Source organism: Sphingomonas sp. P3_C6, from assembly GCF_056402595.1.
In genome coordinates, this window is the sequence record NZ_JBFUHB010000010.1 from 1 (window position 1) to 57,671 (window position 57,671).

The window sequence follows — 57,671 nt, forward strand, 5'->3', positions numbered from 1 at the left end:
ATGTCCTCCAGCCTGGAGCGGACTTCAGCAGCCGCGCCTGCGTCGCCCCGCGCGCGCTCCTCGATCACCCGCTCCAGCGCGGAAACCGCGAAGGTCACGCCGGCCGCCTTCACGCATTGCAGATCGATCGGGCTGAGCAGGCGAAGTGCCGCATCGGCACCGGTGCCGAGTCCGAGCGAGTCGAGCGCGCCGAGCGCCGTGCCGGCGCCAGCGTCGAAGACCTTGTCCTCGATCAGCGACGAGACGGTCGGTGCGACTTTCGCCATGTCATGAACCACGCCACCCGCAATCAGGACCGGGCTCGGTCCCTCCGCGCCGGCAATCCGGCCGACGAACAACCCGTCACGCCAATCCGCTGGCAGCGCATCCGCCACCGCAAAGTCATTATTCGACATATTGCTCCCGTTCGATTTGCCGGCCGAAGTTCGGATGTCGGCCGGCCGTCAGGCCATGGCCGAACCGCGCATGAGCGGTTCGACCGTGCGCCCTGTAAGCCTTACCACTGCGTATAGGAACCGTCCGGACGGAGGTTGAGCGGCATACCGACCTTGTAGGTGTTGTACTCGGCGATCTTGGTCAGCTTGCTGACGTCGATCTCGACGCCGAGGCCGGGCCGGTCGTTGGGCCACATCTTGCCGTTCCGGAAATCGAAGGCCTTGGGCAGATAGGGGAAGCTGCGATTGCCGTCGCCGATCATCTCCATCAGCGCTGGCACCGAGGTGGCGGTAAGGCAATGCACCAGCGCGGCCTCCGCGATCGGGCTGGTGAAGTGCGGGATCATTCCGACATAATGAGTCTCCGCCATCGCCAGGATTTTCATATATTCGCTGATGCCGCCGGTGTTGGGCAGGGCAGTGCGGACATAGTTGATCAGGTTCTTTTCGATCAGCGGGGCGACATCCCATTTATAGCCGAACTGCTCGCCGACGGCGATCGGCTGGCGCGTGAGCTGGCGGATATGTTCGTAGGAGCCGATATTCTCGCTGCGGATGAGATCCTCGATGAAATAGGGATGCAGATCGGCGTTATCGATCATCCCGGCCAGCCTGACGGCGTCGGACGGATCGAATTCGGTGTGGAAATCGAGTGCCCAGCTGCCATCGCCGACCGTCTTCTGCAGCAGGACGCAGTCTTCGAAGATTGCCCGGACCAGCTTGAACCGATCGACCACGCCGGTGCGGTTGTCCGTCGAATGGCGATAGGTCCGGAAACCAGCCGCGATGCAGGCGCGTGCCGCGTCCGCCAGCGTGCCACCCTGTGGCCGGGGGAAGGCCGTGGCATAGCATTCGATATAGTCGCGCGCCTTGCCGCCGAGCAATTGCCACAGCGGTACGCCGAGTGCCTTGCCCTTGAGATCCCACAAAGCGAGATCGAGGCCGCCCAGCGTGTGCAGCTTCTCGCGGCCGGCCGTGTAATGCATGCCGCGCATCATGCGCTGCCAGTGCATCTCGGTTCGGAACGGATCGAGCCCGATCATCATGGTGGCGCATTCTTCCATCGTCGTCGGCTCGCCGCCTTCGCCGATGCCGCGCAGGCCGGACTCAGTCTCGATGACGATGACGTTGCTCGACTGGTTGATCATGGGCTGGCCCATGCGACCAGTAGAGTCGCCCGAATTGCGGTAATAATGGACCGTCTTGATCTTGTCTGCCGGCAGGCCGAGCGCATCGGCCGTCGGTGGCAGCCAGAAGGCTGATGTCGCCACGGCGCCCAGGCCCTTGAGAAGGGTCCGCCTGTTCCATGATGTCATTCCCGTTTCCCCTTATCTCTATCCATCGGACCGGTCTTTGGGATCGCCTCTATGGCCGGCGCCGATCCGGGCGCCGGCTTGAGGCGGATGGCTAAAGCTTGAAGCTGACGCCGGCGGTGAAGGTGCGGCCGTTGCGCAGGTCGAACAGCGTGTCCTGCCTGTTGCTGTCGATATATTGGGTGCTGCGTTCGTCCGTCAGATTCTGCGCCTCCAGCAGTACCCTGATCTGCGGCGTCACCTGATAGGATGCCGAGAAGTCCATATAGAAGGCAGCCTTGTTCCCGATAATGTCGCTGTCGGCGGCGCCGGAGGGAACCGTGCGAATGAAGCCGGAGCGATAGTTGCCGGTCACGCGCGCACTGAACTTCTTGTCTTCGTAGTAGAGAGTGCCGCTCGCGGAGCTGCGGGACAGGCCGACAAGATCGTCCGTTGCCGTCAGTGTCGGCACGCCGTTGGTGCTCTGAAGGATATAATTGATCTCCGACTTCACCAGCGTCACGCTGCTCAGCACGCCGAAATTGCTAAGGAACCCGGGCAGGAAACGCAGCGGTGCCTGGGCATTGAGCTCGACGCCCTGCAGCAGACCGCCCGGCGTATTGGCGAGGCGCGAAATGGTGAACAGCTCGTCCGGCGTGGTCTGCGTATTGGCGAGCAGGCTGTTCGGGAGCCCCAGATCCTTGAAGGGGATCAGGGAGTTGATGCTCTGGATATAGGTGCTGATGTTCTTCCGGAAATAGGCGACCGACAGCAGCGATCCAGGCGCGAAATACCATTCGAGTGCGGCATCGTAGGTGGAGGCCCGGATCGGATCGAGGAACGGATTGTTGATCGATCCGCGGCGCCCGACCGCATCGACACCGCTGCTCGGGATCAGGGGCGCGAGCTGCGGGCGGGACATGACCTTGGCGGCCGCGAGCCTCAACAGGAGGTTCGACTTCAGCTCGACCACCATGTTCAGGGACGGCAGCCAGTCATCATAGCTGCGGTCGGCCTCGGCAAGCTGGCCAGCCGTCGGGTATTTGGAACCGGCCGGTGCTGCGACCGGGATATAGCCGAACGAATATTGGTCGGTGTGGACGTAGCGGACCCCCGCATCGCCGCGGATGGTGAACGGCAGGATCTCCTCGGTGTTGAAGGTGACCATGCCGTAACCGCTCTTGACCGTCTCCTTTACGCCGGAGGGCCCCGATCCGCACTCGACACCGCAGAACCAGGAATCGTCCAGGCCGACGACCTTGGAATATTGCTCGAGATCACCCGCTACCCAGCTCGCGGGCGCGCCAAATCCGAGCAGCTTGTCGAGTTCGGTGACCTGCACGTCAAAGTCCGCGATCGATTTGCCGGCCGGTAAGGCCGGTGTCGCCTGGCGCGCGGGATCGAGACTAAGCTGCGCCGAACGATAATCACTCTGGCGATATTGGCCGCCGACATTGAGCTTGAAGCCCGGCGTCACATCCCACTCGGCCTCAAGCTCGAAAGTCTTGTTCTTGGTGTTGCGGTTGAGCTTGCGGTCGCTCCAGGTGCCGAACACGGTCCCGTCGGGCAGGCCCGGCGCATATTTGAAATTGGCCGGGTTGGTGACATCGATGCCGTAGGTGATGTTCGGAATGCCGCCGCCCTTGCGGAAATCCACGGCGAAGCCACGGGTATCGTTGGCGTCGATGTTCACCCATCCGCGACGCGGACTGACGAACGGCGATTCGGAATAGCCGGCAAGCCCGCTCACCTTGAATTGTTCGGAGAAGCGATGATCGAATTTGAGGGTCGCCTGTTTGAATTCCGAAACGAACTTGTCGACCCACCGCTCGGAGCGAATGTCGACGCCGTCGTACAGGCCGTAGACGACCGAGCCTTTCGAGTTGATCTCGATGTCGCRCACCGACACCATCGGCTGCCCGCTGTTGCTGGCGGAACGAGCGAAGGACAGGCCGGAAATATAGGAATCGGCCCGCACCACGTCAAAGCGCGAATAGAGCCCGTCGAGGGTGACATTGGTATTCTCGTCGGGCTGCCACTGGAAGCTCAGCGAGCCACCGATCCGCTCTGCGTCCTGCTGGGAATCCAGGTAGCGTGGCAAGCGCGGGAAGAAGGCGCCTCCACCCGGCTGGCCCTGCGGGCCGAGGCGGCTCTGGATCGCATTATAGGCCGCAACCGTCCCGGTGCGTGGGTTTCCCGTGCTGCAATTGAGCGCATCGGTGCCGCGCAGCGCATTGTTCGTCGGGTTTTGCGGCGCAACCCCGATCGGCGAGCAGAAGCCGCCATTCACCCATGCCGGCAGCACAAGCACAGCGGAGTAACCGACGTCCCTGGTACGCCGCCGGCCATAGGAAGCCGATGCGAGGATGCCCATCGTACCGTCAGCGAATTTTTTCGAGATGAGCCCAGAGACGCGCGGATCGACCTGTCGCCCGACCTCGTTATAGATTCCGCGTGCTGTTGCGGTGAGCGCGAAGTCGCTGTGATAATCGAGCGGGTGCGGTGCCTGCAGATCGACCGTCGCGCCGAGCGATCCTTCCTCCATGTTCGCCGATGGCGTCTTGCGCACGGAGAGCGAGGTGAAGATCTCCGACGGGAAGACGTTGAAGTCGAAGCTCCGGCCGTTGTTGCCGCTGCCATAGACATCGGACGCGCCGGTCTGCGACGTGCCTTCCATGCCGTTGATGCGGACACGCGTGAACTCCGCGGCCAATCCGCGCACGGTGATGTTGCGTCCCTCGCCGCCATCGCCTCGTGTGAGCGAGACGCCGGGAAGACGCTGCATCGATTCAGCCAGGTTCGCGTCGGGGAACTTGCCGATATCCTCCGCCTTGATCGTGTCGACAGCGGCGGCTTCTTCTCTCTTTTCGGCAAGAGCGCTTGCAAGGCTCGACCGAAAACCCGTTACGACAACGTCCTGGGCAGATGTATCCTGGTCGATCTGCTCAGCCGTCGGGGCGGTTTGAGCGAAAGCGGGTTGCCAGGCGATCGATGCGGCGCAGATGGCAAGTAAAGAGCTGCTCAGATAGGTGAAATTATTCGTCCTTCGCATCATGTTGCTCCGAAATTTTCTGATTTTTTGTTTGATCGTTTGTTGTTTTTTGACGTGCGATCCTTCCGTGCAAATGGCGCCGAGGAATATTGGTGCTCTGCTTATGGTGGGAAGCTGCCGGACAGGTGGCGTGCACGCGTAAGCCGCGGTCGCGCACCAATTCCCTGGATCATGATCCGGAAATCTCGGCCTTCGACAATCGAACACGTCGTGATCGATTAAATTGACATGAATAATGACAGGCACGGTTCGACGCAGCCCGGTTGCCCATGAGCTTCCTCTTCCTGATGCTTCGGCTTTTTTGCCGATTATAAGGAAAGATGGATGAGCTGGATTTATCCGTTAGCGGCGACGCATCTTTTAGGCCGGTCAGGTCATTGACGCAGTCCGGCGGCCCCCGGCACGCTCATCTCGAAGAACGCCATCGACCATGAAGCCTGGCCCTGTGCCAGGCTGCGCGATTTTGAAGAAATAACCCCAAAGGTTTTACGGAAGTGGCAACCTGGTGCATCTATGTAGGAAATAAGGGGGTGGATGGCCGATTGGTGGAGGATGCGAACCGCCTGAAAATCATGGCGTGGGTGGGTAGCGAAGTGATCCCCCATGAGCCTGCCGTGCGCGGCTGGCTGCGGCGGATGGTAGATGCCAGCGAAGTCGAGGATGTCGTTCAGGAGGCCTATTGTCGTATCGCCAGCCTGACTGACGTAAGCCATATTCGCAGCGGTCGGGCCTATTTGTTCACGACCGTTCGCATGCTGGTGATCGAACGTATCCGGCGGTCACGCGTGGTGAAGTTCGAAACGATTACCGAAATCGAGACGTCGGGGATCGCATATGATGAGCCATCACCCGAGCGTGTGGCGGCGGGTCGTCGCGAACTGGACCGGGTGACGAGGCTGATCGAGGCGTTGCCGGATCGGTGCCGCAAGGTGTTCGAAATGCGCAAGGTTGAAGGGCTGTCGCAACGTGAAGTGGCAACGGCGCTGAGCTTGCCTGAATATACGATAGAAAATGACGTGGCGAAGGGCCTGAAGCTCATTCTCCACGCGATCGCGGAGGGTGACGAGCAGGCCGAGAGAGTCCTTATGAACGTTGGAACACATGGAAGAGCGCGAGACAGCACAGGCGATCAATGACCAGGCCGCCGATTGGGTAGCACGCCTAGACGCGGGCGCGCTCGATCGGACCACACAAGCCGATCTGGACCGCTGGCTGGCGGGCGATGAGCGCCGCCGCGGCGCCTTTTTTCGCGCGCAAACCACATGGCGCATGTTGGATCGAGCGAGCGTGCTTGGCGGCGGCGTTCGTGAACCGACGGACGTTGGTGTGACGGCCATCTCGGTCGACGCCCCGGATCGCCGGATCGACCGCAGGCGCGCGCTCTGGGCCGGCGGGGCGCTCGCCGCGTCTGTGGCGGCGGCGGTTCTCGGCATCGCGTTACGGCCCACGCCTCCGGAGCAGATCGAGACGGCGCTCGGCGAGATGCGGCGGGTGCCGTTGCAGGATGGGTCGCTGGCGGCCGTCAATACGGAGACCAAACTTGCCGTCGACATCCAGCCCGGCAGCCGCAACGTGCGGCTCGACAAGGGGGAGGCCTGGTTTCAGGTCGCCAAGGACAAGAAGCGGCCTTTCGTCGTCGCCGCAGGCGATGTGCGGGTGCGCGCGGTCGGCACTGCTTTCTCGGTCAGACGGCTTGAAGAAGGGGCCGATGTCCAGGTGACGGAAGGCGTGGTCGAAGTCTGGACCGTCGGCAGGGAAGCGAACATGGCCCGGATATCGGCCGGTACGCGGACCTATGTCACCTATGCGAGCGGATCGGCCGCTTCCACCGAGAACCGCCCGGCGATCGATCGCACTCTTTCCTGGCGGGACGGCCAGCTCGTGTTCGATGGCGACACGCTCGGGGAGGCTGCCGCAGAGTTCAATCGCTACAATGTTGTGAAGATCAAGGTCGCGCCCGAGCTGTCCGGCGAAAAGGTGGTCGGCCGCTTCCGGACGAACGAACCCGAAGCTTTTGCCCGCGCGGCATCCATCATGTTCGACGCAAGGGTGCGAAAGGAGGATCGCAACATCGAATTGTCACGTAATTAGGGCGTTTCTGGCGGGCAGGCGGAAGACCGTCGTCGGCATCATCCAAAAAAGGAGCGTATAAAAGCTTCGGGGAGAGGATGGAATTGGGGAAGCACGGTATCCGGTCGGGACTGGCCGCGTCTGCGGCCGTCATCGCTGCGCCTGTCTGTGCGCAGCCCAGGACATTCAACGTTCGAAGTCTGCCCGCGGTCCAGGGTATTCCGGAGTTCGCGCGGCAGGCCGATGTCCAGATACTGGTGAGCGAAGCCGCCGCGCGCGGCAGGCGTACTTCAGCCGTCAGGGGCACGATGCCGACGGAGGAAGCCCTGAATCGCCTGCTGGACAAGAGCGGGCTGCGCATCACGTCCAGCGATGGCCGGACGATCACGCTGGCGCTCGCCGGTCCTTCTCCGCCTGTGCGTCATCCGCCCGACCCTCCGGCCAATGCTGCCCAGCCGGACGCGCAGGTGCCGGTGCAGGATGTCGTCGTGACCGGCTCGCGCGTCATCACGAACGGCAATAACTCGCCAACACCGGTCACGGTGGTCTCGACCGAGCAGTTGCAGCAGGTCACGCCGTCCAACCTGCCCGACGCGCTCAACCGCCTTCCGATATTCGCCGGGTCAAGCAACCAGACGACCTTCGGCGCGGCGGAGCGGAACTTCACCGGCAATTACCTGAATCTTCGCTCGGTCGGGACCGCGCGCACGCTGGTGTTGTTCGACGGCCATCGCTTTCCGCCGACCACGACCGATAATCTGATCGATACCAATGCGATCCCGCAAATGCTGATCGAGCGGGTCGATATCGTCACCGGCGGCGCTTCGGCGGTCTATGGGTCGGACGCCATCACCGGCGTGGTCAATTTTGTCGTCGACAAGAAATTCACCGGCTTCAAGCTCAACCTCCAGGCCGGGATATCCGGTCGGAGCGACAATGACTCCGTGCGGTTGGGGGGCGCCTGGGGCACGCCTCTTTTCGGCGGCCGCGGCCATTTCGAGGCGAGCTTCGAATATTATGATTCGAAGGGCATCGGCGACAAACTCGGCCGCGCCTATGGTCGCGCGGTCTATTCCACCCAGGGTGCCGGCACGGCCATCAATCCTTATCGCCTCGTCCAGGACACGCGACTGAACGGCTTGAGCCGCTTCGGGCTGATCAGGAGCGGCATCTTCGCCGATCAGGTTTTCGGCGGGACCGGCAACAGCTTGCGGCCTTTTGTCCATGGCGAGCCGACCGGCACCAATGGTGTCGAGAGCGGTGGTGACGGCACCTTCTACAATTCGTCGCTTCAGGCGAGCCTGAGATCCTATCAGGCCTTCGCCCGGCTCGACTACGAGCTCGGCGACAGCGTCACCTTCTATGCTCAGGGAACCGCGACCGATTCCCATAATGCGTTCTCCAAGGAGGAGAACGTGATCAACAATGCGACGATGTCCTCGCAAAATCCGTATCTGCCGGCACAATATCGTTCCGCGCTCGCCATGGCGAACCAGAACAGTTTCATTTTCAGCCGGCAGATGACCGATGTCCCGCGACTGACCCCGACCGCCTGGATCCGCAACTATTATGTCGTCGCTGGCCTCAAAGGCGCGATCGGCGATGGCGCCGGCTGGGACGTCGCCTATTCGCATAGCGCGGCACGACAGAAGGTGGCGACGGTAAACAATATGAGCCTCGGGAGGCTCTATGCCGCGCTGGATGCCGTCAGCGCTCCGAATGGCGACATCGTCTGCAACGTCACCCTGACCAATCCGGGCCTGTATCCCGGCTGCGTACCGATCAATCCCTTTGGCGAGGCGACCATTTCGCAGCGCGCGCGCGATTATATCCTGCAGGACACCTATTTCCGCCTGAACAACAAGATGGACGATGTCACGGCAAGTGTCGCCGGGTCGCTGTTCGATAGCTGGGCCGGGCCGGTGCGAATGGCGCTGAGCGCTGAATATCGCCACCTTTATATGGACCTGGTGAGCGACGCGCAGCCATTGCAACGGACATCCTGCGAGGGCCTGAGGTTCAACTGTACGGCGAATACGCCGTTGTTCGCCTCTAACGTCGTGGGGGATATGCGGGGGCGGAGCCAGAATATCACCGAGGCTGCGCTGGAGGTGGACGTGCCTCTCCTCGCCGACGCACCGGTTGCCCGGTCGCTCAACCTGAACGCGGCGGCGCGCTATACCCATTATGATACGAGCGGCGACGTCCTGACCTGGAAGGTCGGGATCGACTGGCATGTGACCGAAGAGTTGACGCTTCGCGGCACCCGGTCCCGCGACATCCGCGCGCCGAATCTCAATGACCTCTATGCCCCGGTCAACGTCAACCCATCGGGCTTCAACGACATCCACACGGGGATCACCTCGACCGTGCTGATCGAGAGTTCGGGCAACCCCAGGTTGAAACCGGAAGTCGCGCAGACCCTGACGCTGGGCCTCGTCTATCGTCCCGCCTGGCTGCGCGGGTTCAGCATCGCCCTCGATTATTTCAGGCTGGCGATGGACAATGCCATCGGCAATGTATCGGCGAGTAACAGTTCCGTGCAGCGCGAGTGCGAGGCGAGCGACGGAACGTCGCTGCTGTGCGCGCTGTTCGACCGTCCCTTGCCCTTCAGCGATCGGACGGCGGCGAACTTTCCGACGAGAGCCTATACCCGGCAACTGAACGTCGCGACGCTCAACACGCACGGTGTCGACGTCGAGGCGAATTATTCGACGCCGCTCGCCGGCGGTACGTTCACTTTTCGCGGTCTCCTGTCCTATCAGCCGAAGAATGTGACGGTGAACTTCAAAGGGTCGACACCGCTCGATCGCGCCGGCGCATCCGACGGACGTGGCCAGCCACGATACCGCGCGGCATCGTTCATCCACTACGATCGAAGAGGCGCCGCGATCGACGTCCTGCAGCGCTGGCACAGTTCGACCCGGCAGAGCAGCGATCCCACGCTCATCTTCGATGCCGCGCCCGTATCGGCGGCGGCGTATACCGACCTTACCCTGTCGTATGAGTTCAAGGCTGGCGCATTCGGCGCGGGAAGGGGCTTTTCCGCGCGCCCGTTCCTGACGATCCAGAATCTGTGGGACAGGCAGCCGCCACCTTATGTGGCGACCGGCGCGCAGAGTTCCGTGCCTGGCTTTTTCGTCCCGGTCACCAACGGCGACGATCCGATCGGCCGCTATTTCACCGCCGGAGTCCGCATCCGCTTTTGAGAAGAACGGGAGTGTCGCGGGGCAGGGGCCAGCGCGAACGCTTCTTGCACATCACGTTGAAACCATATCGTTCGGGAGAGACTATGTGACCAAAACCAAAAGTGCCGTGCCAATCGGCAAGATACGCTGGCTCATCATCTGGCTGATATTCCTGGTATCGGCCGTCTCCTATCTGGACCGGACGAACATCTCGATCGCGGCGCCGGTGCTGAAGGTCGATCTGGGTATTTCCGATGTGCAACTCGGAACGATCTTTACCGCCTTCCTGATCGGCTATGCCTTTACCCAGCCTATCGCGGGGCGTCTGGCCGATCGGTTCGGGGCCTATCGGATCATTGCGATCGGCCTGGTGTGGTGGAGCGTCCTGACGGCGCTGATCGCGATGGTTTCGACCACCATGGCCGGCGCTTTCGGCATGATGATCGTGCTGCGGCTGATGCTCGGCATCGGGGAGTCGGTCATCTATCCGGCGAGCAACCGGCTGGTCGCCAATTGGGTCCCGTCGGCGGAGCGGGGACTGGCCAATGGCCTGATCTTTGCCGGGGTCGGCTTCGGCGCGGGTGTCGCGCCGCCGCTCGTCTCGTTCATCATGGCGGCCCATGGCTGGCGTGCGGCGTTCTGGGCGAGCGCTGCCATCGGGCTGGTCGTGCTGGCCATCTGGCTGATCGCCGCGCGCGAACGGCCCGAGAATCACCCGATGGTGCAGCCGGAAGAACGCGATTTCATCGCGGCCGACATCGCCGGCCATACCGCCGCGAAGGGAAGTCGCAGCGAGGCGATGCTGAGCTGGGGCCAGATCTTTTCGAGCCGCCACGTCCGGCTGCTCACGCTCAGCTATTTCTGCTTCGGCTATGTCGCCTTCATCTTCTTCACCTGGTTCTTCAACTATCTGTCTGCGGTCCGCGGGCTCGACCTCAAATCCAGCGGCCTCTACGGAATGCTGCCTTTCATCGCCATGGCGCTTGCCTCATCGGCAGGCGGCTATATGTCGGACAAGCTATCTATCCGTTATTCGAAGAGAGTCGGCCGCTGTTATCCTGCTGCAATAGGCATGGCCCTGGCCGCGTTGTTCGTCGCACTGGCGACCCAGGTTGCGGATGCCCGGCTTGCGGCCGTCGTACTCGCGCTCGGCTCGGGCTCGTTATACCTGTCGCAAAGCGCTTTCTGGACGCTGAGCGCCGACCTCGGCAAATCGTCGGCGGGTTCGGTCTCGGGCGTGATGAATATGGGCTGCCAGATCGGCGGCGCGGTGGTGGCGCAGATATCGCCGATCATCGCCAGTCAATTCGGCTGGACAGGGTCGTTCCTCGTCACCTCCGCGGCCGCCCTTGTCGGTGCGGTTTGCTGGCTGCTCATCGACCCGGAGGCGGACATCAAGCATCCCGCCTGACACGGTTCTCCGGCCTCTGGTTGGGCGGGGCCGGACCATATCCAGAAGCACATGTCTTCAAGTAAGGAGAGAGACGTTGAAGAGAAGCAATATCGCCTTTGCAGGCCCGCTCGCGCTGGCCGTTGCCGCTTGCACGGGCGGCGCCGGTGGCGCCGACAACCAGGCGAATGCCACGGTCGTGGCCAATTCGGCCGAGGCCACGACGGGGACCTCGGTAGAGCGGCTCGATCCGGCGCTCGACGCGGTGATCGCGCCGGGCACGGCGATCGAGAAGGTCGCGGGTGGCTTCACCTTCGCCGAAGGCCCGATGTGGCATGAGGGGCGGCTTTGGTTCTCCGATGTGCCGGAGAGCAAGCTGATCGCGGTCACCGCGGACGGCAAGGCGGAGACGCTGATCGAGAATTCCGGCGGCACGCCGACCAAGTCGACCAGCAAGTTCAAGGGCTCGAACGGCATGGTGATGGACAAGGACGGCACCGTCCTTCTGGTCCAGCACAGCGACCGCCGGATCGTCCGTCTCGACAGCAAGCTCGGCATGACGACCTTCCTCGACAAGTTCGAGGGCAAGCGCTTCAACAGCCCGAACGACCTGGTCTTTGCACCCGACGGGTCGCTGTGGTTCACTGATCCACCCTTCGGCCTTGCCGGGCAGCTCAAGGATCCAGCCAAGGAGATCCCGTTCAGCGGCGTGTACCGTTATGCCGGCGGCAAGCTGACTGCGGCGGTCAAGGATCTGCCTTTCCCCAACGGTATCGGCTTCTCGCCCGACGGCAAGATCCTGTACGTCAGCAACTCGCTGCCCGACATGGCGCTGTGGCGTTATGATGTTGCGGCCGACGGCACCGTGTCGAACGGCAAGGCCCTGGTGAAATGGCCCGGCACTGCGGACGATGTGCCGGACGGGCTGAAGGTCGATGCGGCGGGCAATATTTGGGCCACGGGTCCGGGTGGCATCCGCGTCATCGCGCCGGACGGCAAGGTCCTCGGCCAGATCAAGCTGCCTGAAGTGGCTGCCAATCTCGGCTGGGCCGATGACGGCAAGACCGTCTATATCGCCGGGTCCAGCAGCATCTACCGCATGAAGCTAGCCGGCCGCGGGCAGATGCCGCTCTACGTGAAACCCTGATACGGGCGCGCGGGCGGGCGGAGAGGTCCGTCCGCGCCGCCACATGTCCGCCACAAGGTCCCGCGAGAGGCGGGCGACAAGATATCGGCTTGTATGAGGTACTTGGCGGGCTACGCCAGTTGGTGGCGTCACTCACGTAAAGTTTGTCTGAGTATTTTTTCTTCGGTTTAACGGAAACTCCCCGGACGCTCATCTCAATCAGTGAGCCCAGTTCAATGGGCCTGTTGGGGAGGAATCGATGTCTTTGCGAGTATTTCGCCGTTCACTGTGCGTGTCAGCGGCAGGCATCTCGATCGCTACACTCATGTCGACTGCCGCAAATGCGGCGGAGCCAAATCCCGCCGCCGTTCCGCCGCCACTAGCTCAGCAGGCCGATGGCAGTAGCAAGGCGGAGTCTGCCGCCCAGGATGTCGCTGACGACGTCGTCGTGACCGGATCGCGCGTTATCACCAATGGCAATAACTCGCCGACACCGGTGACGGTGGTGACGACCGCGCAGATCCAGCAGGTGACGCCATCGAACATTCCCGACGGCCTCAACAAGCTCCCGGTCTTTTCGGGGTCGAACAATCAGTCCAACCTCGGCGCTGCGGAGCGCAACTTCTCCGGCAACTATCTGAACCTGCGCAACGTTGGTGCCGGGCGAACGCTGATCCTGTTCGATGGCCATCGCTTCCCGCCGACGACGACGGACAATCTGGTCGATACCAACACCATTCCGCAGTTGCTTCTGCAGCGCGTCGATGTCGTGACCGGCGGCGCCTCCGCCGTCTATGGCTCGGACGCCATCACCGGCGTCGTCAACTTCGTCGTCGACCGGAACTTCAATGGGCTGAAACTCAATATCCAGGGTGGTGAATCGGGCATCGGGGACGATGCCTCTTATCGCATCGGTGGTGCCTTTGGCACGTCGTTGTTCGGTGGGCGCGGTCACTTCGAAGCGAGCCTCGAACACTATAATTCCGAAGGCATCGACAGCAAACTCAGCCGGGAATATGGCCGCCTGGTCTATTCGACCCAGGGTGCGGGCAGTGCGACCAACCCGTATCGCGTCGTGACGAACACACGCCTCACCAACTTCAGCCGTTTTGGGATCATAAGATCGGGTGTTCTTGCCGATCGGGTCTTCGGCGGCCCGAACAATACGCTGCGCCCGTTCGTCCATGGGACGCCGACGGGTTCGACCGGGGTCGAAAGTGGCGGTGACGGCACTTTCTACGATTCCACGCTTCAGGCCAGCCTGCGGTCGACCCAGGCCTTTGCCCGTTTCGATTTCGACGTGAGCGATTCGACGCATTTCTACGTCCAGGCAACCGGGACCAAATCTTTCAACCAGTTCTCCAAAGAGGAGAACGCCATCAACAACCTCAAGTTTTCTTCATCCAACGCGTTCTTGCTGCCGGAATACCGTGCTGCGATGGCCGCAGCCGGCGAGACGACCTTTAACTATTCGAAGCAGATCACGGAGGCGCCGCGTCTCACCCCCACGGCATGGATCAAGAATTATTTCGCGATTGCCGGGCTTGAGGGGAAGGTCGGCAAATTCAACTGGGACGTCGCTTATTCGCACAGCGAATCCTGGCAGGATGTCGCGACGGTCGCCAATATGGACCTCGCCAGGCTATACGCCGGTCTGGACGCAGTGGTTGCGCCGAACGGGCAGATCGTATGCAACGTCACGCTGACCAATCCGGGCCTCTATCCCGGCTGCGTGCCGATCAATCCCTTCGGCGAACGGTCGATCTCGCTCGAGGCGCAGAATTACATTCTGAAGGACACCTATTTCCATCTCCATAACAAGATGGATGACGTCTCTGCCAGCATTGCCGGATCGTTCTTCGATACGTGGGCCGGCCCGGTCAAGGTTGCGCTGAGCGGCGAATATCGCTCGTTGAGCATGGACCTCATCAGTGACACGCAGCCGACCGAACGGGCCAACTGCACCGGCCTGCGGTTCGGCAATTGCACCGCCACTACGCTGGTTTACGCATCGAACGTGGTGGGCGACCAGCGCGACCGGCACCAGCGTGTGAGCGAGGGCGCGATCGAAGTCGATGTCCCGCTGCTGGTGGATTCGGCCATCGCCAAATCGCTCAACGTCAACGGCGCCTTCCGCTATACGCATTACAATACCAGCGGGAACGTCACGACCTGGAAGGTCGGTCTCGATTGGCATCTCACCGACGAACTGCGCATTCGTGCGACCCGGTCGCGCGACATTCGCGCACCGAACCTCAACGATCTCTATGCGCCGGTGAACGTCAATCCGTCGGGCTTCAACGATCTTCATACCGGTGGCATCACCGGCATCGTGCCGGTCGAAAGCTCCGGCAACCCAAATCTGAAGCCGGAAATTGCGCGCTCCTTCACGGTCGGCGCCGTCTATCGGCCGAACTGGCTGCCGGGGTTCAGCGTCGCGATCGACTATTATGATATCGCCCTGAAGAACGCGATCGGTGGCGTCTCTGCGAGCACCAGTACCGTCCAGCTGGAATGTGAGAACAGCAACGGCACGTCGCCACTTTGCTCGCTGTTCGAACGCCCGCTGCCGTTCAGCGATCACAGCGCCGCAAACTTCCCGACGCGGGCCTATTCACGCTCGCTGAACGTCACCACGCTCAATACGCATGGCATCGATGCCGAGATCAACTACGGGACCCAGCTCGGCGCGGGCAACTTCAACATTCGCGGCCTTTTCGCCTGGCAGCCCGAGAACTCTTCGGCGAATTTCCCGGGATCGCCCACGCTCAACCGCGCGGGAGCGGCCGGCCTTCCGGCCTATCGTTTCACCGGTTTCGTCCATTACGACATCGCCGCGTTCTCGGTCGACGTCCAGGAACGGTGGCACAGCGGCACCAGCCGCAGCAGCAACCCGGCGCAAGTCTTCGATGCGCCGCGACTGAGCGCAAATGCCTTCACCGATCTTACGCTGGCCTATCGCCTCAAGCGTTCCGGCGGCGAGGCGCAGCTTTTCCTCACGGTCCAGAACCTGTTCGACAAGGACCCGTCTCCCTTCGTGAATACCGGAGCCGCCAGCACCGTGCCGGGCTTCTTCGTCCCGGTCACGAATGGCGATGATCCGATTGGCCGTTACTTCACTGGTGGCGTCCGGTTCCGCTTCTAGTGATCCCTTTGGGGGAGGCTTTCGAGCCTCCCCCTTTTTTTGATTCAGGTGACGCAATGAAGCCATCACGTTTCTTTCTTCTGGCGATGCTCCTGCCGCTGATATCGCCGGCTTCCGCGCGGAGCGTCGGTACGACGATCAAGGAGGACATCTGGGGTCGCATGCCGGACGGCCGGCCGGTGCACCGTTTCAGGATGACCAATGCGGCCGGCGCGCAGGTTTCCGTCATGGATCTCGGCGCCGCGGTGACGACGCTGTCGGTGCCGGATCGTACGGGCAAATTGGCTGACGTCGTGCTCGGTTACGACAAGCCGGCCGACTATAATACCAATAATGGCCCGCAATTCGGCCTGGTCATCGGGCGCTACGCCAACCGGATCGTCGGCGGGAAGTTCACGCTGGGCGGGGTGGAATACAAGCTCACCACCCAGGGCAATTCCGGTTCGAGCATGCATGGCGGCCCGCAGGGCTTCGGCACCCGGCCCTGGGCCGGAACCCGGGTCCGCACACGGGACGGCGAAGGCGTCCGCTTCACGATCGTCAGTCCCGACGGGGATCAGGGCTTTCCGGGCAAGGTGGTGGCGAAGGTCACCTATGTGTGGACGTCCGACAACCGGCTGATCGTGGACTATGAGGCGACGACGACGAAGCCGACCGTCGTCAACCTAACCAACCACAGCTATTTCAACCTGGCGGGCGCCGGCAATGGCGACATCCTGCGCCATAACCTGAAAATCGACGCCGATTTCTACATGGACGCGCTGCCGAACAACACGCCGACCGGGGAAATCAGGGCGGTGAAGGGCACGCCGTTCGATTTCTCGACCGGGAAGCCAATCGGGCAGGATCTGATGGCCAAGGAGCCGCAGATGGTCGCCAATCGCGGCTTCAACGTGCATTATGTGCTGCGGCGCTCGAGCATTCCCGGCGACGTCGCCGAGGCTGCCACGCTGGTCGATCCGGACTCGGGTCGGACGTTACGGCTCTACACGACCGAGCCGGGGGTCATGCTCTACACCGCGAACTATATCAGCACCGACAGGGTCATGAAGGGCGGGGTCAAATACCCGCTCCGGGCCGGCGTTGCCCTGGAAACGCAGCACCATCCGGATTCCCCGAACCATCCGCATTTTCCGCGGACGACGCTGATGCCCGGAGAGACGTATCGCAGTCGTACGATCATGGCCTTCGGGACGTCGTGATCGGCGCCTGACCCTGGCCGCGCGCTGAAGAGGGAGGGCGCAATGACGATGATAACCCGTCGCGACATCCTGACGACCGGTCTGGCGGGTGGCATCGGATTAGCGGCGGGCGGAGCGCTGCTTGCCCAGGCCGGGGTCGATTCCATTGCCTGGGTCGCCGGCAAGGTCGAACGGCTCGATCCAGCCCTCGATGCGCTTATCGATGCCGATGCCGTCGTCGAACCGCTCACCGAGGGCCTGGTCTGGTGCGAAGGTCCGACCTGGGTGGGCGGCGGTGACGGATATCTCCTGTATTCCGACGTGAAGGGAAACCAGATCCACCGACTGAAGGTCGGGCAGGGCGATACGACATGGCTGAAGCCGTCCGGCTATGTCGGCCCCCTGTTTCCGGACTCGATCCAGGAGCCCGGTTCGAACGGACTCTATGCCACACGTCGCGGACTGCTGGTCGCCGACAGCGGCAATCGATGCCTCGTGCGGGTCGACTATAGAACGAAGCGGCGAACCGTGCTGCACGACCGGTTCGATGGGAAACGGTTCAACAGTCCGAACGATATCTGCGTGTCGCCACGCGACGGTTCGATCTACTTCACAGATCCTGCCTATGGGCTGAAGGATACGCTGAATTCCCGACTGCGTGAGCTGGATTTCACCGGAGTCTTCCGCGTGAAGCCCGACGGCACGCTGGCGCTGGTCGGCAAGTTCCAGGTCCCCAACGGAATCGGTGTCTCGCCCGATGGCGCCACCCTCTATTGCACCGACAGAAATCGCGGCTGGCTGGCTCATCGCCTCGACCGTGACGGCATGATCGCCGAGACCCGGGTCTTCATCGACCCCGAGACGACCGGAATCACGCGGGGAGACGGCCTGAAGATCGATTCCGCCGGCAATATGTGGACGTCGATGCTGGGCGGGATCGCCATCGTTTCGCCGGCCGGTCGGCTGCTCGGCAAGATCGTCACCAACAGCATCGTCTCGAACTGTGAGCTGGCGGGAGACGGGCATCTCTACATGAGCTGCAACCATCAGATGGCGCGCATCAGGGTGAAGGCCCGCAAGCTCGTCGTCGCGTGAGGAACGACAGATAGACCTTGGGGAAGGAAGAAGATGTCAACGCCAATCAACAACTCCATTCTCAGAGCATTCACCCTTCTGCGCGGCTTCGAGCGTCCGGGAGAATGGGTGACCTGCCGGGAGCTGAGCCGGCGCGCCGGGATGCCTGAAGCATCGGGGTACAGGCTGGTAATGTCACTGGAGGCTGTCGGCGCCGTGATACGGGGGCCACGCGGAGGGTTCCGGCCGGGAATGCTGCTGGCCGCTCTGTCACAGGGCGTGATGGTCAATGATTTGCTGCGTGTCATGGCGGCACCTTTCGCCCGGGACATCGTGCGACGCTTTGGTGTTACGGTTCAGGTCGGCGTCCTCGACGCCGGCATGGTCAGCTATGTCATGGTTTCCGGTCGCTCCGAGATACCGGGCAGGGCAAGTGCTCATTGCTCGGCGCTGGGCAAGGTGCTGCTATCTGGCCTTTCCGTGGAGGATCTCGACCGTTTTCTCGAGGAAGATGAACTGGTGGCGCTCACGCCGCATACGATCGTAGACAAGGACCTGCTTCGGGCCAGAATCGAGCAGATAAGGGTTCAGGGTCACGGGACCGACGACCGTGAGCTCGATCTACACATGCGCTGTGTCGCCGTGCCGATCCGCGATCGTCGCAACAGGATCATCGCCGCCATTTCCGGATCCGCCCGTCCCGCGGCGCTAGATAGCACCCGGCAGGTCGAGCTGCGCCTTGCCCTAGAGGACGCGGCGGAAGGGATTGCCGCCCAGCTCTATCCGACTGCTGCAAATACCATCCCGACATAGCAGGCGAGGCCGTACGCGTCGCGAGGCGATGCTTCCACGATGGCAGGACGGAACGGACTATCAGCGGGCAAGGGAGGTGTGCAGTGCCTGCCCTGGGCCGCGGCCCCTCGCAAAGTGAGCAGTCCTCGGCAATAAAACCGATCGTGCTCAGGGCATCGTGGCAAGCCGGTCTCCACCGTCGCGGCGTTGGATATTACGCTACGTCGGCCCGTGATATCGACGATCTCCGCGCCCCGTGTGAGCATCCGGGATCGTTTTGTGTCAATTTGTCGTAGGCTCTTACGCAATTACCGGCGAACCCTATGATCTCGGTCGTGACCGATATTGCGCCTGTCCCGTCGGGACGCCTCCTTATTGTCGACGATGACGGCGAAATCCGGGACCTTCTGCGGGAACAGCTGTCGCAGGCCGGATTTCACGTCGAGACGGCCGAAGATATTCGCCAGGCAACGCTTGAGCTTGCCTCCAAGGCGGTGGACATCATCATCCTCGATCTCACGCTTCCCGATGGGGATGGGATCGAATTATGCAGGCAATTGCGAGCCGCGAGTTCACATACCGCGATTATCATCATTTCAGCACGCGACGCCTCTTCGGATAGAATTCTGGGGTTGGAGAGCGGTGCGGACGACTATCTGAGCAAGCCCTTCGAACCGCGTGAGCTGACGGCGCGGGTAAGAGGATTGCTGCGGCGCGTGCAGGGGCCGCAAGCTGGAGGAAGCGAGCGCGGTGCCCGGTTCGCTCGTTTCGGTCCCTGGCGGCTCGACCTAGTGAAGCGACGCCTGATCGCCCCGGACGACAGCGTCGTCATGCTGTCGTCCGGGGACTATGATACATTGCTGCGCTTTGTTCGCGCCCCCCATCGCGGGCTCCAGCGCGACGATTTGGCACCCGAACGCAAGATGACGGTGTGGCTCGACCGCTCGTTGGACAGCCGCATTTATCGAATCCGCCGGAAACTCGCCCAGCAGCCAGGCGGAGAAGACCTGATAATGTCGGTTCGGAATCAGGGCTATTGCCTCGCAAGCGACGTCGAATTCCTGTGAAATTTCCAGTCGGCGTCCGCCGGTTCGCGGCCTCGCTCGCTGGCCGGCTAGTCATCATCCTGACATTGGGTATGAGCGTGGCGGCGATCACGGCCCTGGCGGTTGCAGAGCGTGTGCGCCAGCACGAGTTCGAACGGTTCAGGGCCGAACGGATCGCCTTGAGCACCGAAGATGTGCTCCGTCGTCTCGACGTTGCGCCACTACAGACCCGGGCGTTGTTGACGAGCGGCGGCATCATTGGCGCACACACCTACAAGGGCAGGGAGGGTGTGGGGCAGCGGACAGATCAGGTCCTGGAAACGGCCCTGAGGAAGAGATTGCCGCAGAGCCGGGAGGCGACAGGTTTTCTGGGGCGCTTCGAAGACTGTTTCGGGCCCTTCACCGCTGACCTGAAGAACAAGTTCAGCAAGCGGGCTGCCGGATTCGTCCCGATGCTGCCGGAATGCTGGGTCGTGCGCGCGCGCAGCCCGGAGAGCGGTCCGTTCATAACGATCGCCTTCGACCTGCCGGCGTTGGGCGTGCAGCGAAGTGCGACGCTGAACCCGATATATATCCTGCTGATCGTGATTGCCGCGGCCGCCCTGTCTGTCATCGTATCCCGGCTTGCACTGGCGTCGCTCGACAAGCTGACTGCGGCCGCCCATGCATTCTCGAACGATATCGACTCCGAACCCATCGCCGAAACCGGGCCGGCGGACGTGCGGGAGACGTTCGTCGCCTTCAACGTCATGCAACAGCGCGTGCGGGAGGGGGTGCGCGAACGGACGCGTATCCTCGCTGCCATAAGCCATGATCTGCAGACGCCGCTTACGCGCATGCGGCTCCGGCTCGAAAAGATACAAGATGTCGACCTTCGCGACCGCCTGGTGCACGATCTGGCTACCATGCTTCGGCTCGTCCGGGAGGGGCTGGCGCTTGCGCGCAGCGGTGAATCCACCGAGGACTGGACGGTGCTCGACCTGAACTCCCTGCTGGAAAGCCTGGTCGACGACGCGGCGCAGGAAGGCCTGGACGTGTCGAGCCAGGAATGCCGCGTCCTGATCCGGTCGAAGCCCGACGCTCTGGTCCGAGTCATGCAGAACCTTGTGGAAAACGCCGTCAGATATGGCGTTCGCGCCGATATCAGGGTCGTTCACACCGACGATGGGCTCAATATCGACATACGCGACCAAGGCCCCGGTATCCCGGAAAGCCAGATTGAACGGATGTTCGAGCCGTTCGTGCGCGGCGAGACGAGCCGTTCGCGTGAAACCGGTGGTACCGGAATCGGCCTGACCATTGCGCGTGCGCAAGCCAGGACCTTTGGCGGGCGGGTTTATTTGAGGAACGCCCCGGACGGCGGTCTGATTGCCACCCTTGCTCTGCCCCGTGCTGCATTGGCGAAACCAGCAGGGTAGGGCAGCTTCGCTGCTTGGTTCGTCATTGCCCCGTCGGGATGAGTTCGTTCGCTGGCGTGCTGGGTTCAAGCCACGATATGGCTTGCAGCAACCGGATATGGGAGCTAGTTTTCATGAATGAAATCTCACCGCGCATCGACGCGTGACGATAAGGAGAGCCTGGAGGTCGCTACGGCGACGAGATGCCTGCCCGTTATCGCGAATCGAATTCCGGCAGCGGCAAAATGACATTGTCCGTGAGCTGAGATCGGTCCCTCCTCGGGCCGCTGACTCATGGTCGGCGGCTCGCTTTGTCTCTGGATGGAGCGATGCGCGTCTAGGTTCGACGAATGGTAACAAGACATGATCTGCTGTCGGAGCTGATCCAGACGAGATCGCATGACCCGGATTTGCGGCAAGACGCCGCGGGCCCAATTGGGAGTTTGAAGATGGCGCTTGGTAAAAATGGCGGTTGCACCAGGCGTGCGGTGTTGGGCGGCTCTGCCGCCACCGCCGCCGGCTTGATCCTCCCTGGCGCGTCCATCGGCGAAGCCACGGCGCCGCACCGTGATCGCCTATGGTACCGCCAGCCGGCGCATGTGTGGACCGAGGCGCTGCCGGTCGGCAACGGCCGGCTTGGTGCGATGGTTTTCGGGGGCACGGCGCACGAACGGCTGCAGCTGAACGAGGATACGCTTTGGGCCGGCGGCCCGTATAATCCCGTCAATCCGGAGGCGCGCGGGGCGTTGCCGGAGGTGCGGCGCCTGATCTTCGCTGGCCAATATGCGGAGGCGCAGGCACTCGCCAATGCGAAGCTCATGGCCAAACCCCTAAGCCAGATGCCGTATCAGACGGTCGGTGACCTGACGATCGACATGCCCGGCGTGGTGGCCGAGGCGGTCACCGGCTATGAGCGCGAGTTGGATATCGATGCCGCCGTGGCCACGACCCGCTTCACCTCCAACGGCATAGGCTATCGCCGGTCGGTGGTCGCGTCCCCGACCCGCCAGGTGATCGCGGTCCATATCGAGGCTGACCGGCCTGGTGCCCTCGACCTCGATATCGGGCTCAATTCGCCGCAGGACGCGGCGGTGACGGTATCGGGCAATACGCTACTGCTTGCCGGCCGCAATCGCGCCGAGAAGACTATCGCTGCCGCGCTCCGGTTCGAGGCGCGCGTCCGCGTGCTGCCGACGGGTGGCAAGATCGAAGCGGGCAAGACGGGCGTCTCGGTGCGCGGGGCCAATGCCGTGACCTTGCTGATCGCGATCGCCACCAGCTATCGCGGTTTTGCCGATGTTTCGGGAGATCCGACGGCCGTGACGGCCCGCCAGATCACACAGGCGAGCAAGCTGACCTTCGCAAAGATCGCGAGCGAAACCGCCATCGAGCACCGACGCCTTTTTCGCGGCGCCGCGCTCGATCTCGGTTCGACGCCGGCGGCGGATCGCCCGACCGACGAACGTATCCGGACCAGCGAAAGTTCGAACGATCCCGCGCTGGCGGCCCTGTACTTTCAATATGGCCGCTATCTGCTGATCTGTTCCTCGCGGCCGGGCAACCAGCCGGCGAACCTTCAGGGCATCTGGAACGAGAGCATTTCCCCGCCCTGGGGCTCGAAATACACGATCAACATCAATACCGAGATGAACTATTGGCCGGCGGAGCCGACCGGGCTCGCCGAATGCACAGAGCCGTTGATCGCGATGGTCCGCCAACTGGCGGAGAGCGGGGCACGGACGGCGCGCGAGATGTACGGCGCCCGCGGCTGGGTGGCGCATCACAACAGCGACCTTTGGCGCGCGACGGCGCCTATCGACGGGGCGCAATGGGGCCTGTGGCCGCTCGGTGGGGCATGGCTCTGCACCCATTTGTGGGACCGCTACGATTACGGGCGCGACCTGGCCTATCTGCGCTCGGTCTATCCGCTCATGCATGATGCGGCCTTGTTCTTCCTCGATGTGCTGCAACCCGATCCCGTGACTGGCGAGCTCGTCACCAACCCGTCGGTGTCGCCGGAGAACATCCATCCCAAGGGCGCGTCGATCTGCGCCGGCCCGGCGATGGACATGCAGATCCTGCGCGACCTGTTCGATCAGGTTGCCGCGGCCGCGACGACCCTGAAGGTCGATCCCGACTTCGCCACTCAACTGCGGGCGACGCGCGCGCGCCTCGCGCCGGACCGGATCGGTGCGCAGGGCCAGTTGCAGGAATGGCATGCGGATTGGGACGCGGCCGCACCGGAGCCGCATCACCGCCACGTCTCGCATCTCTACGGGCTCTATCCGAGCCACCAGATCAACCTTGACGATACGCCGGATCTTGCCCGCGCTGCGCAACGCTCGCTCGAATTGCGCGGTGACGAGTCGACCGGATGGGCCACGGCATGGCGCGCCAATCTCTGGGCGCGGCTTCGTGACGGCGAGCATGCACATCGCATCCTCCGGTTCCTTCTTGGGCCGGAACGCACCTATCCCAACATGTTCGACGCGCATCCGCCGTTCCAGATCGACGGCAATTTCGGCGGCGCGGCCGCGATGGCCGAGATGCTGATGCAGAGCCGGGGTGACGAGATCCTGCTGCTGCCCGCATTGCCATCGGCCTGGCCGACCGGCTCCGTCACTGGCCTTCGCGCGCGCGGACGCTGCCGGGTGGACCTGTCCTGGCGGGACGGCAAGCTTGCGGCGGTCACGCTGACCGGCGGAATCGCCGGAAAGCGCACCGTTCGCCTGGGTCGTCAGCAGGTCAGCGTCATGCTGAAGGCTGGTCGCCCGGTTAGTCTGACATTGCCCGACCTCGCACGCTCGGGGCCGAGCACCTAAAGGCGCTGCCGCACCGAAGTGCCCGCATAAGCCCGTGCGATCCCTGCGCCGGGGCGCAGGGGCGTGTCGGCTGGGCTGACGAGGTGGAGGTCGAAGCTGCGCCGGGGCAGCATTCCCCGGAAATCGCCGCGGCGGCGACCGATCGTGAGTTCGCGCTTGCCGTCGTCCCACTGCATCGGGATGATCGAATAGGCGCCGCGCTCATAGGCGTTGCTCAGCCCGTCATCCTCGTACAGCTCGAATCGTCCATCTGCCCCCGGGAAGACGAACAGGTGGGTCGTCTCCCCCGTTGCTTCGGCGGTTGACTGAAGGACCGGGCCCATCGGCAGGATGCTGCCCGCGCGTCCGTGGAGGGGAAGCTGTTCGAGCGGAACGGGAATAGGGTGCTTGAGACCGCCTTCGCGGCGCTCGCCCGTCCACAGGTCGAGCCACCCGCCGTCCGTCCGCGGGAGGTAGACGGGCCAGCTCGACACGCCGGCCTCAAGCACTGGAGCGACATGGATGGCGCGGCCGAACATGTAGCTGTGCCGTTCTTCGAGAGCGGATGAATCCTGGGGAAAATCGAATACCAAGGGGCGCATCAGCGGCACGCCGGTCAGTGCCGTTTCGCCGGCCATCCCATAGACATAGGGCAGCATTCGGTACCGCAGTTCGAGATACTGGCGTGCCACAGTCTCGACCCGCTCGCCGTAGCGCCAGAACTCGGTGTCCGTCTGGTACCCGTGCACGCGCTGCAGCGGCAGGAAGGTCGCGTACTGGAACCAGCGCAGGAAGCGCTCGTGATAGGCCGGATCGGTATATTGGCCCTTGCCCGGCCGGAAGAAGCCACCGGCATCGACGGTCCAATAAGCATAGCCGGCCGCTGCCATGTTGAGCCCGGCCGGGATCTGGCGGGCCAGCGTATCCCATCCGTTGCCGATATCGCCCGACCATGTCGCGGCAGCATAGCGCTGCTGACCGAGGAAGGCGCAGCGCGTGAGGATCATCGGTCGCACGTTCGGCTCGGCTTTGCGCCGTTCGTCGTGCACCGCCCGCGCGACCTGGAGCGGATAGGCGAGGCGGACATGCTCGCCCCGGCCAGCAGCGGTCATACGGCCGGTAAGATCGTCATTTTCCGGTTCGGTCGCATCCTGCCACCAGGCGTCGATGCCCAGCTTGCCCAGCCGCTGGTCATGCTCGCGGCAATAGAAGGCGGTCGCCTCCGGATCGAAGAAGTCGACCCATTCGGTGTCGGGGATGTAATAGCCATGGGCAGCGACCTGCTTGCCAAGCTCGGTCTCCCTGCCGACCTTCGACCAGACCGACAGCATGAGGCGGGCATTCCGGTGGTGCAGGTCGCGTACCAGGCCGGCCGGATCGGGATAATGCGCCTCGTCGAAGCGCATGGCGTTCCAGCCATATTTGCCCCAATATTGCCAGTCCTGCACCATCACGTCGACGGGCAGCTTGCGGCGGCGGAACTCGTCCAGGTTCGTCAGGATTTCCTCGGACGAATGAAACCGCTCACGGCAGTGGATATAACCATAAGCCCAACGCGGCAGCATGGAGGTCGGGCCCAGAAGCTCGCGATAGCCTGTCATGACCTCGTCTGCGCCAGGTCCGGCGATCACCACATAATCGATCGCCTCGGCGACCGGCGCGCGCCACACGGTCTGCGCCGTGGCCGGGCCGTAATGGAGCACCGGTTTGTCCGCATCGTTCGCCAGCACCTTCACCTTGTGGGTGCCAGCGGCGAGGTCGGCGAAGAAGCTGGTGGTCGGCGGCAGCCATTGGTTAGCGAAGTCCACGATCACCTGGCCGTCGATCTCTACATGGTGGATGGATGCCATCTTCTGGCCGATGTCGAGCAGGAAAGCCTGCCGTCCCGGCTGGTCGACCTTGACCTCACCCTCGAACGGGGTCAGCCGGCGTGAGACGCGGGCGTTGCCGCTCGTGGTCGTGACATCGGCGGTCCGGGCCTCTCCAGCGACGCCCTTTTCGAGCATCAGTCGATGCGGCGGCGGGTTGAATTCGGCCATGCCGCGATTGTGCCAGAGGACGCCATAGCCTTTGCTCGACAGGATGAAGGGCAGGCTGATCTGCGTGTTGACCTGGGTCAGGCGGCGGGGAAGCGCGCGAAGGTCCAGCGCGCCGTCCTGGAAGCAGCCGGTGCCGAACAGGCGCTCGTCGGCAGGCGCCTCGAAGGCCTGCTCGGCGATATGCACGGTCTCGTCACCCAGGCGCGATGGCTCGAGCCGGCGCGACCCCGCCTCGGCCAGTAGCGGACGACCCTGCCCGTCGAAGAAACTGAGCCGCGACCCGGCATCGATCTCGCAGCGTATGTGCGGGAGGACGAGGCTGGTGATGTCGCCGCGACGCTTGCGCGCCGGTCGCGGCCCGCGCGTGTCGAGCAGGATGTCGCTGGTCGGAACCATGGGCGCGCTGGCCTTGGGCACGAACCGCACGCGAAAGGCGCGATCCGTCAGTGCGATGACCTGCAGCGTCCCATCGTCGAGAATGGCGCTGAAGTCGGGCTCGCGCCCGGCGGCCGCAGCGCCGAGGATTGGCGATGCTACGCCCGCCGAGGCCACCACGGCAGCGCTTCCTAAAAGGAACGACCGACGGCTCGTGTGCCCGCTTTTGGCTGCATCGGCCGCGGACGCGGCGTCACTTTCTCTCGGGGTCATTTCGGCAAATCCATCGCATTGTCGACGCCGAAGGCCGCCGACTGGCCCGCGACGTCAGTGTCGGGCTGGCCCGAACCGACCGTCACGCGATATTGACCCTTCAGCACGCGGCGAGTGCCGTCGAGCGTGACGGCGCTCAGATCCCGCGGGCTGAGATCGAAGCTGATCTTGCGTGCCTCGCCCGGTTTGAGGGCGACGCGCTGGAAGCCGCGCAAGGCCACACGCGGCGTGCCCGGCTCGTTCGGGAAGTTCAGATAGAGCTGGGCGACCTCGTCGCCGGGGCGGTTGCCGCTGTTGCGCACCTCGGTGGTGACGCGGATGCCCTTTTCGGCACCGCCGCGTGCCGCATCGACCTTCACGGGCGCATAAGCGAAGCTCGTATAGCTGAGGCCATAGCCGAACGGATAGACCGGCTTGCCAGTGAAGTAGCGATAGGTGCGCCCCTTCATGTCATAGTCGCCGAAGGGCGGCAGATCGTCGATGCTGCGGTAGAAGGTCAGCGGCAGGCGCCCGCTCGGGTTGGTGCGGCCGGACAGGACGTTGGCGATGGCAAGTCCGCCCGATTGGCCGGGATACCATGCCTCGATCAGGGCGGCGGCATTGTCCTTCGCCCAGGACAGGTTGATCGGGCTGCCGTTCATCGCCACCACCACCAGCGGCTTGCCGGTGGCCTTCGCCTTCTGGAGCAGGGCGATCTGGTCCGCTGGCAAGTCGAGCGTCGTCTTGTCGCCGCCCTTGAAGCCAGGAACCTCGACCGGCGATTCTTCCGCCTCCAGGTCCGAGGTGAGCCCGACGACCGCGACGAGCACGTCCGCCTTCGCCGCCGCTGCGGTCAGCGCGGCATCCGGCGTGTTCGACACGCGCTTCCACACCAGGCCGGCGCCGGCCGATCCATGGCCGGTCGCGACGATCTCGATCGGGTAGCGCTTGCCCTTCACCAATTCGACGATCTTCATCGTCGGCAGGCTGTTCCACTGCGACTTGCTCAGATCGACGAACGGCTTGCCGTCGAGCGTCATCTCGCCATCCGTCCCATTCAGGCCGAGGCGATACGTGCCGGTCTCCGGCGGCACGATGAAGCCGGTCCAGACGACGCGGTGATAATCGCTGACCTCCTTCAGGGAGAGGCCGCGTCCGCCCACATCGGCCTCGCGTCGCGTGAGCGAGGGTGTGGGCGAATATTTCAGGTCGGCAAGAATCTTGCGCGCCGTGCCCGGCTGGAAGAAGCGGGGCGGGGTGGTGGTGGCATTATAATAGCGCGCGAGCAGTCCGGGCGTGCCGTCCGGTGCGCGAAGCGCGGTCGTCGGTATCCGGTCTCCATCGGTGAAGGTGGGGGCGGAGGGGGCATAGGTAATGCTCGCGCCCGGCATCGCCTGGCGCAGGCCATCGAGCACCGAGACCGGCGGGGCTGACATGGGGGCCGAGTAATTGCCGCGCAGCACTCGGGTGGCATCGCCGAGTGGGCCGATCACGGCGACGCGAAGCCCGGAGCGCAGCGGCAGGACGCCGTCATTCTTGAGAAGCACGAGGCTTTTCTCGGCCGCGTCCAGGGCAATGCGGTCATGGCCGGGCGCGCCCACTGCCGATGGCGGGATGTCATTGCTGCGGATGCCGGGCAGATCCCCGTTGCGGATGCGGGCCGAGAACAGCCGGGTCAGCGCACGATCGATGTCGCCGACTGAGATCAGGCCGCGGTCGAGCGCCTCGCGATAGCGTTCGCCGAGGCCGCCAGCGTCGCCGAGCGTCGCGCCGTTGCATTCGCTGTCGACGCCGGTGCGCATCGCCGCCGCAACGGCCGCGGCGGCATCGGGCGCATATTTGTGATTGTCGCTGATGTCTTTGACCGCATCGCAGTCCGAGACGACATAGCCGTTGAAGTTCCAGGCGCCGCGCAGATGGTCCTTCAGCAGCAGGTCGCTCGCGCATGCCGGCTGGCCATCGATCCGGTTATAGGCGCACATGACCGATCCGGCCTTGCCGTCGACGATGGCGGCGCGGAAGGCGGGGAGATAGGTGTCCTCCAGATCATGCGGCGAGACGAACACGTTCGCGCCGTGCCGGGTGGATTCCGGGCCGCTATGGACGGCGAAATGCTTCGGCGTCGCGATCACGTTCGGCAGGTCCGGATTCGGCCCCTGCATGCCCCTGACAAAGGCCACGCCGAGCTGCGCTGCGAGATACGGATCCTCGCCATAGGTCTCCTGGCCGCGTCCCCAGCGCGGATCGCGGAAGATGTTGATATTGGGCGACCAGGTATCGAGGCCGGTGCCGATCCGCCCGGTCTTGCCGGTCTGCCGCGCCAGCGTGTGCAGCCCGCGCACCTCGGTGCTGATCACGTCGGCGACGTCGTGGACAAGCGGTGCGTCGAAGGTCGCGGCGAGCCCGATTGGCTCGGGGAAATTGGTGGTCGGCACCGAACCGAGCGCGCCATGGAGCGACTCGGTCCACCAGTTGTAATCCGGGATGTCGAGCCGCGAGATGGCGGGAGCGACGTTGACGAGTTGATCCAGCTTTTCGTCCAGGCTGAGCTTGCCGACGATCTGTGCGGCCATCCGGTCAGCCGTGGCGCGCGCGTCGCCGCCGGACTGCGCCACGGCGGGCGCCGCAGAGAGCGCCATGCCCGCGAGCAGTGCCAGCCTTAATTTTCTGAGTGGCTTCATCGCCATCATTTCTCTCCCATTTCCCTGGATTGCGCGGCCTGCGAGAGGCCGTAGAATTCTGCGGCGGCGCCTGCGAACAGGCGCGTCCGGGCCGGACCGTCCAGCCCGGCCAGCCGATCTGCGGTCTCGGCCCACTCCCGATAATTGTCGCCCGACAGATGCAGCACCGGCCAGTCGCTGCCCCACATCAATCGCCGGCCGAATGTTTCGACGAGATGTTCGACATAGGGCGCCAGTGCCGAGACCCGCTGCGCGTCGGCCTGCTCGGTACGCAGGCCGGAAAGCTTGCACCAGACCCCGCGTGCCGACAGCGCGGCAATCTCAGCGCGCCACGGATCGAGCATCTCGCGGGCGATAAACGGTTTGGCGCCATGGTCGATGACGATCGGGAGTTGTGGCCAGCGATCGGCGAAGCGCGCGAGCATCGGCAGGTGACGCGGCTGGACCAGTGCATCGAACCTCAGGCCATGCTGCTGCATCGCCGCGATGGCAGGCGCTACCTCGTTTCGCAGCAGCCAGTCCGTATCCTCGATCGACTGGAGCATCGGCCGCAGCCCGCGCATTTTCGGCGCCCGTGCCAGTGCGGCAATTCGCTTCGGCGCGTCCGATGCGGCGAGGTCAACCCAGCCCACCACCGCCGCCACCAGCGGCCTTCGACCGGCGAGGTCAAGCATCCAGTCCGTATCGGTGTCGTTGGGCTGGGACTGCACCAACACCGTGGCCTCCAGATCGAGGCCATGAGCTTGTGTCATCAGATCCTCGGGACCGAAATCGCGATGGATCCCGGCCTCGGCTGATGTCGGCCACTCATGTCCCGATGTGGCAAGGCTCCAGAAATGCTGGTGCGCGTCGATCATCGCGGGCACACGCCATGCTTTACAGCAGAGTCCTGGGCGATACATCTGGCTGCAGAGAAGCGCGAAAGAGGTTCATGGTCCGCACTGCCCCCAAAGGCACCTATTCGGCGCCCGCCATCGAGAAGACGTTTGAGATCATCGAGCTGCTGGCCGATCGGCCGGACGGTGCGCTCGTCAGCGAGATGGCAAGCGAGCTCGGGCGATCGATCGGCGAACTCTTCCGCATCGTGATCGTGCTCGAGCGGCTCGGATATCTGCGCAAATCTGCCCGGTCGGATCGCTACACCGTCGCCTACAAGTTGCTCGACATCGCGTTCCGCGCGACCCCGGCGCAGGATCTGGTCCGCGCGGCCTTGCCGGAAATGCAGAGCCTCGCGCTGGAGGCGGGCCAGTCCTGCCATTTCGTCGTGCCCAGTGGCGGCCATGGTCTGGTCATCGCCCGCGAGGAGCAGCCGGGTATGCGCGGATTCTCGCTCAAGGTGGGCAGCAGCGTCGACATTATTCGCAGCTGCTCCGGACAGGTGATACTCGCCTTTTCGACGCCTCAGCGTGCCGAGGCGATCATCGCGGCCGCGCGGGACGAGCGGGATGTCGCGTTCGATCCGAACGAGTTCGCAGCGCATCTGATGGCGATCCGCGAGCGTGGATTCGATGCGCGGCAAAGCCCGATCACGCACGGCGTTACCGACATCAGCTGCCCGGTGTTCGGTTTTGACGGGGGCGTCGCAGGGGCGCTTACGATCCCGTTCCTCGAACTGATCGATGGCTCCCAAAAGGTCGGCGTCGAGGCCGCGCGCGAAATGCTGCGCCGCGCCGCCGCGAGAATTTCGGACACCCTCGGACATAATTCGGACCACGCTATTCCTTCCGCGGCCTAGCGTTGATTATGGGCGCGGTGGACGCGCCGGGCGTAGGCCGCGATCACGACGAAACACGCCAGCGGCAGCAACAATGCTACCGGCACACCGCCCATATGCTCCGCGATGATCCCCATCAGCGGCGGGAAGATCGCGCCGCCGATGATCGCCATGATGATGAAGGAGGAGCCGAGCGGCCGCGCCGTGTCGAGATCTGCGACGCCGAGAGCGAAGATCGTGGGGAACATGATCGACATGAAGAAGCTGGTCAGCATCAGCGCGGCAAGGGCGGCCCAGCCTGTCCCGGTCATGGCCAGGGCGCAGAGCAGGATATTGACGACCGCATATACCCCGAGCAGTGTCGACGGGCGTATCCGCCACATCAACGCGGCTCCGGTGAACCGGCCGGTCATGAACAGAACGAGGCTGACCGAAAGCAGGTAAGCGGCATGGCGCTCGCTGATCTCGGGCAAAACGTCTTTCACGAAATCGATGAAGAAGCTCCAGATGCCAACCTGGGCGCCGACATAGAAGAATTGCGCGATGACCGCGCCAATCAGCGCACGGTCCCGGAGCAGGCCAGCGAATTGCGACCGTAGCGGCGCGTCGGCACCCGAACGTCCCTCCGGCATTCGCGCCAGCGCGACAGCGCCGGCGACAATCGCTGCGGCACCCGCGAGAAGCAGATAGGGAAGTTGCACCGTAGTCGCCTCGCTCGCGCGATAAGCGGCGAGTTCCACAGGCGTCATGGCGGCGATCGTCGCGCCGGAATGCTCGATGCCGGAGAAGATGAGCAGCCCACCGACGATCGGTGCGATGAAACCGCCCAATCCGTTGAACGCCTGGGCCAGATTGAGTCGCTGCACGGCGGTGCGCGGATCGCCGAACGCACCGATATAGGCATTCGCGGTGGTTTCGAGACAGGCCGCGCCTGCCGCGATGACGAACAGGGCGAACAGAAACATGCCGAAGTTCAGCATGAGGGAGGCGGGATAGAAGAGCAGCGCGCCAAGCGCGTAGAGGCTGAGCCCGACCAGAATGCCTGCCCGGTACCCCAGGCGTCGCATCAGAAGACCGGCCGGCAACGCCACCACGAAATAGCCGATATAGAAGACGAATTGGATGAAGCCGGCCTCGGCCCGGTTTAGACCAAGCGACTTCTGGAACTGGCGGATGAGGATGTCGTTGAAATTATTGGCCAGCGCCCAGAGGAAAAACAGGCTGACGACCAGGATGAACCCCCAGCGATAGCCAGGCGTAATGAACGCGCGCCGGCCTTTGTCAGCTGTGTCCGGCAATGGTGCGTTCGCGGTCCTATCCAACATCCTGCTCCAATTTCTTGTTTTTTCGTTCGTCGTCTCGGTCAGGCGTTTTTGCTTGTGCCCGCTATAAGTCCCTCGCGACGCAACGCCTCCCAAAGCTCCGCCGGTACGGGAAACTGCTTAAAGCCGGCGGCGGCCTCGACTTCCGTCGCATCGCGGACGCCGAGGAGGGGAAGAGTTACCGCGGGATGGGTAGCCGCGAACTGAAGTGCGACCGCAGGCAGCGGAACCTTGAAGGTGCTGCAGACACGATCGAGCGCCGCGACCTGAGTTCGTACGGCCTCGGATGCCGGGCTATAGTTGTGGAACGCATCCGCGCTTTCCGGACCGGCCGCGAGGATACCCGAACTGAACACGCCTGCCGCGACCACACCGATGCCCCGCTCGTGACAGGTGTCGAAGAATGACGCGGCGCTCTGATCGAGCAGGGTGTAGCGGCCGGCGATGAGGAACAGGTCGAAATCGGCATGGGCCATGCTCTCGACACAGATTTCGACCTCGTTGACGCCAAGGCCGATCGCCGAAACGGCACCTTGTTCCCGCAACGCGGTCAACGCATGAAAACCGCCGTCCACTGCTTGCTGGAACATATATCGATGATTGGCGCCGTGCGTGGCGGTGCCGAGATCGTGCAGATAGAGAATGTCGATCCGCGCGAGCCCCAGTCGATTCAGGCTCGCTTCGAACGACCGCATTACGCCGTCATAGCTGTAATCGAAGACGGGGCTGAACGGCATGGGGGAACRAAATCCGTCCCGGTTGCGTGCCTCGGCAGGGAAAAGCAGGCGGCCGGCCTTGCTCGACAGCAAATAGTCGCCTGGGTTCCGTTCACGCAGTGCATCGCCGAGCCGACGCTCGCTCAACCCAGCTCCGTAAAAAGGTGCGGTGTCGAAATGGCGTATGCCCGCCGCCCAGGCGGTATCGATGGCCGCACGTGCTCCAGCGTCGCTGACCTCGTGATAAAGATTCCCGAGCGCCGATGCCCCGACCCCGAAGGGGCCACATGCCGCAAGTCGCGCGAGCAGCGCGACCCGGCCTGCTTTGGCCTCAGAAGTGGGCAATAGCCTTAAGGACATTGTCAGCCTCGGCAATCAGCATCGGGATAGTTTCCGGAAGGTCTTCCACGCGAACACTATGGGTCTGAAGCGCCCCGGTCGGAATCTTCCCAGCGCGCATCGCAGCGATGACGCGCCTGAAATCGTCTGCCAAGGCATTGCGGCTGGCGAGCAACGTCGTCTCGCGTTTATGAAATTCGGGATCGGCGAAGACGAGATCGCCGGGCGCCACCCCGACGAGCACCAGCGTACCGCCATTGGCGACAAATGCCAGGCTCTGGCTCATCGCCGCCAGCATGCCGGTGGCGTCAAACACGGCATCGAACATCTCGCCGCCGGTCTGTCGATCGAGCGTCGCCGCGAGGTCCGGACCCGCCGTGACGACGCGATCCAGACCGAGATGCGCGCGCGCATAGTCGAGCCGCGGCTGGCGCGTGTCGACCAACGTGACTGAAGCGCCATCCAGCCCGGCGAAAATTGCGGTGGCGATGCCGATCGGTCCGGCCCCGACAACGAGCACCCGATCACCATGAGTCAGCCGGGCACGGGCCACCGCGTGAGCACCAATTGCCAGGAATTCGAGCATCGCGGCCTGATCGAGCGTCAATCCGCTTGCGTCGATCACTGCACGCTCCGGTACGGCGAGTACCTCGCACATTCCGCCGTCGACATGAACACCCAACACCCGGATGTTGGCGCAGGCGTTCGGCTTACCGCGGCGACAGGCGATGCACGTCCCGCAATCAAGATAGGGGTTGATCGCCACCACCTGGCCCACGTGGAAAGCTGAGCCTTCGGGAACGCTTTCGACTTCGCCGGCCAGTTCGTGCCCCATCACGCGTGGATAGGCCAGGAAGGGATGGCGCCCCGAAAAGATGTGATAATCGGTACCGCAGAGCCCGATACGACGGATGCGCACCACAACCTCGCCCTCGGCTGCCTGCGGTTCGGGGCGATCGGCCATCGCCACGTCGAAGGGGGCCTGACAAATTAGAACTCTCATCTCGCGAGCGTACCAGCCGATTGCATATATGCAAGTGAGATAGCGCATATGAGATAAATTCGATCTCTCGATTGATGCTGCTGCGTGAAGTTGGTAGCGCTATCAGCTGTCGTATACGGAAACCTCCGATGCGCTGGGCGAAAGGAAGGGAGAGAGATGAAGAAGCTGCTGACCGCGGGGTTGATTGCCGCACTCTCGGGATCTTCCCTTTCCGCAGCGCCAAACGATCCGCTGGCCCCGACCGGGCGCTGGTCGGCCTACACGGCCGGGCGGGCAGCCACCCCGCCCATGGGGTGGAGCACATGGAACGCCTTTGCCACCGATATCGATGAGGACAAGATCATTGGATCGGCACAGCAGATCGTCGACAGCGGCTTGGCTGCCAAAGGATATCGCTACATCAACATCGACGATGGCTGGGCGCTGAAGCGCCGGATGCCCGACGGGCAAATGATCATCCGCGCCGACAAGTTCCCCTCGGCGCGTGTCGGGGGCGACACTCCCAGCTTCAAGCCGTTCACGGACCGGCTTCACGCGATGGGACTGAAGGCGGGCATCTACTCGGATCTTGGTCGGAACACCTGCTCGGAAGCTTATTCGCCGACTGACGATGATCTGCCCAAGGGCAATGTCCTGGAACGAGAGGTTGGTCTTTACGGACGTATCGATCAGGACGTTTCGCTCTATTTCGCGAAATGGGGCTTCGACTTCATCAAGGTCGATGGCTGCGGCCTGCGCGATTATGGCCCGGAAAGCGGTCGGGTCCGCTCGGGCAAGTTCCGGGCGCTGGGACCGTTCCTGGATTCCGGGGCGGTCACGCGGACCGATATTCCGGCGATCCAGGCGATGTTCCGGCAGATAAATCTCGCCCTGGCGCGCGAAAATCCGGACGGCGACTATCTTTTGTCCCTCTGCGTCTGGGGCGCCGCGAACGTGCGGGCATGGGGCAAGGATTATGGCAGTATCTCGCGCACCAGCGACGACATCTCGCCTGCCTGGGGCCGCCTGCTGGTCAATTACGACACTACCGTCACGCGGTCGCTCTACGCGCATCCCGGATCGTGGAACGATCCGGACATGCTCCACATCGGCGCTGGCGACTTCGACGCCGATCACCTGACCGAAGCCCGGTCCCATTTCGCGCTTTGGGCGATGCTCAATGCCCCGCTGATGATCGGAACGGATTTACGCAAGACCCCCAAGGCGCTGCTCGACATCTTCGGCAATGCCGACATCATCGCCCTGGATCAGGATCCCGCCGGCAATCAGGCAACGCTCGCCTATGATTCCAGCGACCTGCAGATATTGGTGAAAACCCTGGCGTCGGGCGAAAAGGCGCTGGCGATCTTCAACCGGAGTTCGGGCGGGTATGATGTCGATCTGAACGCGGCTCATCTCAAGTTCAGCGACGCTGCGCCGATCGAACTGACGGATTTGTGGAGCAAGCAGCGGACCAGCTTCACCAAAAAGACCAGCCTCCACGTGGCGCCGCGCGAGACGCTGATCTTCCGCGCACGCGGGACGCGCACGCTTCAGGGCGGCTATTATCTGTCGGAGCAGCCCGGGAGCGTGAACCCGGCTGTGGACGGCATCGTCCATCCTACCGTCGATCCGACGATCTTCCGAACCGCGGCCGGCTGGGCCGGCACCAGCGGCGCGGGCGACCGGCCTACCTATGCTGGCTGGGGCGGCGCACGGGCCGACAGCGCGCCCTATGGGCAAGTGATGCATGTCGCCGGGAAGCCGTTCGCAGCGGGCATCGGCATCCTGGCGAACTCAAGGATGGAGGTGCGCAACAATGGCGGGGCGCGCTTCACCGCCATGGTCGGGGTGGATGACAGCGCGACCGACAAGGCGCGCGCCGTGACGTTCTCCGTCTATGGAGATGGCAAGCTGCTCGCGACGAGCCCGGCCCTCAAATGGGGTATGGCAGCCCAGCCGCTCTCGGTTCCGGTCGCCGGCGTGAAGCTGGTCGAACTGGTGGCGCGCAGCAGCCGTGGCGACACTGCAATGCTGCCTGTCACCTGGGGGGGCGCGGCGCTGATGGAGCGCTGAAAACAACGTAGAGGGAAGTCCGCATCCCCGGGCGTTATTCTTCTGCACGGTGCCATGGCGGCGGTCCCGGATGCCTATTCGCGCGACCGGGCATCGCGCGGCAGTTGACGCTCGAGGAGATATCGTGGGCGGGGAGCCACGCTCGTCCAAACCAGATGAACGGCAGATCCTTAGTTTGGCGCGTTCTCAGCGCTCGCGTTGAATATTGCGGTTACCTGAGACGTCGGGGTCGCGAGTGCTGAATGCGCGGCTTCGCCAGTCAGATAGGCGCCGACAAATACCACAGTGCAGGGGCAGGTTTCGGTTTTGAAGACCGTTGGGCATGCAGCATGGGATCTTGCGGCCTGTCGAACTGTGCTGTCCTCCTCCCAAATCGCGGGCCAAGAATAAACATCACGATTTGGTGTCATCTCGCACTATTCGCATAACGCCCTTCAATGCTAAAATCAGGCTGGAAAAATAATGTAAAATGATGGGGAGTGTCCGAACATGGCGCTGAAGCATCTTGCTGTACTGTTCGTGCTCGGGCTGTCCTGCAGCGCAGCCCCTCTTCACGCGCAACCCCTCAGGGCATCTGTCACCCCGTCTTCTCCGCCGTGTCGTCTTTTGCTCGACAATGATGACGGCATCGGCGCGCCCGGCATCCACGCCTTGTACGACGCACTGAAGGACATGTGCGCGTTGGTGGTGGTCGCGCCGGCGAGCGATCAATCCGGCATGAGTCAGGCGGTCCCCAATTTCGGCAAGGGGCTGATCGTGCGCACCGTCGCTTTTGCCGATGGCGTGACGGGCTACGCGGTCGCGGGCACGCCGGCCGAAGCTGCGTGTCTCGGCATCATCGCCCTCTCGGGCGGCAAGCCCTTCGATCTGCTGATATCGGGCATCAATGCCGGCGAGAATACCGGCCTCGGCAACCTCTATTCGGGCACGGTCAATGCCGGCATGGAGGCGCTCGTGCGCGACACCCCGTCCATCGCTTTCTCGTTGTCGGATGATTATGGCAATGATTTCAGCAAGGCGGTGCCGATCGTCCGCTTGATCGTGCGCCAGGCGCTCGACAAAAAGCTGCCGAAAGGCGTGATGCTGAACGTCAATATTCCGCTGGACTATGACGGTATCGTCGTCCTCCCATCGCGCGGTCTCTCGGCGGTTCTGACCGGTTTTACCCCGATCCCGCAGCCCAATGGCGATACGCTCTACAAGCCCAGCATGACCTATCCCAATCCCTCTCCGCCACCGGGCGGCGATGTCTATGGCTATCTGGTCGAGCACAAGGTCACGGTCACGCCGCTGGCGATGAACCGGACCGCGACCAAGGCAATGGGTGTCATCAAGGGCTGGGCGCGGGCGATCGCGCCCTGATCTGTCTGTCGGACGCACGTCCGATCCGGCCTCAAGGCCGTGTAAAACAATAACGAAACTGGTTGTGACAACTCTGCGACGTCCCGTGCCAAGGTCTATAGAAGAGCTATTCTCGCTCAAGAAAATGGTGAGGGCATGACACGTCAGAGGCTGAGAGATAAAATAACCACCGAAATGGTGAAAAAGTCCCTCCCATCCCTGATGAGCGATCCAGACAGACTGAGGGGTGCAGGTATGAGCACTGTGACGATTTCCAAGCAAGGATCAGATGCGTTGAAAATTCCGCGCCTGGTAAGACTGGCGCCGAACTTTCATGTCGCTGTCTTCAGTACGATGAAGTTATACCCGGCCTCGTTCATTATCAGGCAGGCTGAAGCGCGGGGGGACATTGGTCTCGACACGATGATCGTAGAGACGACATCCGGCACCTTCGGCCTCGCGCTCGCGATGGTCTGTGCCGAACGCGGATACCGGCTCTCGCTCGTCGGCGACACGGCGATCGACGAGACGCTGCAAGCCCGAATCATCGCGCTTGGCGCGGATCTCCATATCGTGACTGAACCAGCGCCGGTCGGCGGCATGCAGCGCGCGCGGCTCGATCGCCTGGCCGCCCTGCGCCAGGAATTCCCGGATCATTTCTGGCCGGCGCAATATGAGAATCCCGATAACAGCACGTCCTACGCAGAACTGGCCGACTATCTCGCCGGCGAACTGGGCTCGATCGACTGCCTGATCGGCACGGTCGGCACTGGCGGATCGATGTGCGGCACTGCCATGGCTCTGGGCAGCATTTGTCGCGACCTTCACGTCGTCGGCGTGGATACCCATGGCAGCGTTCTGTTCGGCCAGCCCGATCGGCCCGGACGGTTGCTGCGCGGCCTGGGCAACAGCCTGATGCCGCGCAATGTCGACCACACGACCTTCGACGAGGTCTTCTGGGTCAATGCGGCTGACGCATTCCTTGCGGCGCGCGAGCTCCACTGCCGCCATGCCTTGTTCATGGGCCCGACGAGCGGCGCTGCCTGGCTGACCGCTGCGTGGTGGGCGCGTGAGAATCCCGATCAGCGCGTCGTTGCGATCCTGCCGGATGATGGCCACCGCTATCTCAGTACCGTCTATAATCCGGACTGGATCGAGGAGCGGGGCCTCACCCGGGCGTGCCTGCCCGAAACGCCCGTCACGGTTGACGATACTCTCTTCGAGGGCGACAGCTGGAGCCGTTTCCCATGGCAGCGGCGGCGGATCGAGGAAGTGCTTGCGGGCGCGGAGGTAAGGCAGGTCGCATGAACGGACGGACAGTCGTGTTTCTCGAGAGCAACACGACGGGCACCGGGCGGCTCTTCATGCGGGCCGCCCGCGCCGAGGGATGCGAGCCTGTGCTGCTCGCGGCGCGGCCCGGCCTCTATCCTTTTGCCGAGGAGGAATCGGTTCGTATTGTCGAGATCGATACCGCCGACGAGGCGGCGGTGCTGGACTTCTGCGTGCGGCTCGGCCGGGACGCCGAGTTGAAAGGCCTGACCTCGACCTCCGATTACTACATCCTGGCGGCGGCCCGGCTGGCAGGGCGGCTCGGGTTGCCGGGTCCGTCGGTCGCCGGGATCGAAACCTGTCGGGACAAGCAGCTCCAATATGAGGCGCTGCTCGCCGCCGGCGTCCCGGTGCCGGCATCGCGGGCCGCCGGCACGCCCGATGAGGCGCGGGCCGCCGCCCGGGACCTCGGCTTGCCGCTCGTCTTGAAACCGGTCGGCGGCAGCGGCAGCGTCGGTGTCAGGCTGTGCACGACGGAAGACGAGGTGGCGCAGCACGCCGCACTGCTGCTGAGCCGCACGCTCAACGAACGCGGCATTCCGATCCGCCGCATGATCCTGCTCCAGCGCCTCGTCGAAGGGCTCGAATATTCAGTCGAGACCTTTGCCGGCGAGGTCATCGGCATCACCCGGAAGCATGTCTCCGAGCTGCCGGTCTTCATCGAGCTCGGCCATGATTTCCCAGCCGCGCTCGACGACGCCGACGCGCGTGCGATCGCGGCTATCGCGCTCACGGCCGTCACGGCGCTCGACCTCAACTGGGGCGCAGCGCATACTGAGCTTCGCCTGACATCGGAGGGGCCGGTGATTATCGAGGTCAATTCGCGGATGGCCGGCGGTTTCATCCCCGAACTGGTGCGCCGCGCGACGGGCATCGATCTTATCCGTGCGCTTACCCGCCGCGTGCTCGGGAAGGACGTGCGTCTTGGGCGCAACGCCGCCGGTCATGCCTCGATCCGCTTCTTCGTACCGGATCGCGGCGGCACGCTGGCGGCACTGGATGGCGTGGCCGAGGCGCGGGCGGTGCCGGATGTCTGCGATCTAAGCCTTTATCGCGAGCCAGGCTTCACGCTTGCGCTGGCGGGCGATTTCCATGACAGGATCGGCCATGTGATGACCGCCAGCCACGATCCAGCCGCCGCGCGCGCCAGCGCCGACCGCGCGCTTGCGCTGCTGAGCGTGGCCCTGGCCTGAATGTCCGAAACGGCCGGCGACACGGGGCGCATCCGCCGCGGGCTTTCCCGGACCGCGTTCAAGGCGCTCGGCGCGCATGCGGCGCCGTACAGTCGGGCATGGGAGATGGCGTTCATCAGCGAAGTCGACCGGGCGCATCTGGTCATGCTGGTCGAATCCGGCCTGCTCGATCGCGACCGCGCGGCGCGCCTTCTCGTGACGATCGATCGTCTCGCCAAAACCGGGTTTGCGGCACTCGACGGCGTCGATGCGCCGCGCGGGCTCTACCTTCTCTACGAAAACTACCTGATCGACCTGCTGGGCGATGAGACCGGGGGGGCGCTGCATACGGCGCGATCACGCAATGATCTCAACGCGACCGTGCTCCGGCTCCAACTGCGCGGTCCGGTCGCTGGCCTGATGCGCTCAGTGTTGCGCCTGGTTGCCGTGCTTCTCGCCAAGGCGCGGCGCTTCACCGGCGTCGTGATGCCGATCTACACTCATGGCCAGGCCGCGCTGCCCGGCTCCTATGGGCATTATCTCGCAGCCGTGGTGCAGCCGCTGCTGCGGAGCGCAGGCGCGCTGCTCCACTGCCTGGACGGCGATGTCGATCTCTGTCCGCTCGGCGCTGGGGCAGCCGGCGGGACCAGCCTTCCGATCAGGACCGAGGTGACGGCGCGGCTGCTCGGCTTTGGCGGCGTCACGTCCAATTCGATCGACGCGGTGGCGTCGCGCGACATGGTCGTCCGGTTGCTCGGCGAGGCGGCTATCCTCGGCACAATTCTCAGCCGCCTTGCCACTGATCTGCAGGGCTGGATGACAGCCGAATTCGGATTTCTGACACTGCCCGATTCGCTGGTCGGCTCAAGCTCGATGATGCCGCAAAAGCGCAACCCCTATCTGCTCGAGCATGTACAGGGGCGCTCGGCCGGACCGCTCGGCGCGTTGGTTGCTGCCGTGACGGCGATTCATGCCAAGCCGTTCACCAACAATATCGCCGCTGGAACCGAATCCATGGTCGGCAGCTGGGAGGCGCTGGCGAACATCACCAGCGCCGCCGATCTCGCCCGCGTCATGGTGAGGGGCGCGGCACCGCGGAGACAGGCAATGCTGGCTCGCGCCGAAGGGTCTTTCCTGGAGGCGACCGAGATCTGCAACCGGCTCGTGCTCGCCGGCATGCCGTTTCGCGCAGCCCATCACCTTGTCGGCGAAGCGATCACCGAAGCGCTCGCGCGCGATCCGGCCGCGCGCGGCGAGGCGGTGATCGCTCATATCGCGTCCGCGGTGCCGGATGTCGATCTTGGCGGGCTCGATCCCGAATCCGTCATGCGGGCAAGTCGCTTTGGTGGCGGCCCCGGAAGCGTCCTCGCCTCAGACGGCTTCGACCGCGAGCGCACCACTCTGCGCGCGCACGTGGCAGGCCTGAGGCGATGGCTGGATCAATGGGATATGGCGGCCCGGACGCTTGACCGGGACGTGACGGCGATCATCGGATCAGCCTGACACCAGTTCCACCGGCGCGGCGAGGCAGGATCGCAGGCTTTCGGCCAGGCTTGCCGCATTGCGTTCGGCCATCATGGTCACATGGTCGCCCGCCACCCAAAGGACGCGAACCGGTCCCGCCGAAACGCCGCGCCAGCCCAGCGCCTCGTCATCGATCATCGCCGGTTCGTCATCGGCCATGATATCGCTCGCTCGGAACAAGGTGATCGGTATCGGTGATGCCGCAGGCTGCCAGGCAAGCCGCGCTTCACGATGCGCCTGGGCAACCCGAAGCAGGTTCCGGACGAGTTCGTCGCCCTGCGCGGCTGGGAATGCGCCATCTTGGTCGAACGCCTCGGCCACAAGGGCGATCTGTTCGTCGACGGTGAGATCGCGTAGCCGTTCATAGGGCAGGTCGGCGCCCAGTCCGGTGAAACGGCGGAAGATCGCGACCGCTCCGGCAAGATCGTGCGCCGTGCGTTCCTGTTCGGACCGGGCCGACATCGACTCCCCGGCGCGCGCGAGTGCGGTGTCGAACAACGCGAGCAGCACAACGTCTTCGCCATTCGACACGAGCTGGCTGGCCATCTCATAGGCGATCAGTCCACCGAACGAATGCCCGCCCAGGCGATAGGGGCCACGCGGCTGGATCGCGCGCAACGCGCCGATATAGTCGGCAGCGATCTCGCTCAGGTCTGATTGCGGCGGGGCCTCGCCCGACAGGCCCCGCGCCTGGATCGCATGGACCGGGCGGTCGGCTGCGAGATGCCGCACGAGCGGCATATAGTTCAGCACGGTACCGCCACCGGTATGGACCAGGAACAAGATCTCGGGATCGTCGCCGGACCAGAGCTTCACCACCTGCGAGTCGGCGGTTTCGTGTTGGCGGACGACATTGGCGAGATGCTCGATGGTCGGCGCCTCGAACAGGGCGGCGAGCGGCACCTTGCATTCGAACCTCTGCTCGATCCGAGTGAGCAGCCGCAGCGCTAGCAGGGAATGGCCGCCGACGTCGAAGAAGCTGTCGGTCACGCCGATCTCGCGCGCACCGAGCAGATCCTGCCAGATCTGCGCGATCTGCAATTCGATAGGGTCGCGCGGCGCTACGCGGCGGCCATCGTAGTCGATCGCCGCCGGGTCGACTGCCGGCAACCGGGCGCGATCAAGCTTGTGGTTCGCGGTGAGCGGCAGATGATCCAGAAACATGAAGGCGGCGGGGACCATCGCCGCCGGCAAGCGCTGACGCAGGAAATCGCGCAGGCGGCGCGCATCGCGGCCACCGCCGCGGCTTGGCACCACATAGGCCGCCAGCATCGGGCCGCCCGGGCGGTCGGTGCTGACGATCACCGCGCAGGCAGCGATATCGGGGCTCGTGCCCAGGATAGCGGTGATCTCCATCGGCTCGACGCGCACGCCCCTGATCTTGACCTGATCGTCGGCGCGCCCGCGGAAATGGAGTAGTCCGGCCGCGTCGACCATGCCGCGATCCCCGGTAAGATAGAGAAGATCATCGGGATCGTCGCTGACCGGGTTGGCGATGAAGCGGCGTTCATTCTCATCGGCAGCGTTGACATAGCCGAGGCTGCGGAACGGCGTGCGGATCGCGATTTCGCCGATTTCGCCGATCCCGCATTGCCGCCGATCCCGTGTCAGAACCAGCAGCTGGGTCTGGGGGAGCGGTGCGCCGAGCGGCTGTATCCCGGCATGGATCGGGTCGGGAACGACATAGGCGCATTTGGCCAATATGGTCTCTGTCGGGCCATAGAGATTGACGATCTGTCCGCTCGCCGAAAAGCTGCGGCGCCACTGGCGGACCAGGGTTGCGGTCAGCGGCTCGCCGGCGAAGAACACGAGGCGGAGCGACGGGAGCGCCTGCGTCGGCCCGGCATCGAGCAGCCAGGTTTCGGCGACCGAGGGCACGCTGTGCAGCAACGTGATTCGCTCCGCACGCAGCCATGCGAGGCATCGCCCGCTCGCCACCGTTTCGTCTTCACGTGGCAGGACGAGCTCGGCACCCGAGGTGAGTGGCAGAAAGACGTCGCGCAGCACCACGTCGAACGACATGCCGGTCAGCTGGGCGCAGCGGTCGCCGGGGCCGACCGCGAAGGTCCGCCGTTGCCAGTCGAGGAAATGGGCGAGCCCGCCCGCGGTGCCGAGCACTGCCTTGGGCGTACCAGTGCTGCCCGAGGTGAAGAAGAGATAGGCGGGATCTTCGAGACCCGCGCTCGGCTTGACCGGGTCGTTCGTCAGTCCTGGCTCGTCAGCGTCGTCAGCGTCGATCGTCACGATGGTCAGCCCGCTCAGCGTGTCGAGCCAGGCATCGGTTTCCTGCCAGGGACCTGCATGGAGCAGGAAGCGCGCATTGGCCTGTTCGAGCATTATCCGCTGGCGCTGCTCGGGCAGGTCGGGACTTAGCGTCAACAGCACGCCGCGCGCCTGAAGCACCCCCGCCATGGCGACGATGAAGGCGGCGCTGCGCGGTCCGTGCACTGCGACCACATCGCCCGGGGAAAGCCCCGCCGCGTGCAATCGGGCAGCGGTTTGATTCATCCGGGCGGCGAAATCGGCATAGGTCAGCACGGTGCCGCCCTGCGACATGGCCGGCGCGTCGGGCGTCCGTCCGGCCCAGCGGAGGATACTGGCCGGAACCGGCTCCTGCACGGGCCGCGCGATCCGCATGGTCGCATCGGGCAGCGTCGCCCGTGCCGAAGAGGTGACGAGATCGAGTGCGCCGAGCGCGCGATCCGGATCGGCGGCGACCTGGCGCAGGATCGCGTCGAACTGTTCTAGCAGCGCCGTCATCCGCGCCTCGGTATAGCGAGCCCGCTGATAGACCAGCCTGAGCTCGAGCGCGCCTTCCCATTCGGTCACGTAGAGCACCATCGAGAATTCGCAGCGCTGCGCCTCCGGGCCTTCGAACGAGGCGCGCAAACCAGGCAGGTCGAGAATCCGTGGCGGGCTCGGCGTGAAGTTGAAGAAGGTCTCGAAAAGGGGATGGCTGCTCGCGCTGCGGTCGGGCGCGATATCCTGCACCACCTGATCGAACGGCACCTCATGATGTTCGAGCCCGTCGAGCACCGTGGCGCGGACGCGTGTCAGCGCCTCGCGGAAGCTCAGATCCGGGGTGACCTGGGTCCGAAGCGCAAGCGTGTTGAGGAACAGGCCGATCAATGCTTCGGTTTCGAGCCGAATCCGCCCGCTGACGGGCGAGCCCACTAGGATGTCGTCGCGCCCTGTGACTCGCATCAGCAGCACCTTGAAGGCGGTCAGCAAGGTCGCGAACAGCGAGCTGTCCTGCTGCCGGCTCAGCGCTTCAAGCCGTTGCCGAAGCGGGATATCGATCACCCGCTCGACCGAGGCGCCCGAAAAATCGCGGCCTGCCGTTTCGTCACGGCCTATGCGGTCGGGCGGCAGGTCGAGAACCGGCGGCGGATTCTCGAGTTGCTTGTGCCAATAGTCCAGGTCGCGGCGCAGCGCGCCACCCTGCAATCGCTCGCGCTGCCATTCGGCGAAGTCGCCATATTGAATGACGGGCGCCGGAACGACGGGCTCACGCCCACCGGCATAGGCCGCATAATGCGCCGCGAGCTCTTCCAGCAGCACGCCGATCGACCAGCCATCGCCGACGATATGATGGATGGCGATGATCAGGAAATGCTCAGCCGCGCCGAGGCGCACCAACGTCACGCGCAACAGCCGGTCGCGCGCGAGATCGAAACCGCGCTCGGTTTCCTCGGCATAAAGCGCCCGGCACCGGTCATCGCGTTCCTGTGGCGAGAGCGCGGGCAGGCAATCGAGCAGATCCACGGTCCGGATCGGAAACCGCGATGGCGGCGAGATCACCTGCGTTGGTCGCCCGGCCTTGACGACGATGTTGGTCCGCAGCGAATCGTGGCGACGTACGACCGCCTCCAGCGTGCGGACCAGCGCCGGCATCGACAGGGCCCCCGTCAGCCGCAGCGCGCCGGTGATGATATGAGTCGAATCGGCGGGCGATAGCCGGTCGAGAAACCATTGTCGTTCCTGCGCGAAGGAAAGCGGTGCCTCGTCGCGCGCGCCGCGCGAAGTAAGGGCGGTGACTGGTCGGGGCGCCTCCTGTTCGAGGCGCGCCAGCCGCCGCAGCAACAGCTCGCGCTGCGCGGGCGAGAGTTCCTTGATTCGTGAGTTCGTGTCAGCCCCAATATCAGCCATCGCTGCCCTCCTCCGACAACAGGCTTTCCAGATCCGCGTCGGACAGATCGCCGACCTCGGCGAGCATCCGTGCCAGCATTTCCGGATCGGCCCGGGCAAGCTGGGCATCGGCGATGATCTGCGCCAGCTCGGCGACGGTCGGCGCCTGCAGCACCGTCGCGAGCGAGATATCGACCTGGAGCCGCGACGAGATACGGGCATTCAGCTGGGTCGCTAGCAGCGAATGGCCGCCAAGCTCGAAGAAATTGTCGTGCACGCCGATCGGATCGATCGTGAACAGGTCGCGCCAAATCTCGGCGAGGGCCTGTTCGAGATGGCCGCGCGGCGCCGCATAATCGGTGCGGATCTCGGGGCGCTTGTGCAAGGTCAGCGGCGTGCCGGTATGTCCCCGCGATTGGGTCATCCATTGGTGTAGCCGGACGCGCAGGTCCCCGGTCGAGACAATGACATGCGGGGTGCGGGGAAGCGTTAGGATTCGCTCGCACGCCGCAGCTGCTTCGTCGGCTTCCATGAAATAGTCGGCGACCGTGCCGCCGAGCCCATCGATCGCCGCGCGGACATCGGCAAGGCGCCAGCTGTCCCAGTCGATCGAAATCCAGGGGGTGCCGCCGGTGCGGCCCTTCGTGCGGGCGAAAGCGTCGAGAAACAGGTTGGCGCTGCTGTACGCAGCGAAACCCAGGCCACCCAGGACGGACGACAGCGAGGACATCAGCACGCAGAAATCGAGTGTCCGGCCCGCAAGCAGCTGGTCGAGCACGAGCAGGCCGTGCGCCTTGGCCCTGAACTGAGTCTCCGAATCCACGGTCGTCGCGCGCGCGATCTCGCGGAACGTCTCGACGCCGACGGCGCCCGCGCCATGGAAGACGCCGTGCAGCGTACCGAAGTGCGCATCGGCTGCATCGAGCACACGCTGCATTGCCGCGGGCTCGGCCACATCGGCGCTGACCGTCAGGATCTCCGCGCCCAGTGCTTCGAGTTCCTCCAGCCGGCGTATCTGCAGGCTGGTGCGGTCGTCCGCCGGATGGTCGCAAAGCCATGCCGCCCAGTCGGCGCGCGCCGGGAAGGAGGACCGGCCGACGAGCACCAGCCGCGCCTGGAACCTGCGCGCCAGCCAGGTCGCCATGGCGAGGCCGACACCGCCAAGCCCACCGGTGAGCAGATACACGCCCTTGTGCCGCAGGGGCGAACGATCGGGCGCGGGCGCCTCAAGCCTGAGCGGCTCATGATCCTGCACCCAGCGCCGGCCATCCCGATAGGCCACGATGGGCGCCTCGATATCGACAGCGAACTCGGCGAGCATTTGATCGACCAGCGCTTCCTTGAGGTCGGCATCGTCGGGGGGGATGTCGGTGTCGAGGCACCGGCAGCTGATCCCCGGCCTCTCCTGCGGGGCGACCATCGCCGGGCCGAGCAGGGTGATCTTCTCCGGCGCCAGCGTCTCGTGCCCGTCGACATCGAACAGGCCGTTGCCGACGATCTCGACGCGAAGCTGCTCGACATGGCCACCCGTCATCAGACCGGCGAACAGCCGCATCAGGCTGTGGAAGCCGCCGGTCTGCGCGGCCGAGAAGCGCGCGCTCGTCAGTGCCGCGTCGTCTGACGGGGTGAGCGACCAGAGATGCACGATAGTGTCGGGCAGGCCGTCGCCATCGCGCAGCGCGCGGACTAGGCTGTGATACTCCTCCTCCCGCCCCAGGTTCAGGGTGAAGGCATCGCCATCGCTCGCGAAACCGGCGCCCTGCGTGACCGTCAGAACCCGCGCACCCGCGCCGCGTAGCCGTTGGGCGAGCCGCGTGCCGATGCCGTGGTCGTCGACGAGAATCAGCCAGCTTGCGGCGACAGCGTCGCGCGCTCCATGACGCGGTGCGGGCTTCCAGAATGGCAGCTCGAACCAGTTCTCGATCAGACGCCGGCCGGTGGATGGGGTCGCGCTCCGATCCCCGGCGACCGGCGGATCGATCCAGTGGCGCTCGCGCTCGAACGGGTAGGTCGGCAGCGAAACGCGCCTCAGCCCGTCGCGCTTCAGCAGGCGCGCCATGTCGAGCGACGCGCCCGCCTGCCACAACAGGCCCAGGCCGCGCAGCAGCATCGCGGGCTCGGATTGCCGGCCATAGGACCAGCGCATCGTCGGGATGACCGCGCTTGCGCCGCCCAGCCGCTCGCGCGCGGCCAGCGCGTGGGCGCTCAGCGACTGGCCCGGGCCGAGTTCGAGCAGGATGCGGTTCGGATCGTCAAGCAGCTTTTCCAGCCCATCCTGGAAGCGCACCGTCCGGCACAGATGCCGCGCCCAGTAATGGGGATCGGTCGCTTCGGCGTCGCTGATCCAGGTGCCGGTCAGGCAGGAGACATAGGGAATTTGAGGTGGCTGCGGGTTGCTCTCGGCGACGATTGCGGCGAGCGCGTCGACGATCGGATCCATCATCGCACTGTGATAGGCATAGCCGCTGCTGAGCCGCTGGCAGCTCACGCCTTCGGCCAGGAGGCGGCGTTCGAGTTCGGCGACGGCGTCGTCAGCGCCCGACACGATCGTCAGGCGCGTGGTGTTGACCGCCGCGATCGAGACATTGGCGGGTAGCATCGCGGAGAGTTCGCTCTCGCCGAGCGGCACCGCCAGCATCACCCCGGGCGCGACGCGCGACTGGATCAGCCGCGCCCGGGCCGCGACGACCCGGATCGCCTCGGGCAGGGGGAACACGCCGGCCAGACACGCCGCGACGAATTCGCCGATGCTGTAGCCGATCATCGCGTCTGGCTCGATTCCCCAGACGCGCAGCAATTGGGCGAGCGCATATTCAGTCACGAAGATCGCCGGCTGGCCCGCGGTCGGCTGGTCGAGCGGCGAGGGCGATGCGCCCGGGTCGGCGCCGCGCCGCAGCATGGCGCGCAGGTCGAGCTTGGCCGTGGCGTCCGGTCTGGCGATCGCGCCGTCGAGCACGGCCCTCGACCAGTCCCGATCAGGGTAGAGGATGTCGCGGATATCGCCATCGGCATGCAGGCGCAGCAGGTCGGCACAGGCATCGATCGCCGCACGGAACGCCGGCTCGGTGCAATAGAGTTCCCAGCCCATGCCCGGATAATGATCGCCAAGGCCCGGGAACATGAATGCGACCGTCTTGCGCCCCTGCGGTACGATCGCCGCGCGCAGGCTCGCCGGGTCGTCCAGGGCCTCGGCCGCTTCCGTGGCGGTTCCGGCGACGAGGAAGCGGCGATGATCGAAGACGTGCCGACCGACCCGCAGGCTGTGCGCCACATCGCCGAGCGGGAGACCGGGGTTGCGGCGCAGATGCCCGGCGAGGTGGCGCGTCGCGGCGTCGAGCGCGCTTGAAGATCGCGCCGAGACCATCAGCAACTCCGCCGGCGCGTCTGCCGTCGCCGGCCCCGGTCCGGGCGGCTCCTGGAGGACGACATGGACGTTGGTCCCGCCGATCCCGAACGAGCTGACGCCGGCGCGCATCGGCCCCGCCGCTGCGTCATGCGGTCTGAGCTCGGTCGGCACCACGAAGGTGCCGCCGAAATCGAGGCTTGGATTGGCGGTGCGGTAATGCAGGCTCGGCGGGATCGCCCGGTGGCGCAGCGCTAGCACGGTCTTGATCAGCCCTGCGATTCCGGCGGCCGCGTCGACATGGCCGATATTGCTCTTCACCGATCCGATCGCACAGGGCGTCGCGCGCGCGGCGCCGCCGAACACTTCGAGCAGAGCGGCAACCTCGATCGGATCGCCGAGCAGCGTGCCCGCGGCGTGCGCCTCGATCATCGCGACGGATGCCGGGGCGACATCGGCAATCGCCAGGGCCTCGGCGATCACCTTTACCTGGGGCGAGACGCTCGGCGCCGTGAAGCCGACCTTGTCGCGGCCGTCATTATTGATCGCCGAGCCCCTGATCACGGCATGGATCGTGTCGCCATCGGCAATCGCATCCTCGAGCCGCTTCAGCAGCACGGCGCCCGCCCCGTCGCTCGAGACGGTGCCGCGTGCCTCGGCGTCGAAGGGGCGGCAATGCCCGTCGGGTGAAAGGATGCCGCCTTCCTCGTAGCGATAGCCGGTGACGAGCGGCAGGTGCACCGAGCTGCCGCCGGCGAGCGCCATGTCGCTCTCGTGCGAGAGCAGGCTCTGGCAGGCGAGATGCACCGCCGCGAGCGAGGTCGAGCAGGCGGTGCCAACACTGATGCTCGGGCCCTTGAGATCGAGCAGATAGGAGGTTCGCGTGGCGAGGAAGGTCGGATCATTGCCGAGCGCGACCTGGAAGATGCCGCTGTCCTCGACCAATTTCGCATTGGGCCAGAGATTGCGGAGCAGATAGGAACTGAGGATACTGCCGGCGAAGACCCCGATCGGTCCGGGGAAATACCGGGGTTCGTAGCCGGCATCCTCGAACGCCATCCAGGCGCATTCGAGGAAGATCCGCTGCTGCGGGTCCATTATCGCCGCCTCGAACGGGCTGAAGCCGAAAAAGGCGGCATCCAGGCAATCGACCTGGTCGACCATGCCCTTGGCACCGACATAGCCAGGCTGCCCTGCGGTGGCGCGATCGATTCCAGCGGCTTCCAGCTCAGCCTCGCTGAACCGCGTGATGGCTTCCCCGCCGCCGCTCAGCAGTTCCCAAAAGGCATCCGGCGAATCGGCGCCGGGAAAGCGGCAAGCCATGCCGATCACGGCGATGCAGCCTTGGGGGAAGGATTCCGTTGCAAGTGTCACGCCGGCGTTCCCGCACTGATCCGCGCCCGGCGATCAGTGGTTCGGACGCGTGCCTCCAGCCGGGCGGTCGCGCGGGTCGGGGCGTCGGCCACCTCGGGCTCGAGCGTCGGGGCGCCCGATGCGAGCCGGCCGAGATGGCGCGCCAGGCTTTCGACCGTCGGGTATTTGAACAGGTCGGTGATCGCGACGGAGCGGTGCGCATCGACGCGAATGCGGTCCTGCACCGCGAGCAGCAATAGCGAATGCCCGCCCTGCTCGAAGAAATTGGTGTGCAGGCCCACATGGTCGATCCCGAGCAGATCCTGCCAGATCGTCGCGATCAACAGCTCGGTCTCGTTCCCCGGCGCAGCACCGCGGCTGGCAGTGACCGTTGCCGGGACCGCACGGTCAAGCAATGCCCGGCGATCGAGCTTGCCGCTCGAGCTCAGCGGCAGTTGGTCAAGGGTTACGATCGCCGAGGGCACCATATATGCGGGCAGCCGCTCCCGCAGCGTTTCGCGCAGCGTCACCTCGTCGAGGCCCGCAGCCTGCGCCATCCAGGCCGGCGGCACGACGAAGGCGACGAGCCGCCGTTCGTCGCTGCCCTCGCCGACCGCCAGCACCGCGGCCTCGCGGACCATCGGCTGTTCGCGTAGCACCGCCTCGATCTCGCCCAGCTCGACCCGAAATCCACGAATCTTCACCTGCTCGTCGAGCCGGCCGAGATAGTCGATCATTCCGTCGGGCCCGAAGCGCGCGACATCGCCCGTCCGGTAGAGCCGCGCGTCCTTCTTGTCCGAAAACGGATCGGGCACGAAGGCCGCCTCGGTCAGATCCGGGCGGCGCCAATAGCCCCGTGCGACGCCCGGTCCGCCGATATGAAGATGGCCCGCGACGCCCGCCGAAACCGGATTCATCGTCTCGTCGAGGATATAGACGCGCGAATGCCCGCTCGGCCGCCCGATCGACGGCTTGCCGCTATCGGGCTCAACCTCGGCGAAACTGGCGCAGACGGTCGCCTCGGTCGGTCCATAGGCGTTGAAGAAGCGCCGCCCCGGCGCCCAGCGATCGACCAGCTCGGCGGGGCACGCCTCGCCGGCGACGACCAGGATGCGCAACGCCGGCAGCTCGGCCGCCGGCAGGCGGAGCAGGACTGAGGGCGGGATCGTCAGCATGTCGATCTCCCACCGCGCGAGCAGCGTCATCATCTCGGCCGACGGCGTCAGCTCGGCGCGGGGTGCCATATAGAGGCAGGCGCCGGAGATCAGGGTCGCGAAGACCTCCCATACCGAAGCGTCGAATCCGAAGGATGAGAATTGCAGCACGCGTCCGCCCGGGCCGATTTCGAAGGCGTGGGTCTGCATCTCGACAAGATGGCGGAGCGAGCGATGGGTGATCACCACGCCCTTGCGCCGGCCGGTCGATCCCGAGGTGTAGATCAGATAGGCGGCATTTTCGGGCGCGGCCGCTTCGGGCAGGTCTATATCGGTCGCGCCGGGCTTATCCGCCCAGTTCTCCGCAAGCGCCATGATCGGCACCGAGTCCACGTCGGACAGCGCATCGATCACGTGGAACTGGCTGAGGATGACGCGCGGCGCGCAATCGGAGATCAGCTCGCCGAGCAGGGCAGGGGGGAGGCTCGGGTCGAGCGGAACATAACAACCGCCCGCCTTGAGCACTGCCAGCACCGCGACGAGGCGACTCGGCGATGCTTCCATGCAGATCGCAACCCGTTCCTCGGGTGCAACGCCGAAGCCCAACAGGCGCCGGGCAAGCTGGTTGGCGCGCGCGTTGAGCATGGCGTAGCTCAGCGCCACATCACCCCTGGCCGAATGAAAGATCGCCGCCGGCGCGTCAGGCGATCGCCTGACCTGCGCCTCGAACAGCCGCGCAATCGAGTCGTCGGGGCGGCGGCAGGCGTCCGGCACTGGCGCCGGTGCGCGGCTCCAGGCATCGACCAGCAAGTGCCGCTCATCGGGCGTCATATGGCCGAGTTCGGCCAAAGGTCGGTCGCCGTGCCGCGCCATCGCCCCCAACAGGCTGCGCAGATGCCCGAGCAGTCGGTGTATCTCGGCAAGATCGAACCGGTCGCGATCGAAACCGACACCGAGCACGCTCCGCGCGCGCACCGCCAGCATCACCGTCAGCGGGATATTGGCGCGCTCGACAAAGTCGATCTCGCCCAGCGCCAGTCCGCCGCCGCTCAGGCCGAGCTGATGCGACGGGAAATCCTCGACCACCAACAGGCTTTCGAACAGCGGGCTGCCGCGCGGTACCGCGCTCCAGCCCTGAACGTCGGCGAGTGCCGCATGTTCATGCCGCCTGGCTGCGACCTGATCCTGCTGAACCGTTTTGAGCCAGGCCGAAAGCGTGGCGGCCGGCTCGACCGCGATGCGAGACGGCAGGGTGTTGATGAACAACCCGACCATCGTCTCGACGCCGTCAAGCTCAGGCGGTCGGCCGGCGACCGCGGTGCCGAACAGCACCTCTTTTTGTCCGCCATAGCGGGCGAGCAGCAGCGCCCATGCGCCCTGAACCATGGTGTTGAGTGTCACGCCGTGAGTGCGCGCCGCCGCTCTCAACCCGGCAATCTCTTCAGTTGAAACGTCGACAATCTCAAGGCTGTAGCCACCGTTTCCCTCGCCGGCATCACGTCCGATTCCGAGCGGCGTCGGGGTCGAAAAGCCGACGAGCTGCCCCCGCCAGAATTGTTCCGCCTCGCTCGTGCCGCGACTTTGCTGCCACGCGATGAAATCGCGATAGGGGCGGACCGGCGCCAGCTCGGGTGGCCGGCCATCGCACGCCGCCGCGTAGGTGGCGAAAACCTCCTCCAGCACGATCGGCACCGACCAGGCGTCCAGGATCGCATGATGCCAGGTCCAGACGAGATGGTGGCTTTCATCGGCAAGGCTGATCAGCTTGAGGCGCATCAGCGGCGCCCGCGCCAGATCAAAGCCGCGCGCGCGTTCATCCCGGCGCAACGCCGCCAACTGCTCGCCCGGACCCGTGACAGACCGCCAATCCAGTATTTCGAGTGGCAGCCGCACGCGCGGCCCTGCGACCTGCAACGGCTCGGCAAGGCCGGCCCAGGCAAAAGCAGTGCGAAGCGGGGCGTGGCGCTGCAGTGTCGTCTCCCAGGCGAGGCGGAAGGCTGCGAGATCGACATTGCCGTGCAAGGCGCAGTCGAGCTGCTCGACATAGACATCGGAACCGGGCGCCGAGACGCTGTGGAACACCATGCCCTTCTGCATGGGAGACAGTGGATAGGCTTCGGGTGCGGCGCGATCGCTCATGGCTCAGCCCTTCGCCGCGACGTCGTTGGGGGCAGCGTCGTCAACATCATCGTCGAAGCTGACCAGATCGAGCGCGCGCTTGAGAGTCTCCGGCGTGACGAGCGACGGCGTTGCCTCGACCGGCTGCGGCGAGGCCCAGTTACCGTTGCTGAACCGATCGCCGAGGTGCTCAGCCAGGGCGGCGATGGTGCGGTGGACGAACAGGTCGACCGGCTCGACCGGCAATCCGGCCTGGCGACACCGTGCCGCCACCTGGATGCTGCGGATCGAATCGCCCCCGCTCTCGAAGAAATCCTCGGTCACGCCGACCGGATCGCGCTTCAGTAAAGGCCCCCAGATCGCGGCGATCGTCGCCTCGATCCCGGTTCGTGGCGCGACTAGCGGCGCTGCGTCGGCGGCGCGCCATTCAGGGGCGGGCAGGCGATGTTGGTCGAGCTTGCCATTGGCGGTCAGCGGCAGCGCTGGCAGCATCATGAAGATCGAGGGGATCATGGAATAGGGGAGTGTCGCCGCGAGGAAGGGGCGCAGGCTTTCCTGATCGGCGAGCGCGCCCGGCTCTGTCGCGACCACATAGGCGACCAGCCGCCGTTCGCCCGACGGGCCCGGCCGCGCCAGCACCGCGGCTTCAGCCACGTCGGGATGGCGGCACAGGGCGGTCTCGATCTCGCCCGGCTCGATCCGCAGCCCGTGCAGCTTGATCATGTGATCGGTGCGGCCGAGGAAATCGATCAGCCCGTCTGCCCGGCGCCGCGCCATGTCGCGGGTCCGGTAGAGCCGGGCACCGGCGTTTGCCGCATAGGGGTCCGGAATGAAAGCAGCGGCGGTGCGCTCGGGGTCTCCGCGATAGCCCCGCCCGACTCCGACGCCGCCGATATAAAGCTCCCCGACCACCCCCGCCGGCACGGGCGCAAGCCCGGCGTCTAGGACATGGGCACTCATATTCGCGATTGGCCGGCCGACCGAGACGATCGGCAGCGCTGCGTCAGCCGGCTCGATCCGGTCGAGGCGGTAATGACATTGGTCGTCCGAACATTCCGTCGAGCCATAGGTGTTGAGGATCGGTATGGCCGGGTAGAGATCGAACCAGCGCCGGCACAGCTCGGTCGGCAGCGCCTCGCCGGTCGGGATCATCCAGCGTAGCGGCGCGAGATCGGGCGGGCCGCCATCGCGCGCTTCGACTTCCTCGAGGATCGCCCGCAACATCGACGGCACGATCTGGAGCATCGTCACGCCGCGCCGCCCGATGTCCTGAAGCAGCGCGGCGGGGTCTTCCGCGATCGAATCCGGAATGATGACCACCCGGCCACCGGTGACCAGCGGGGCCAGGCTCTGCCAGACCACCACGTCGAAGGATTGCGGCGCGTTCTGCGCCAGCACGTCAGTCGATGTGAAATCGAGATCGGACAATTTGCCGAGGACGTGGTTCACCATCCCGCGATGCTCGACCATCACGCCCTTGGGCTGGCCGGTCGAGCCCGAGGTATACATGGTATAGGCAAGATCGCCGCCGTCGGCTGGCAACAGCTCGTGCCCGGCGTCTTGCCCGGCAAGCGCCGCGAAGGTCAGGACGCGCGGGCGCCGGTCGGCCGGGCAGTTCAGCAGCGCCGCTTCGAGATCAGGCGCGAACGCCTGCTCGGTCAGCACCAGCGCGAGATCGCTATTCTCCAGCACCAGCCGGCTGCGCGCCGGCGGGTTGCGCGGATCGAGCGGCAGGAAGGCGCCGCCCGCCTTCATGATCGCGAGCAGTGCCGTCACGAAATCACTGCCACGCTGCATGATCACCGCGACCAGCTTCTCGCGGCCAACACCCTGCGCGGCTAGGGCTCGGGCGATGCTGTCGACGCGAGTCCGCAAGTCGGCATAGGTCAGCGCGTCATCGCCGCAGCTGAGCGCGATTGCCTCGCCATCCGTTGCCGCCCGCGCCTCGAACAACGCGCAGACGGTGGTCTCGGCGGGAGGCGTCACAACAGCGCCGCGGCCGATCTCGATCACAGCGGCGATCTCCTCGTCGGCAAGCAGCGAGAATCCGTGGATCTTCCGGTCGGGGTTGGCAACCATCTGGCGCAGCAAGACGTCGAAGCTCGTGGCGATGCGCTCGATCGTTTCTGCGTCGAACAGGTCGGCGGCGAACTTCCATGCGCCTATCAGTTCGCCCGAATCGGTTTTCTTCATCTCGAGGTTGAGATCGAACTGGCCGTCCTGCTGCGCCAGCGGCCAGGGCTCGAGCAGCAGATCGGCAAAGGGCACCGGCGGCTCGCCGGGCGCCGGCAGCAGGGTGCGCTGCAACTCGGGATAGCGATGGAATTTCTGCAGCACGAAGGTCGTCTGGAAGATCGGCGAGCGGCTGATGTCACGCGGCGGCTGGAGCGCGTCGACGATCAGCGAGAACGGGCAGTCCTGATGCTTCAGCGCCTCGATCACCGCCTTGCGGGTGTCGGCCAGGCAGGCGCGGAAGCTGCGATCGCTTGAGAAGGCGCCGCGGATCGGCAGCATGTTGATGAAATCGCCGATCAGGTCGGTCAGCCCGGCCTGGTGCCGGCCCGAACTCGGCGTGCCGACGATGATGCCCTCCTGCCCGCTATAGCGGTGGAGCAGCGCCTGATAGGCCGCCATGAGCAGCATGAAGAGGGTCGAATCCTCGGCGCCGGCCAGCCGCTCCAGATCGCGGGTGAGGCCGGCGTCGATCCGGCGCACCACCGTGCCGCCGCGAAAGGTCTGGGCCGGCGGCCGCTGCCGGTCGGTCGGCAGGTCGAGGACGGGCAGCTCGCCGGCAAGGGCATCGACCCAATAGTCCAGATGTGCGGTGTCGCCTGCCTGCCTGTCGGCGGACCGCTGCGCGCGGACATATTCCTCATAGCTGACCGACAGGGCCGGCAATATGACGTCCGCCCCGCTGGTCTCGGCGGCATAGACGATGCGAAGCTCGTCGAGCAGCACGATCAATGACCACAGATCGCCGAGGATGTGGGGCAGCATGAAGAGAAGGACATGATGATTGGCCGCCCGGCGGAACAGCGAGACGCGCAAGGCCGCATTGGCCGCAAGATCGAACGGCCGCTGCGCTTCCCGGCGCACCGCCTCGCCGACCTGCTCGTCAGTCCATGACGCGGCATCGGTCTCGACCAGATCGACCGGCCAATGATCGCGTGCGCATTGCTGGATCACGCCGGCATCGTCCCTGAATTCGGTGCGCAGGCCGGCGTGACGATCAGACAGGATCTGCAGTGCCCGGCGCAGCGCCGGGGCGTCGAGCGGTCCGCGCACACCCATCGGCAGGGCGATCGAATAGGCCCAGCTTTGCGGTGCCAGCTTCCACAGGAACCAGAGCGCCTCCTGGCCATGCGACAGCGGATGCCATCCGCCGGTGACGCCCATTTTCTCGCGCACGAGTTTCTTAAGCCGGCTTTTCAGAAGCTCTTTCGAGGCATCCGACATCTGGGCTGCCGGGAAGGAATCGTCGCTCATCGCGTCACTCCGCTGCCGAAGGCTGTGCGGCGGCGTAGCTTTCTAGCAACGCCTCGAGCTCGGCCTCGGAGAGCTGGTCGAGCCGGGCCAGAACCGCGAGATCCTCGTTGCGGGTGCCGGGCGCGGGTGATGACGGATCTGTATTCGGCCGGCCGGCTGCGGCGAGGTGCGCCGCCATCGCGCCCAGAGTCGGATATTCCCACACCAGGGTAGGCGAGAGCGTAACGCCCAGCCGCTGC

30 protein-coding genes and 4 pseudogenes (1 of these 34 running past the window's edge) are annotated in these 57,671 nt (G+C 64.7%); 19 read left to right on the plus strand and 15 right to left on the minus strand.

Annotated elements, in window-relative coordinates:
• The 3 genes and pseudogenes from AC1DT7_RS11835 to AC1DT7_RS11845 form a co-directional block, all read right to left on the minus strand.
• Positions 1–395, minus strand: a pseudogene (locus tag AC1DT7_RS11835) (fumarylacetoacetate hydrolase); the annotation flags it as partial.
• A gap of 101 nt (positions 396–496) precedes the next feature.
• A complete protein-coding gene (locus tag AC1DT7_RS11840; RefSeq protein WP_478036155.1) occupies positions 497–1,750 on the minus strand; it encodes a mandelate racemase/muconate lactonizing enzyme family protein in 1,254 nt (417 codons plus the stop codon).
• Positions 1,751–1,841: 91 nt separating this feature from the next.
• On the minus strand, positions 1,842–4,778 hold the full coding sequence (locus AC1DT7_RS11845) for a TonB-dependent receptor (protein WP_478036156.1): 2,937 nt from the start codon (positions 4,776–4,778) through the stop codon (positions 1,842–1,844).
• A gap of 545 nt (positions 4,779–5,323) precedes the next feature.
• Between AC1DT7_RS11845 and AC1DT7_RS11850 the strand changes: the two genes are divergently transcribed.
• The 13 genes and pseudogenes from AC1DT7_RS11850 (at position 5,324) to AC1DT7_RS11910 (ending at position 24,009) form a co-directional block, all read left to right on the plus strand.
• A complete protein-coding gene (locus AC1DT7_RS11850) occupies positions 5,324–5,914 on the plus strand; it encodes an RNA polymerase sigma factor (protein WP_478036253.1) in 591 nt (196 codons plus the stop codon).
• Positions 5,880–6,026, plus strand: a pseudogene (locus AC1DT7_RS11855) (FecR/PupR family sigma factor regulator); the annotation flags it as partial. The gene AC1DT7_RS11850 and the pseudogene AC1DT7_RS11855, both read left to right, overlap by 35 nt.
• A 78-nt stretch (positions 6,027–6,104) precedes the next feature.
• Entirely contained in the window at positions 6,105–6,869 is a 765-nt protein-coding gene (locus tag AC1DT7_RS11860) for a FecR family protein (RefSeq protein ID WP_478036254.1), read from the plus strand.
• A gap of 77 nt (positions 6,870–6,946) precedes the next feature.
• Entirely contained in the window at positions 6,947–10,057 is a 3,111-nt protein-coding gene (locus tag AC1DT7_RS11865; protein WP_478036157.1) for a TonB-dependent receptor domain-containing protein, read from the plus strand.
• 85 nt (positions 10,058–10,142) lie between these two features.
• Positions 10,143–11,447, plus strand: a complete 1,305-nt coding sequence (locus AC1DT7_RS11870; RefSeq protein WP_478036158.1) for an MFS transporter — start codon at positions 10,143–10,145, stop codon at positions 11,445–11,447.
• A gap of 76 nt (positions 11,448–11,523) precedes the next feature.
• A complete protein-coding gene (locus tag AC1DT7_RS11875; RefSeq protein WP_478036159.1) occupies positions 11,524–12,573 on the plus strand; it encodes an SMP-30/gluconolactonase/LRE family protein in 1,050 nt (349 codons plus the stop codon).
• A 304-nt stretch (positions 12,574–12,877) separates the two neighbouring features.
• Entirely contained in the window at positions 12,878–15,697 is a 2,820-nt protein-coding gene (locus AC1DT7_RS11880; RefSeq protein ID WP_478036160.1) for a TonB-dependent receptor domain-containing protein, read from the plus strand.
• 56 nt (positions 15,698–15,753) lie between these two features.
• Positions 15,754–16,899: an aldose epimerase family protein gene (locus tag AC1DT7_RS11885; RefSeq protein ID WP_478036161.1), complete on the plus strand. Its 1,146-nt coding sequence runs from the start codon at positions 15,754–15,756 to the stop codon at positions 16,897–16,899.
• A 42-nt stretch (positions 16,900–16,941) separates the two neighbouring features.
• Positions 16,942–17,973, plus strand: a complete 1,032-nt coding sequence (locus AC1DT7_RS11890) for an SMP-30/gluconolactonase/LRE family protein (RefSeq protein WP_478036162.1) — start codon at positions 16,942–16,944, stop codon at positions 17,971–17,973.
• Positions 17,974–18,006: 33 nt separating this feature from the next.
• Positions 18,007–18,765, plus strand: a complete 759-nt coding sequence (locus AC1DT7_RS11895) for an IclR family transcriptional regulator (protein WP_478036163.1) — start codon at positions 18,007–18,009, stop codon at positions 18,763–18,765.
• A gap of 302 nt (positions 18,766–19,067) precedes the next feature.
• A complete protein-coding gene (locus AC1DT7_RS11900) occupies positions 19,068–19,811 on the plus strand; it encodes a response regulator transcription factor (protein WP_478036164.1) in 744 nt (247 codons plus the stop codon).
• Positions 19,808–21,208 carry a sensor histidine kinase gene (locus AC1DT7_RS11905; RefSeq protein ID WP_478036165.1) on the plus strand — a complete coding sequence of 467 codons (1,401 nt, stop codon included), beginning with the start codon at positions 19,808–19,810 and terminating at the stop codon, positions 21,206–21,208. The genes AC1DT7_RS11900 and AC1DT7_RS11905 overlap by 4 nt, the downstream gene beginning before the upstream one ends.
• Positions 21,209–21,636: 428 nt before the next feature.
• Positions 21,637–24,009, plus strand: coding sequence for a glycoside hydrolase family 95 protein (locus AC1DT7_RS11910; protein ID WP_478036166.1), 2,373 nt, complete (start codon positions 21,637–21,639; stop codon positions 24,007–24,009).
• On the opposite strand, the gene AC1DT7_RS11915 is transcribed toward AC1DT7_RS11910, so the two are convergent.
• From AC1DT7_RS11915 to AC1DT7_RS11925, 3 genes are all read right to left on the minus strand, one after another.
• On the minus strand, positions 24,006–26,582 hold the full coding sequence (locus tag AC1DT7_RS11915; protein WP_478036167.1) for a glycoside hydrolase family 31 protein: 2,577 nt from the start codon (positions 26,580–26,582) through the stop codon (positions 24,006–24,008). The two genes, AC1DT7_RS11910 and AC1DT7_RS11915, sit on opposite strands and share 4 nt — an antisense overlap.
• Positions 26,583–26,671: 89 nt before the next feature.
• Complete coding sequence (locus AC1DT7_RS11920) at positions 26,672–29,341, minus strand: glycoside hydrolase family 3 C-terminal domain-containing protein (protein WP_478036168.1); 2,670 nt, start codon at positions 29,339–29,341, stop codon at positions 26,672–26,674.
• Positions 29,341–30,237: an amidohydrolase family protein gene (locus AC1DT7_RS11925; protein ID WP_478036169.1), complete on the minus strand. Its 897-nt coding sequence runs from the start codon at positions 30,235–30,237 to the stop codon at positions 29,341–29,343. The genes AC1DT7_RS11920 and AC1DT7_RS11925 overlap by 1 nt, the downstream gene beginning before the upstream one ends.
• Before the next feature lie 29 nt (positions 30,238–30,266).
• Between AC1DT7_RS11925 and AC1DT7_RS11930 the strand changes: the two genes are divergently transcribed.
• A complete protein-coding gene (locus AC1DT7_RS11930; RefSeq protein WP_478036170.1) occupies positions 30,267–31,070 on the plus strand; it encodes an IclR family transcriptional regulator in 804 nt (267 codons plus the stop codon).
• Here the strand turns inward: AC1DT7_RS11930 and fucP are convergent.
• The 3 genes from fucP to AC1DT7_RS11945 form a co-directional block, all read right to left on the minus strand.
• On the minus strand, positions 31,067–32,347 hold the full coding sequence (gene fucP / locus AC1DT7_RS11935) for an L-fucose:H+ symporter permease (RefSeq protein ID WP_478036171.1): 1,281 nt from the start codon (positions 32,345–32,347) through the stop codon (positions 31,067–31,069). The two genes, AC1DT7_RS11930 and fucP, sit on opposite strands and share 4 nt — an antisense overlap.
• Before the next feature lie 65 nt (positions 32,348–32,412).
• Entirely contained in the window at positions 32,413–33,462 is a 1,050-nt protein-coding gene (locus tag AC1DT7_RS11940; protein ID WP_478036172.1) for an aldo/keto reductase, read from the minus strand.
• Complete coding sequence (locus tag AC1DT7_RS11945) at positions 33,419–34,390, minus strand: zinc-binding alcohol dehydrogenase family protein (RefSeq protein ID WP_478036173.1); 972 nt, start codon at positions 34,388–34,390, stop codon at positions 33,419–33,421. Before AC1DT7_RS11945 ends, AC1DT7_RS11940 begins: the two co-directional genes overlap by 44 nt.
• Positions 34,391–34,585: 195 nt before the next feature.
• On the opposite strand from AC1DT7_RS11945, the gene AC1DT7_RS11950 reads away from it, so the two are divergent.
• The 5 genes from AC1DT7_RS11950 to AC1DT7_RS11970 all read left to right on the plus strand — a co-directional run bounded on the left by AC1DT7_RS11950 (position 34,586) and on the right by AC1DT7_RS11970 (position 41,829).
• Positions 34,586–36,484: an NPCBM/NEW2 domain-containing protein gene (locus AC1DT7_RS11950; RefSeq protein ID WP_478036174.1), complete on the plus strand. Its 1,899-nt coding sequence runs from the start codon at positions 34,586–34,588 to the stop codon at positions 36,482–36,484.
• A 489-nt stretch (positions 36,485–36,973) separates the two neighbouring features.
• Positions 36,974–37,846 carry a 5'/3'-nucleotidase SurE gene (gene surE / locus AC1DT7_RS11955; RefSeq protein WP_478036175.1) on the plus strand — a complete coding sequence of 291 codons (873 nt, stop codon included), beginning with the start codon at positions 36,974–36,976 and terminating at the stop codon, positions 37,844–37,846.
• Between the two features lie 333 nt (positions 37,847–38,179).
• The gene (locus AC1DT7_RS11960; RefSeq protein WP_478036255.1) at positions 38,180–39,133 is read left to right on the plus strand and encodes a cysteine synthase family protein; all 954 of its coding nucleotides are present in this window, start codon (positions 38,180–38,182) and stop codon (positions 39,131–39,133) included.
• Positions 39,130–40,347 carry an ATP-grasp domain-containing protein gene (locus AC1DT7_RS11965; RefSeq protein ID WP_478036176.1) on the plus strand — a complete coding sequence of 406 codons (1,218 nt, stop codon included), beginning with the start codon at positions 39,130–39,132 and terminating at the stop codon, positions 40,345–40,347. The genes AC1DT7_RS11960 and AC1DT7_RS11965 overlap by 4 nt, the downstream gene beginning before the upstream one ends.
• A complete protein-coding gene (locus tag AC1DT7_RS11970) occupies positions 40,348–41,829 on the plus strand; it encodes an argininosuccinate lyase (protein ID WP_478036177.1) in 1,482 nt (493 codons plus the stop codon).
• On the opposite strand, the gene AC1DT7_RS11975 is transcribed toward AC1DT7_RS11970, so the two are convergent.
• From AC1DT7_RS11975 to AC1DT7_RS12000, 6 genes and pseudogenes are all read right to left on the minus strand, one after another.
• Complete coding sequence (locus AC1DT7_RS11975) at positions 41,821–45,999, minus strand: non-ribosomal peptide synthetase (RefSeq protein ID WP_478036178.1); 4,179 nt, start codon at positions 45,997–45,999, stop codon at positions 41,821–41,823. The genes AC1DT7_RS11970 and AC1DT7_RS11975 overlap by 9 nt on opposite strands.
• A pseudogene (locus tag AC1DT7_RS11980) lies at positions 45,992–46,267 on the minus strand (phosphopantetheine-binding protein); the annotation flags it as partial. The pseudogene AC1DT7_RS11980 and the gene AC1DT7_RS11975, both read right to left, overlap by 8 nt.
• A gap of 312 nt (positions 46,268–46,579) precedes the next feature.
• Positions 46,580–50,695: pseudogene (locus AC1DT7_RS11985) on the minus strand (type I polyketide synthase); the annotation flags it as partial.
• On the minus strand, positions 50,692–53,967 hold the full coding sequence (locus AC1DT7_RS11990; protein WP_478036179.1) for an amino acid adenylation domain-containing protein: 3,276 nt from the start codon (positions 53,965–53,967) through the stop codon (positions 50,692–50,694). The gene AC1DT7_RS11990 and the pseudogene AC1DT7_RS11985, both read right to left, overlap by 4 nt.
• A gap of 3 nt (positions 53,968–53,970) precedes the next feature.
• Complete coding sequence (locus AC1DT7_RS11995; RefSeq protein WP_478036180.1) at positions 53,971–57,432, minus strand: non-ribosomal peptide synthetase; 3,462 nt, start codon at positions 57,430–57,432, stop codon at positions 53,971–53,973.
• A gap of 4 nt (positions 57,433–57,436) precedes the next feature.
• Positions 57,437–57,671, minus strand: the end of a protein-coding gene (locus tag AC1DT7_RS12000) for an AMP-binding protein (protein WP_478036181.1). 3,665 nt of this gene lie beyond the right edge of the window; 235 of the gene's 3,900 nt are visible here — the last part of the coding sequence; its start codon lies off the right edge, out of view; its stop codon occupies positions 57,437–57,439.

Coding starts and splice junctions, on each gene's coding strand:
- AC1DT7_RS11840 (WP_478036155.1), bottom strand. CDS start 1,750: ATGACATCATGGAACAGGCGGACCCTTCTCAAGGGCCTGGGCGCCGTG.
- AC1DT7_RS11865 (WP_478036157.1), top strand. CDS start 6,947: ATGGAATTGGGGAAGCACGGTATCCGGTCGGGACTGGCCGCGTCTGCG.
- AC1DT7_RS11880 (WP_478036160.1), top strand. CDS start 12,878: ATGTCGACTGCCGCAAATGCGGCGGAGCCAAATCCCGCCGCCGTTCCG.
- AC1DT7_RS11885 (WP_478036161.1), top strand. CDS start 15,754: ATGAAGCCATCACGTTTCTTTCTTCTGGCGATGCTCCTGCCGCTGATA.
- AC1DT7_RS11890 (WP_478036162.1), top strand. CDS start 16,942: ATGACGATGATAACCCGTCGCGACATCCTGACGACCGGTCTGGCGGGT.
- AC1DT7_RS11895 (WP_478036163.1), top strand. CDS start 18,007: ATGTCAACGCCAATCAACAACTCCATTCTCAGAGCATTCACCCTTCTG.
- AC1DT7_RS11900 (WP_478036164.1), top strand. CDS start 19,068: ATGATCTCGGTCGTGACCGATATTGCGCCTGTCCCGTCGGGACGCCTC.
- AC1DT7_RS11910 (WP_478036166.1), top strand. CDS start 21,637: ATGGCGCTTGGTAAAAATGGCGGTTGCACCAGGCGTGCGGTGTTGGGC.
- AC1DT7_RS11920 (WP_478036168.1), bottom strand. CDS start 29,341: ATGGCGATGAAGCCACTCAGAAAATTAAGGCTGGCACTGCTCGCGGGC.
- AC1DT7_RS11925 (WP_478036169.1), bottom strand. CDS start 30,237: ATGTATCGCCCAGGACTCTGCTGTAAAGCATGGCGTGTGCCCGCGATG.
- AC1DT7_RS11930 (WP_478036170.1), top strand. CDS start 30,267: ATGGTCCGCACTGCCCCCAAAGGCACCTATTCGGCGCCCGCCATCGAG.
- AC1DT7_RS11945 (WP_478036173.1), bottom strand. CDS start 34,390: ATGGCCGATCGCCCCGAACCGCAGGCAGCCGAGGGCGAGGTTGTGGTG.
- AC1DT7_RS11950 (WP_478036174.1), top strand. CDS start 34,586: ATGAAGAAGCTGCTGACCGCGGGGTTGATTGCCGCACTCTCGGGATCT.
- surE (WP_478036175.1), top strand. CDS start 36,974: ATGGCGCTGAAGCATCTTGCTGTACTGTTCGTGCTCGGGCTGTCCTGC.
- AC1DT7_RS11960 (WP_478036255.1), top strand. CDS start 38,180: ATGAAGTTATACCCGGCCTCGTTCATTATCAGGCAGGCTGAAGCGCGG.
- AC1DT7_RS11965 (WP_478036176.1), top strand. CDS start 39,130: ATGAACGGACGGACAGTCGTGTTTCTCGAGAGCAACACGACGGGCACC.
- AC1DT7_RS11970 (WP_478036177.1), top strand. CDS start 40,348: ATGTCCGAAACGGCCGGCGACACGGGGCGCATCCGCCGCGGGCTTTCC.
- AC1DT7_RS11975 (WP_478036178.1), bottom strand. CDS start 45,999: ATGGCTGATATTGGGGCTGACACGAACTCACGAATCAAGGAACTCTCG.
- AC1DT7_RS11990 (WP_478036179.1), bottom strand. CDS start 53,967: ATGAGCGATCGCGCCGCACCCGAAGCCTATCCACTGTCTCCCATGCAG.
- AC1DT7_RS11995 (WP_478036180.1), bottom strand. CDS start 57,432: ATGAGCGACGATTCCTTCCCGGCAGCCCAGATGTCGGATGCCTCGAAA.